The sequence below is a fragment of the Streptomyces aurantiogriseus genome, assembly GCF_014649375.1.
In the GTDB taxonomy this organism is placed as follows: Bacteria; Actinomycetota; Actinomycetes; order Streptomycetales; family Streptomycetaceae; genus Streptomyces; species Streptomyces aurantiogriseus.
Genome location: NZ_BMSX01000018.1, coordinates 57,147 through 114,042, shown reverse-complemented (window position 1 = coordinate 114,042; position 56,896 = coordinate 57,147). Strand labels below are relative to the sequence as shown.

The window sequence follows — 56,896 nt, the reverse complement described above, 5'->3', positions numbered from 1 at the left end:
ACGATCGCCGACACCGGCAACGCGTTCTACGCCTGCTCGGACGTCACGTTCTGAGCATCGCTCGAGACAGTGCGGCTTCCCCCGCGGGCGGGTTCCCCCTGCGCCACCGATGACCACGGCGGCGCAGGGGAGCGCCACCGGCCTCGGGGGAGGCCGATGGACGCGATCTCGCGTTCCGGGGCTCCACATCTGACGGGCCGTCAATTACCGTGCTGCCTCATGGAGCCCCTCATGGAGCCGGACGGGCGCACGGTCGCGGAGCTGGTGGCGGCCCGCTGGGGCGATCACCGGCCCGGGCTGTGGTGCGAGGACGACGTCCTCACCCACCACCAGTTCGCGGTCGGCGCCGCCGCCCGGGCGGCGCTGCTCGCCGACCTCCTGCCGCCGGGCGTGCCCCCGCACATCGGCGTCCTGCTGGACAACACCCCGGAGTTCCCGCTGTGGCTGGCCGGCGCCGCGCTCGCGGGAGCGGCGGCCGCCGGGATCAACCCCACCCGCCGCGGCCCCGAGCTGGCCCGCGACATCCTGCACACCGAGTGCCGGATCCTCGTCACCGAACCCGCTCAGCTGCCCCTCCTCCGGGGCCTCGACCTGCCCGGCGTACGTCTGCTGACCACCGGCACTCAGGAGTACGACGACCTCCTCGCCCCCTACGCGCACGCCCGCCCCGACCCCTCCCGCGCAACCCCCTCCGACCGTCTCCTCCTCTACTTCACCTCCGGCTCGACCGGCACCCCCAAGGCCGCGATCTGCACCCAGGGCCGCCTGACCGCCGCCGGCCGCTCCCTGGCCGGGCAGTTCGGTGTCACCCCGGACGACGTGCACTACGTCTGCATGCCGATGTTCCACGGCAACGCGGTGATCGCCGACTGGGCCCCCGCCCTGGCCGCCGGCGCGGGCGTGGCCCTGCGGCGCCGTTTCTCGGCGTCCGGCTTCCTGGCGGACGTACGGCGCTACCGGGCGACGTACTTCACCTACGTGGGCCGGGCGATCCAGTACGTCCTGGCCACCGAGCCGGGCCCGCACGACCGGGACCACCGGCTGCGGCTCGGCTTCGGCACCGAGGCGGGGGTGGTGGACGCGGCGGCGTTCGAGCGGCGGTTCGGGGTGCGGCTGGTGGAGGGATACGGGTCCTCGGAGGGCGGAGCGGCCGTGCAGTGGTCGCCGGGGACTCCGGCGGGCGCGGTCGGCCGTGCGGGACCCGGTCTCGTCGTCCTGGATCAGCGGACGCGCGCCGAGTGCCCACCCGCCCACTTCGACGCGGCCGGCCGGCTGCTCAACGGGGACGAGGCGATCGGGGAGCTGGTCAATCGCGCGCCGAACCCCTTCGAGGGCTACTGGCGCAACCCGGAGGCGGAGGCCGAGCGGCGGAGACGGGGGTCCCCCGCCCATGGGGGTCCGTCCCGCTCGAGCGAGGCCGAGAGCGGGGGAGGCTGGTACTGGACCGGTGACCTCTTCTGCCGGGACGCCGAGGGCTACCTCTACTTCGCGGGCCGCACCGACGACCGCCTCCGTGTCGACGGCGAGAATCTGGCCGCCGCGATGATCGAGAACATCCTCGCCCGGTACGAGGGAGCCGACGCCGTCGCCGTGTACGCGGTGCCGGACCCGGTGACCGGGGACCAGGTGATGGCGGCGATCGCCGGGGACTTCGAGCCGGGATCCTTCGCCGAGTTCCTGCTGGCCCAGCCGGACCTGGGGACCAAGATGGCGCCCCGGTTCGTGCGGGTGGTGGAGCGGATGCCGGTCACGGCCACGAACAAGATCCACCGGGCGCGGCTCAGGAGTGAGGGCCTGCGGTGCGCCGATCCGGTGTGGTGTCGGCCCACGGCCGAGCTCGCCTACCGGCGGCTGGCGCCGGGGGACGCCGAAGGGCCCCTCGCTCCCACGAGAGGCCCCGTCTGAGGGTGTGGGTGGCGGAGCCCCCACCCATGCGCGGCGAAGCCGCGCAGACACGACGATGGCGGCTTGTGTTCGCGCTTTCTGCGAACACAAGCCGCCATCGACATCGTGCGCCGCCAGGGACTCGAACCCCGGACCCGCTGATTAAGAGTCAGCTGCTCTAACCAACTGAGCTAGCGGCGCATGACTCTCGCCTTCCGCCTTCGGCGGCCGACGACGAAGAAAATACTACCCGGTCCGAAAGAGTGCTCCTGACCACCGGCCGGGGCCCGGCCGGTGTGATCGTCGGCGGGTCCTAGATGGCCAGGGACAGCAGTACCGGCGCCGCGTTCCTGTTCAGGGTGTCGGCGGCCTGGCGCAGTCGGTGGGCGTGCTGGACGGGCAGGGAGAGCGCCAGGCAGCCCGCCGTGGCACCGGCGGTGATCGGGACGGCCGCGCAGACCGTGCCGACGGCGTACTCCTGGAGGTCGAGGTGGGGCATCGTGGGTGGCTGGGACTCCAGGCGGGAGAGCAGCAGCTTGTCGCTGGTGATGGTGCGCGAGGTGAGGCGGGCCATCTTGTGCCGGGAGAGGTGGTCGCGCCGGCCGTTGTGGTCGAGCTGGCCCAGCAGGCTCTTGCCGAGCGCGGTGGCGTGGGCGGAGTAACGGAAGTCGACCCACTCGTGGACCGCGGGGGTGGCCGGACTGTCGGCGTACTGGGTGATGGTGACCTCGCCGTCGACGTACCGGCTGATGTAGACGGCGGCGCCGACGGAGTCGCGCAGCCGGTCCAGGGTGTGCTGGATCTTGTCGCGCAGGGCCTGCTCGCGGTGGTGCGCGGAGCCCAGGCGGGTCAGGGCGTCCCCCGTGACGTACGCCCCGTCGGCGATCTGCTCGACGTATCCCTCGCGGCGCAGCATCCGCAGGAGCGGGGTCAGTCGCTCCGTGCCGAAGCCGGTCTGGCGGGCGAGTTCGGCGTCGGTGACGCCGGTGGTGTGCCGGGCCACCGTCTCCAGGACGCGCAGGGCGTCCTGGGCCGAGTGGTGCGGAGTGGTCGGCTCGTGCTTCAGCGCCACGGTCTTCCCCCTGCGCTCGCTCATTGGGCCGTAATCCGGGCAGCGAATCTCCTCCACGATACGGGCAAGCGGCTTGTAGTGAGCGGTTGTTGACGAGATTACGTACCTCTCAACTGGACATTGACCCGCTGGCATATGCCAAGGGCATTCCCCGTCACTCGGACCTGCTGTGATCGCACGATCACGTCAGGTAGTCACAGCACAGCGCTGAGAAATTCCCGCGTCCGCTCCTGTTCGGGGGAGCTGAAGATCTTCTCCGGCGGGCCGGACTCGATCACCCGGCCGGAGTCGAACATCAGGACCTGGTCCGAGATGTCGCGGGCGAAGTTCATCTCGTGGGTCACGCAGAGCATCGTGATGTCGGTGGTGCGGGCGATGTCCCTCAGGACGTCGAGGACGCCCGCGACCAGCTCGGGGTCGAGCGCCGAGGTCACCTCGTCGAGGAGGAGCACCTGCGGCCGCATCGCCAGGGCCCGGGCGATCGCGACGCGCTGCTGCTGGCCGCCGGAGAGCCGGGAGGGCTTGGCGTCGCACTTGTCGGCCAGGCCGACCAGGTCCAGCAGCTCGCGCGCCCGCTCCTCCGCCTCGTCCTTGGACAGGCCGAGCACGGACACCGGCGCCTCGGTGATGTTCCTGAGGACGCTCATGTTCGGGAACAGGTTGAACTGCTGGAACACCATCCCGATCTTCTTGCGGACCTCGCGGACCTGCTTCTCGGTCGCCGGGAAGAGCCGCTGCCCGTCGACGGTGATCGTGCCCTCGTCGGGCTTGGTCAGGGTCATCAGCAGCCGCAGGATCGTGGTCTTGCCGGAGCCGGAGGGGCCGATGAGGGTGACGTGCCGGCCCGGTTTCACGCAGAAGTCCAGGTGGTCGAGGACCGTGTTGTCCCCGAACCGCTTGGTGACCTGGTCCAGACGGATCAGCTCGGTGTTCTCCGGGGCGCTGTCGACAGGGGTCTTGGTGGTCTCAACGGACAAGGCGTCGCTCCAGGGTGCGCAGGAGGAGGGAGGCGAGGTAGGAGATGACGATGAAGGCGACGCCGATCACCGTGACGGGCTCGGTGAACTGGAAGTGCTCCTGGGAGAAGAGCCGTGCCCGGCCCAGCAGCTCCAGGACGGTGATCGTCATCAGCATCGGCGTGTCCTTGAGCATGGAGATGACGTAGTTGCCGAGCGCGGGCACGACCCGGCGGATCGCCTGCGGCAGGATCACCGCACGCCAGGTCCGGGTCCTCGACAGGTTCAGCGCGGTCGCCGCCTCCCACTGACCGGGGGGCACCGCGTCGATGCCGGCCCGGTAGACCTGCATCGTGTACGTCGAGTAGTGCAGGCCGATCGCGAGGACGCCGGTGGCCATCGCGGAGAGGGTCAGGCCCCACTCGGGCAGCACGTAGAAGAGGAAGAACAGCTGCACCAGCAGCGGGGTGTCGCGGACGAACTCCGTGACGATCCCGACCGGCCACTGCACCCACCGGGTCGGCGTCCGCATCAGCAGCGCCCACACCAGACCCAGGCTGAACGAGATCAGCGAGCCGAGGGCCAGCGCCTGCAGGGTGACGATCAGCCCGTCCCAGAAGAGCGGCATGAACTCGCCGACGGCACTCCAGTCCCAGGTCATCGGACACCTGCCTTCAGGTGGCGCTCGAGTCCTCGCATCACGCGCGTGAGCAGGAACGCGATCACGAAGTAGATGAGGAGGATGTACGTGTAGATCCCCGCGCTCTCCTGGAGCGCCAGGCGCACCAGGTTGCCGCTGAAGGCGAGGTCGCCCATGCCCATGACCGACACCAGCGCGGTGCCCTTCAGCAGTTCGATCAGCAGGTTGGAGAACGGCGGGATCATCTCCGGCACCGCCTGCGGCAGCAGGATCTTGCGCATCCGCTGGGCGGGCGTGAAGCCGAGCGCCACCCCGCCCTCCTTCTGCGCGGGGTCGACGGCGTTCAGCGCGCCGCGCACGATCTCCGAGCCGTACGCGCCGTAGGTCAGGCCGAGGGCGAGCGTGCCCGCCCACATCGGCACCAGCTGCCAGCCGAAGGCGAGCGGCAGCACGAAGAACACCCAGAAGATCATGACGAGGGCCGAGGTCCCGCGGAACACCTCGGTGTAGAAGCCCGCGAGGAAGCGGACGATCCACAGCCGGTGGGTGCGCGCGATGCCCACGGCGAAGGAGACGAACGCTGCCAGCAGGGCGCTGAGCACGAGGAGTTGGACGGTGGTCCAGATCCCTTTGAGGACGAGTTCCCAGAGTCCCGAGGTCATCCGCCGCAGAGCTCCTTCGCCGTGAGGTCGGTCATCTCGGCCTTGGTGAACCCGAAGGGCTGAAGGATCCGGAACAGCTCGCCGCTCTTCTTCAGCTTGCGCAGCTCGACGTTGAAGGCGTCCCGCAGCTTCGTCTCGGTCGGCCGGAACGCGAACGCGCCCCCGTCGACCTGCGGTTTGCCGTCGACGAGCGGGGCGAACGGCTTGGTTGACTCGGCCTTGGCGGACTTCTTCACCACTTCCCGGGTGGTGAGCGCGGTGCCGGCGAACACGTCGACCCGACCGGCCTCGACGGCGTTCAGCCCGGCGACCTGGTCCGGGACGATGAGGATGTCGCCCTCCTTGTACCCCGCCTCGACGGCGTGCTGGATCTGGGCGTATCCGGTGCCGGTCGCGAACCGCGCCTTTTTCTTCACGGCGTCCTGGTAATTGTGAAGATCCTTGGGATTTCCCTTGCGGACGATGAAGGCGTCCATCATCTGGTAGTCGGGGTCGGCGAATATCACCTGCTCGCAGCGCTCGGGAGTGACGTACATCCCGGCGGCCACGACATCGAACTGCTGGGAATTCAGCCCGGGAATGAGCGACCCGAACTCGGTGGGCACGGGCTGCACCTTGTCGACCCCGAGCCGCTTGAATATCACTCTCGCCAACTCGGGTGCTTCACCCGTGAGTTGGCCGTCCTTGTCGATGTATCCGAAGGGAATCTCACCGGCGATCCCGAGCCGTACGACACCCTGCGCGCGCAGCCGTTCGAGCAGGTCACCGCCGGGTGCGGTGGAGGCCGTGGCCACGCGGCTGCAACCCGCCGCGCCCAGCGCGCCGAGCGCCGCCACCCCCGCGAGCAGCGACCGGCGTGCGGGCCTCGCTATTCGTTCGTCATGTCTGACATGCCTGTTCGGTGGAGCCATGGCGGCGCGGCTACCCGGGACCACGCGAGTTATGCACCACGGAACACATGGCTGGCCGCTACATCGAAAGGTCGCCGGCATGCGGGGAATCCACTGCCCGGCAAAACCGTCCGACCGTCACGCCGATTCCAGGAGACCTTTGCTGTTTCTCCTTCGCCGGAACGGAGTTGGACACGCGGGCCTACGGCCGCGAGGGTCGTCGAGGGCCTGGGGCCGAGGGCGCAGGCGGGCAACGACCTGCGGCGGACGGGCGCGGCGGACGAGACGCTGCGGCTCCGGCGAGGGGCGGCACCGGCCAGAATTGACCCATGGAAACGACCCTGAAGTGAACCCGTTGCCGGGTCTTTCGAGTTCCTAGATTGGTTGGTGTCGGCGGGTGAACCGGACCGCCGACGCTGACGCCACGACCACTCAGGAGCCCGTCATGAGCAGCACCCTGCGCCCCGCCGCCCCCGTCCTCGTCCGCGCCGACGAGGCCGAGACCCTCCAGGACGGCGCCCTCAGCCTGATCACGCTGCTCGCCGACGCGGGCGCCACCGGCGAGGCCCTCACCGCCAACAGGGCGACCCTCTCCAAGGGTTCGCCCGGCGCCCCCGCCCACTTCCACACCAAGGCCACCGAGCTGTTCTACGTCCTCGACGGCCGCCTGCGCGTCCTGGTCGGTGACGAGGTCCACCACCTGAACCAGGGCGACTTCCTCACCGTGCCGCCAACCGTCCCCCACGCCTTCGCACCGGCCCCCGACAGCACCGCCGAACTGCTCGTGCTCTTCACCCCCGGCCTGCACCGCTTCGACTACTACCGCCTGCTGGAGCGCGTCCACCGCGGCGAGGCGAGCGTGCAGGAGATCCGCGACAGCTCCGAGCTGTACGACAACCACTACGTCGAGAGCCCGGTGTGGCAGGCCGAGTTGGCCGAACGCTAGGCAGCCCCGTACAGGGGGTCGTCGTCCTGCCCGGGAAGACCGTGCCCGCCTCCCGCAGCCGGGCCACGGAGGGGCGTCCTCGTCCCGACGGCCGCCCGGGTCGACGGTCCCGGAGCCGCGCAGGGTCTGGTCTGGCCGCACGGGGTCTGGCCGCACGGGTCCGCCTCCACCGGGCCGAACTCGCCCTTGCGGCAGCCGTCGAGGAGCCCCCCGCGGTCATGGTGGTGAGGTCCGTCCTGCGCCCTCCAGGACGTCAGTGTCCGGGCACGTACCCGCGCTGCTTGTCGACCACATTCCTCAGCGGTCGGCCCGCCGCCCAGCGCTCGAACAACTCCACGAACTGCACGCCGAGTTCGTCCCGCCAGCCGACCGTGTCCCCGCTCATGTGCGGCGACACCAGCAGCCCCGGGACCTGCCACAACGGGCTGTCCGGGGCGAGGGGTTCGGTCGCGAAGACGTCCAGTGCGGCGCCCGTGATCCACCGCTTCTGCAGTGCCTGGACGAGCGCGTCCTCGACCACGAGCTGCCCCCGGCCGACGTTGACGAAGCAGGCGGAGGGCTGCATCACGCCGAAGCGGCGGGTGTCGAACATGCCGCGGGTCTGCTCGGTGAGCGGAGCGGCCGCGATCACCCAGTCGGCGCGGGCGAGGAGCCGGTCCAGGTCCTGGGGGCCGTGGATGCCGGTGCGCGGGACGCGGCCGACGACCGCCGTGGTCACGCCGAGCGCCTTCAGCGTGCGGGCGACGGCCCGGCCGATCGGACCTGAGCCGACGACCACGGCGTGCGTCCCGGCAACCCGCCGGCTCTCCCGGTGCCGCCACTCGTGCCGCCGCTGGAGCTCCCAGGTGCGCGGCAGGTCCTTCGCCATCGCCAGGACCAGCGCGGCGACGTACTCGGCGATCGGCTCGTCGAAGATCCCGCGCGCGTTCGTCACCACCGTCTCCGACGCGACCAGCTCCGGGCACATCAGATGGTCGACGCCCGCGCTCGCCGTGTGCACCCAGCCCGGTCGCGGCCCCTCGCCGGGCCAGGCGTCCCGCACCGCGTGCGAGGTGAAGTCCCACACCAGCAGCACGTCCGCCTCCGGCAGTCGCGCGGCGAGAGAGGCCTCGTCGGTGTGCACCACCCGGGCCCGCCCGGTGAGCCGGCCGAGCCGGGGGAGGGGATCGGCGTCGAGGACGAGGAGCGTGGGGACGTCGGTCATCCGGTGCTCCCTCCTCGGGCGTGACGTGCGGGACCAAGGGCCGGTGCAGGGCCCGGCGTGCGTGACCAAGGGCCTGACGTGCGCGGATTGACCACATTCGCACCCGAACCTACCGCCGTCAACACGGCCGTCCGTGCGGTTCGTTGCCGCATTCCGTCTCCCCGACGAGGACGCTGCCCGCCCTGGACGTCGCCCAGCCAGGTGACGATGTGGGCGGCACTGCGCCGGATGGGTACCCGGGCCGTGGGGCCGTACCAGGCTCTGCTGGACGAGGGGGCGCGGCAGTGGCCCCCGTACTGCCGGAAGAACAGCAGGAAGGCTGGACATGACCGCACTCGGACTCCTCTACCCGGGCCACTCGGCCGAGGACGACTACCCCCGTATCGAGCAGCTCCTGGGCAGTGACATCCGGGTGGACCTGGTCCACACGGACATCGGCGAGGACGCGCACCGTGTCGACGTGCTGCGGCAGATGGGCACACCCGAGCGGCTCGCGGCGGGCGTCGAGCAACTGCGGCTGTCCGGCGCGGAGGCGATCGTGTGGGCCTGCACCAGCGGCGGCTTCGTGCACGGCTGGGAGGGCGCCCAGGAGCAGGTGCGCGCCCTCGCCCGCATCGCCGGGATGCCGGCCTCCTCGACCTCCTTCGCCTTCGTGCACGCGGCCCAGGAGATCGGCGTGGGCCGGGTCGCGGTCGGCGCCACCTACCCGGACGACGTGGCGGGCCTGTTCGCTGAGTTCCTGCGGTCCGGCGGCCTGGAAGTGACCGGCGTCCACAGCTCCGGGAGCGTCACCGCCCCCGAGGTCGGCAGCTGGGGCGAGGCCGAGGTCTTCGCGCTGGCCCGCGGCGCCGACGACCCCGGCGCGGAGGCGGTCCTGCTGCCCGACACCGCCCTCCACACGGTCGCTCACCTGCCCGCCCTGGAGAAGGAGCTGGGCAAGCCGGTCCTCACCGCCAACCAGGTCACCGTCTGGGAGGCACTGCGCCTGACGGACCGGCGGGTGAACGCACCCGGCCTGGGAGCGCTGTTCACGCGGGAGCCGATCGTGCAGGTTTGAGCGACGCAGGGGAGCGGTCTCGCAGGGAAGCGCCTGGGGGAGCGGTCTCGCAGGGAAGCGCCTGGGGGAGCGGTCTCGCAGGGAAGCGCCCGGGGAGCGGCCTCGCGGGGAATAAGCGGAGACACCCTCCTGTTAGCGGTGCGAGGACAGTGTGTGCTCGAGACCAGGAGGAACCCGTGGCGGCGGACGAGACGACGGCAGGCGGGAAGACGGCGGGCGGGACGTCGGCGGGTGAGGCGCCGGCCGACGAGATCCGAGGTGTGGTGCACGGCACCGCCCCCGTCCCCCTCTCCGTCCTGGACCTGGTCACCGTCGGTTCCGGCCGCACCGCCACCGACGCCCTGCGCACCAGCGTCGACCTCGCCCGGCTCACCGAGGCCCGCGGCTTCCACCGCTACTGGGTCGCCGAGCACCACTCCATGCCGGGCGTCGCCTCCTCCTCGCCCGCGGTGATCCTCGCCCACCTCGCCGCCCACACCGACCGCATCCGGCTCGGCTCGGGCGGCGTCATGCTGCCCAACCACGCCCCGCTGGTGATCGCCGAGCAGTTCGGCACCCTGGAGGCCCTCGCCCCGGGCCGCGTCGACCTCGGCCTGGGCCGCGCCCCCGGCACCGACGGCGCCACCGCGGCCGCCCTGCGCCGAACCGACCGGCTGAACGAGGGCGCCGACGACTTCCCCGAGCAGCTCGCCGAGCTGACCCGCTTCCTGGACGACGACTTCCCCGACGGTCACCCCTACCGCCGGATCCACGCGGTCCCCGGCCCCGTCCAGGCCACGTCCCCCGGCGGCGTGCAGTCCCGGCACCGCCCGCCGATCTGGCTGCTGGGCTCGTCCGGCTTCAGCGCCCGCCTGGCGGCCCTGCTCGGCCTGCCCTTCGCCTTCGCGCACCACTTCTCCGCGCAGAACACGATCCCGGCGCTCGACCTGTACCGGGAGCACTTCCGGCCGTCGGCGGTCCTCGACGAGCCGTACGCCCTCATCGGCGTCTCCGTGCTCGCCGCCGACGACGAGCGCGAGGCCCGCCGCCAGGTTCTCGCCACCGGCCTGAACATGGTCCGCCTGCGCACCGGCCGTCCCGGCCTGTTCCCCTCCCCGCAGGAGGCGGAGGCGCATGAGTTCACCCCGCTGGAGCGGGAGTTCGTCGACTCCTGGACCGCGAACATCGTCCACGGCACGGCGGACGAGGTCCGCTCCGGCCTCGACGACCTCCACAAGCGCACCGGCGCCGACGAGTTGATGCTCACCAGCCACGCCCACCGCGGCGAACTGCGCCTGCGCTCCTACGAACTCGTCGCGGACGCCTACGGGTTGCCCACGGCGTAGGAAAGCGGATACAGGCGGATACGAGCTACGGGTTGCGGACGGCGTACGACGCCGATCCCAGCAGCTCGGAGATACGATCCGGTGCCACCGGGCGGGAGTACAGCCATCCCTGCCCGGTGTCGCAGCCGATGCTCCTCAGCCGGGTGGCCTGCGCGGACGTCTCCACGCACTCGGCGGTGACGGTCAGCCCCAGCCGGTGCGCGAGGTCGATCATCGCCTCGACGACGACCTGGTCGGCCGGGTTGGGGGGCGCCCCGGCACCCTCGTACTGGAAACCGCGCACGAACGACCCGTCCAGCTTCAGCACCGACACCGGCAGCCGGCTCAGATACGCGAGGTTGGAGTAGCCGGTGCCGAAGTCGTCGATGGCGATGTTCACGCCCATGTCGCTGAGCGCCTGCAACGCCTGCAGCGGCCGTCCGGCCGAGCCCATCACCGCGGACTCGGTCAGCTCCAACTGGAGGAGATCCGGGGCGAGTCCGGTCTCGGCGAGGATCTCCGCCACGTCCGCCACCAGGTCGGAGTCCCACACCTGACGCACCGCCACGTTCACGCTCACGAACAGCGGCGGCTCGTCGGGATGCTCCACCTGCCAGCGGCGGGCCTGCCGGCAGGCGGTGGCCAGCACCCAGCGGCCGAGCGGCACGATCGAGCCGTCCTCCTCGGCCAGTGCGACGAACCGATTCGGCGGCAGCAGGCCGAAGTTGGGGTGATCCCAGCGCACCAGCGCCTCCACACCCCGCAGCCGTCCGTCCGCCATTCCCACCAACGGCTGGTACTCCAGCCGGAACTCACCACGCTCGATGGCGGGCCGCAGCGTCGAGGCGAGCGCCTGACGGGTCATCAGGTGGGCGTTGCGCTCCGGGTCGAACAGCGTCCAGCGGTCCTTGCCATCCACCTTCGCCCAGTACAGCGTGGTGTCGGCGGCCTGCATCAGCCCGGTGGCGGTGGTCCCGGCCGCGTGCCGCTCGACGACCCCGATCGACGCGGAGACGTTCAGCCGATGCCCGGCGAGGTCGAACGGCGCCTGGAGGGCCTTGAGCGCGGACTCGGCGAGGTCGGCGAGCTGCTCGGTGCCGGTGGAGTCCTCCACCAGCAGCGCGAACTCGTCACCGCCGAGCCGCGCCACCAGCGGCACGCTCGGCCGGGTCTGCCCGGCCTCCCGCGCACACTCCGCCAGCCGCTCGGCCACGGCGGCCAGCAGCCGGTCGCCGACCCGGTGACCGAGAGTGTCGTTGACCGCCTTGAAGCCGTCGATGTCCAGGTAGCACAGCCCGATCCGGCCGGTCCCGCTCTGCTCGTACGACTCCGCCTCCAGCGCCGCCGACACCCGCTCGAAGAACAACGTGCGGTTGGGCAGCCGGGTCACCGGATCGTGCATCTGGAGGTGGCGCAGCCGGGCCTGGAGATCGCGGTGGGCGCTGATGTCGGCGACGGACAGCAGGACGCCGGACGGATCGCCGTCGAGGAGCGCCACGGTGATCTGCGCCCACAGTGAGCGACCGTCGGGCAGTTTCAGCCGCCGTGTGCAGCGCAGACTGGCCTGCCGGCCGCGGAGCACCTCGCGGTAGGCGTGCCAGGTGCGGGCGTCGGAGGCGAGGTCCAGCAGGTCGGCGGCCACTCGTCCGACCAGCCCGGTCGGGCCGCCGCCGAGCAGCGTGCCGAGCGCCTCGTTGGCGTCGGTGACCAGGCCCTCGCGGTCCACGACCGCCATGGCGAGGGGGGCGGTCGCGAAGACGGCACGGTAGGCCGGCGAGGTCGGTGGTCCGCTGTCTGTGTCTGCCGGCGCATCCCTACGAGGAGGTGCCAGGATGTCACTCTCCGTGACGGCGGACCGGTCGAGGTCTGCCGCGGGCGTCGACCCTTCGGACGTTCCGCTCACCGCTCGCTCCCGCAGTGCACTCGATCTCTGTCCGCGCAGCAAAGTGTGCCGATCATAGAGGCTGGCTCCGGACTTGTGCAGCCACTGCACAGTGTCCCGGAACACCCCACCCTTCTGACAGATCGTTTCTGCCCGCAACTGGACCGGTTCTGCGGACGGCGGAGCACTTGTGACGTTCCGTGAGTATTCCGGGGGTGTCGGCGTTGATGCCCGCTTTCCGCCCCTCTCACTCGTCTGGGGCAGGAAAACGGGGCGTAGTACGACAAACCAACAGACGCTGGGTGCGGTGTCCCGTGAACCGTTCCCGGAGGTCTCCGTGCCGCGACAGCCCCCGCGCACCCGACTGCGGAGCGTCGCGGCCGTGTTCACCACCCTCTCGGCGCTCGCGGCGACCTCCCTGATCACCGGCCCCTCGGCCGCCGAACCCTTCTCCTCCCACCCCTGCGCCCTGAAGCGCACCGAGGCCCACCACTCGGAGGGCCTGGACACCTGGAACGCCGCCTACCCGCGCCCGGTCCGCACCCTCGACGCGGTGATGATCTTCCTGTCGTTCCCGGACTGGGTCCCCCTGAACTCACCCGCCGACATCGCCGCCGACCACTTCCCGGCCACCAGCGACTACTTCCACCAGGCCTCCTACGGCAGGTTCACCCTGCGTCCGCACCCGCTGCGGCAGTGGATCCGCATGCCGAAGCCGTCCACCGCGTACGCCATACGGCGCGACTGGAGCGTCGAGCAGCGCGCCACCTACCTGCGCGACGCACTCACCGCCGCCGACCGGCAGGTCGACTTCTCCCGCTACGACATCGTCTACTTCGTCGCCGACCCGGACGCCCCCGGCGTGGACTCCGACGCCACCAAGGTCGTCAACCTGGACCGTCCGCTGCGGGCGGACGGCACCGACATCCGCCGGATCGTCACCGTCTTCGAGCAGCACCCGCCCGACCGGCTCGTCCTCGCCCACGAGACGGGCCATGTCTTCGACCTGCCCGACCTCTACCGCCGCCCGACGGACGGCAAGGGCGACTGGGACACACACGTCGGCGACTGGGACCTGATGGGCAGCCAGTTCGGACTGGCGCCGGATCTGTTCGCCTGGCACAAGTGGAAGCTGGGCTGGCTGGGGCCGCGCCAGGTGGCGTGCGTGTCCGCGGGGAAGCCGTCGCGGCTGACCCTGGAACCGCTGGGCGCCGGCCCGGGTCTCCCGGTGACGAGCACCTCTGGCTCCCCGGCCTTCGGACTCGGCAACGGCACCAAGCTCGCGGTCGTCCGCACCGGCACCGACAGCGCCCTCGCCTTCGAGGCCCGCACCCCGCTCGGCAACGACCGCTCGGCCTGCCGCTCGGGCGTCCTCGTCTACCGCGTCCACAGCGGCGAGTCGTCCGGCCGAGGCCCCGTCGAGGTGATCGACGCCCACCCCCACACCGAGGCCTGCTGGGAGAACTCGGTCTACCCACCCCTCGCGGACGCCCCGGTCACCCTCGGTGAGACCTTCACGGTGCCGGGGGAGGAGGGCGTACGGGTGACGGTGGACGGGAGCACGGCGGCGGGGGCGTGGACGGTGAAGATCACGCCGGGGTGACTCTCTTCCTGCCTGCGGCAGCGCAGCCGACGGTGAGGGGATTCGCGAAGAGCCCCGCGCTTCCGCGAGAGGCCTTGCCCTCGGATCGCACTGGGGTGACTGCTTCGGCTTGCGGCCACGACAGCCGACGGTAAAGGGGGTGTGGGTGGCGGAGCCCCCACAGCGCGCGGCGCAGCCGCGCAGATACGACGATGGCGAGGCCGGTTCGCGCTTTCCGCGAACCGGCCTCGCCATCGACATCGTGCGCCGCCAGGGACTCGAACCCCGGACCCGCTGATTAAGAGTCAGCTGCTCTAACCAACTGAGCTAGCGGCGCCTGCTGACGTCGTAGACCTTAGCACCCTGGTCGGCGGGGTGAGAAATCGATATCCGCACTGCTGACCGGGCGGCCCGGACGGCGGCCCAGAGCAGGATTTCGGGGCCCGGCAGCCACGGGTGGCGGGTGTCCGGGGCGACCATCCAGCGGATGGAGGCGTCCTGCGGGGAGGTGAGCGGGGGCGGCACGGTCACCGCGTCACCGGTGCCGTGGCACAGCAGTGGCGGGACACCGCGCGTACGGCCGTCCGGGCGACCGTCGGCGCTCCACTCCTCCCACTCCAGCAGCGAGGGCAGCCGTTGGGCCGTGCCCGGCGCGGCGAACAGCAGCGTCCGCCCTCGGAACGCGGCCACCGGCCCGGAGCCCGGCCCCTCGCCCCACAGCCGGTCCAGCATCAGCCGCCCGAACATCGCGGGGGCGCTCACGACGTCGAAGACGGAACCGCAGGGCAGGACGACCGGGGCGTGCGGCTGGTCCTCCCAGAGGGCGAGCGTGCTGCGGGGGTACGTCCCGGCGGAGGCCAGCCAGGCGACACCGTCCGCGGTGACCGCGGCGGCGTCGGGGTGCTCGGTGAGAGGGACGTCCCATGCGCTGCTCATACCGCCCAGGTCTACCGGGCGTGAGCGGGTGATTCCCCAGGGTTGCGGGAAATCGGGACGCGAGAGGGCGGGAAGGGGTATCTTGCCCGCCCGGCATATGCCATGGCGTCACGCGGGGTGATCTACACGGGGTCGACGTGCCCCCGCCCCTCGACATCGCCCCGCATCAGATCCCGGCCGAACTCGACCATCTTCTTCGCGTAGTCCTCGGTCCACTCCGCCCGCTCGGCGATGTCGGCCGGGGTCAGCCGGTCGAAGCGGCGCGGGTCGGCGAGCTGGGCCGCCGCCATGGCCTGGAACTCCATCGCCCGGTCGGCCGCCGCCTGGAACGCCTGCGTCAGCTCCGTGGCACGCGCCAGCAGCGCCTGGGGGTCGTCGATCGACTCCAGATCGAAGAAGTGCTCCGGATCACCCGCCGCCTCCGCGGGCTCGAAGAGCAGGGGCGCGGGGCGTAGCCGCGGTTCGTTCCGACGCGGCGTGGGCTCCGCCATGTCTTCTCCTCCTCGTACGGTCGGGATGGCACCACTGGTGAGCGGACCACCTTCCATTGTCCTCCGAGCACGCAAGAGGGCCCGGAACCCGCAGTCTCAAGGTTTCCGGAGCCCGCGATGTTCCCCGAGCCGCGCCCACACCACGCGCTGCGTGCTGCTCGGGCCCGGCGGGGTCGGGAAGGGGGCTGCTCGGGTTCGGCCGGGTGGGTGGCGTGGGCTGCTCGGGCCCGCCCGAGTCGGGAAGGGGGCTGCTCGGGTTCGGCCGGGTGGGTGGCGTGGGCTGCTCAGGGACGGTGGCTGATGCGGTGTTCCGCCAGGTGGGCCAGTACTGCGTGGTTGGCTTCCCAGCCGTCCGGGAACTTCACGACCGTCCCCAGCTGTACCGGCTCGGTCGACGGATAGTCGTCCAGGAGCTCGCCCACCCCCGCCCGGCACACCACGATGCACGCGTGCCGGTGGCGGGAGGCGAGGACGCAGAGGCGGCCCGTTTCCAGGTGGAAGGCGGTGGCGTCGGGGCGGCCGGAGAGGGGGTGGAGGATCACCGTGACGTCGTACTCCCGGCCCTGGAGCCGGTTGGCCGTGTCCACGGTGACGTCCGTGACGCCCAGCTCGGCGAGTGCCGCGCGGATTGCCGCCGCCTGGTCGCGGTGTGCCGTGCCGACGGCGATCCGGTCGGGGGTGAGGGGGGTGGGATCGGGGGAGCGTTCGGAGGTGGCCGCGCCGCCTCGGTCCAGCAGGCGGCGGACGACCGTCGCGACCGCCCGTACCGCCTCCGGGTCCGTGCGCGGCGTGTGCCGGGCGGGCAGTTCCAGCAGGCCCCAGCCGGACTCCGCCGCCTCGTCGATCACCCGGTCCGGCCCGGAGCCGTCCGACGGCACGGCGAAGGCCAGGCGCCGGTCCCCGTGGTCCGTGCCGCTGCGGAAGGGGGTGTACGGGTAGAACGCGTCCGAGACCAGGGGCGCCGCCGACGCCGGGAGGCGCCAGGACACCGGCAGGCGGTGCTGCGGCAGGTCCGGGTTGTGCGCCAGCAGCGTCGTCACCGCCGAGGCCGACGGGTCGTACGACAGGCCCGCCCACTGCTCACTGCCCACGATCGCGAACGGGTCCAGCTGCCCCGGGTCGCCCACGAACAGCGCCCGCTCGAACAACCCGGCCACGGCGAGCAACCCGTCCGAGCGCATCTGGTACGCCTCGTCCACGATCGCGTGCCGCCATGGCTCGTCGGCCTTCACATGCGCCCACTTCGCCGCCGTGGAGATGACGACGGGCAGGCCGGTGAGCTCGGCCGCCTTCGCCGACTTCCGTACGTTCGGCAGGTCGTCCAGCGCCTTGTCGTAGGCGTCGGCGTCGCTGCTGTGCAGACGGCCCACCGGCAGCTCGGGGCTCTTCTCGGCGAGCCGCAGGACCAGGTCGTCGACCTGGGCGTTGGTCTGCGCGACCACCATCAGCGGCCGCCCGGCGTCCGCCAGTTCCAGCGCCGCGCGGACGACGAGCGTGGACTTGCCGGCGCCCGGCGGGGAGTCGACGACCACACCGCGCGCGCTGCCGTGCAGCGTGTCGTGGAGGATCGCGTCGGTGGCGCGGGCGGCGGCGGTACCGGGGTCGAAGACGGCCTCGGTGGTCACAGCATGTCCTCCTCGGTGACGGAATCGGCGGCCTCGGGCACCTGCTCACCGGGCGGTCCGCCGTGCGTCCACGGTGTCTCCTCCGGGTCGGGCAGCTTCGCGCCGCCGCGCTGCTCGTGCTCGAAGAGCGTGAAGCACACCCGGTCGCCCTTCTCGGGCACCGACCCCACCTCGGGCTCCTTGCCGCGGCCCATCTTGTCGACGATCCGCAGCACGAGCAGGCCCTCGTCCTCCTGGCCCACGAACTCCGCCGCCTGCGGCTTGCCGCCCAGCGACCGGAACACCTTCGCCCGCTCACCGAGATGCGGCCGGTCCTCCGTACGGACCGTGACCAGCGGGCGGGGACTCGGCCGCTTGCCCTCGCTGTACGCCATGACGACATCGACGACCTCGCCCGCGAACGCCTCCCCGGCCAGCCGCCGCCCCGCCATCACCAGCGGATCGTCGAGGGCCTCCTGCGCCTCCAGACGGGCCTGTTCGCGCTCGCGCGTGGCCAGCTTGTTGGCGGCGGTGACCGCGTCGTCGCGGCGCGGCTGCGGCGGCTCGCCCGCCACGACCCGGTCGCGGTGGCCGGTGAACGACCAGCGGTCGCGCGTCCACCGCTCCTCGACGTGCGCCCCCTCCGGCAGCTCCCGCAGCAGGTCGATGCCCTTCCACACCTTCTGCCAGGTGGGCAGCGTCCGGCTGCGCACCAGCTCGCGGATCTCCCGCTCGGCCGCGGTCAGCTCGCCCAGCCGGTCGTCGGCCTGCAGGCCGTCCTCGGCGGCGGCCAGGGCGGTACGCGCGCGGTCGTAGCGCTCGATGGCCGGAGCGAGCAGCTTGTTGTCGAACGCCGGGTCGGTCGCCGGACCGGCCGGCGGGCACAACAGCTGGTCCCGGTCGTCGCGCGCCAGCTCGGCGTGGAGCGCGGCCTCGGCGCCCGTGCTGCCCTCGGGCGGGTCGATCCAGGCGAGCAGCGCCCCCAGATGCTGGTCCTCCAGGCTGGACTGCCCGGTCGCCCAGTGCCGGCCCAGCACCTCCGTCAGCGCCAGCAGCAGCGAGGAGCCGGGCACCCGGGCCCGCTCCCCGAAGTGCGTCAGCCACCGCCCGAGCAAGGGCACGCGCGGGGGCGCCGGATACGGCGTCTCCGGGTCCTGCTCCGCCGTACGCCGAAAGCGCATCGAGCGGCCCAGCAGGCGGACGAAGTCGACGCCCGCGCGGCTCGGGACGACCAGCTGGGGCGCGTCGGCGCACAGCTCGACCTCGACCTTGACGCGCTTGCCGGTCTCCGGGTCGGTCTCACTCCGCTCGGCGGCCTCGACGGCGTCGGCGTAGGAGTCGATGTACGGCAGGACGATGTCGGCCAGCTCCGCCAGGAACGCGAACCGGAGGTCACGGTCGCGCGGCTGCGGTACGACGAGCAGCCGGGGCGTGTCCCGGTCGGTGCCGACCAGCGCGCCGAGCGGGGCGCCGGCCTCACCGGCGGTGGTCAGCGGCACGAACACCAACGGCCGCTCGGACAGATGCCGGTGCCGGACGGTGGCGGCGGGCTGGGCACGGCCGGTGGTGACGGCCTCGAGGCGGGCGAGGGTGGCGATCAGTGACACATCGCCCCCAGAGCCTCGTCCCGCAGCTGAGCCGCCCTGCGCAGCGCCGCGACCGCCGGGTCGTCCGGGTCCCCGGCCCGGCCGCGCGCGGCGGCCAGCACGTCCTCGACCGTCGTCAGCCCGCCCAGCTCGGCGCGGACCGGGCGGCCCAGGGTGGTCACGGCGTCGGCCGCGCGGGAGCGGTCGCGGCAGTGGAACGCCAGCTCGCAGGCGGCCAGGCACTCGGGCGCGTACGTCGCCGGGACCGACTCGACGGCCGCCGTGAGCTGCTCGGCGGGCAGCTCGGGGCTGAAGCACGTGCCCTCCGGGAGGGCGTCGGCGATGTCCTGGATGCGGGTGAGCCGGGCCAGCTGCCGGCTGGTGACCGCGCGCTGCTTGCGGACGTCCACGGCGGAGGCGGTGGGCAGGTTGGAGAAGTCCTTGGGACAGACGAGGAGCACGCGGTGGCGCACGCGCGGGGCCGGGTCGAGACGGCCGGCTACCTCCTCCAGCGCGAGCACGTACACGGCGGCCTGCCGGGCGGCCGCGCCGACCTTCGCCGGGTCCGCCGAGCCGTCCAGCATCGGGAACGACTTGATCTCCACGACGGTCCAGCTGCCGTCCGGGTGCACCACCACCGCGTCCGGCTCCAGGAAGGCGGGGGAGCCCGCGACGTCGAGCGCGAGCATCGGGTGGTCGAGCAGCGTCCACGTGCCGGACGCCTCGGTGGCCTCGCGCAGCGCCAGCGCCGTCCGCGCCGTACGGCCCTCGGGACCGATCGCCGACAGGTCGGGGACGCTCGCCCCGGCGGGCGGCTCCGCGCGCGGGTCCAGCCGTTCGTGTACCAGACGCAGCAGTTCCGCGCCGCCGTCCGCCTTCACCTTCGCCTCGAACGCGTTGCCCCGCGTCAGGGCGAACTGCGACTGCCCGAAGGCCGAGGGCGAGCCCAGAGCGCTCGCCAGCGCCGCCTTGTTCACCCCGGCGCCGTCGAGGATCGCGCGTCGTCTGCAGCCCGGGTTCGCGGCGAGCGCCGCGAGGGCGCGGGCGTCCAGCGCCTTGGCGGGTACGTCGGGACCGCGCAGGTCAGCGAGCCGCTGCCGGAGCGCCGTCCCCCGCGTCCGAGGAGGAGGCACCCGGCTCGGCTCCGGGGCCGAGCCGTGGCTCGCGCTGCCGTGGAATTCGCTCACCCGTGGAAGTCTGGCATCCGCCACTGACAATCGAGGCCTCTGTGCCCGGAGAGGCCGTCGAGACGAGGGGGACACGCGCCGTGGCGATCGGGCCGCGGGCCGCGAACCGGGCGCGGATCCGGTCCGTCCGCCGCATCACCAGCGGCGCCAGCAGCAGGCCCACGCCCATCACGGCCGCGCCCGCGACCGCGTCGAGGAAGTAGTGGTTCGCGGTGCCCATCACCACGATCACCGTCACCAGCGGGTAGACGACGGCCGCCACCTTCGCCGTGCGGGTGCGGCCGTGGCGCCACAGCATCACCCCGCACCACAGCGCCCAGCCCACGTGCAGACTCGGCATGGCCGCGTACTGGTTGGTCATGCCGCCCAGCCCCCGCGGCGCGCTCGCCTCGCCGCCCCACCAGCCGTACGAGCTGTACTGGGCCATCGTGTCCACGAAACCGTGGTTCGCCGACAGCAACCGGGGTGGGCAGGTGGGCAGCAGGGTGAAGCCGATCAGACCTATGAAGGTCGACGTCATCAACCAGGTGCGGGCCGCCCGGTAGTGGACGGCACGCGAGCGGAACAGCCAGACCAGGAGCACCGGCGTCACCAGGTAGTGCAGCGACGCGTACCAGAAGTCCGCCGGGACGCCGATCCACGCCTCGGTCCTGAAGAGGCGGTTCAGCGGGTGCTCCGCGTTGATGTGCAGGAACTTCTCGATCCGCAGGATCGCGAGACCGTGGTCGACGGCCGTGGTGACGTCCCCGCGTGCGAGCAGCCGGCCCGCCGAGTAGCACGCGTACACCAGCAGGATCAGCGGCAGTTCGGTCCACCAGCGCAGTCGGCTCTTCGGCGCCGCCTCGGTGCCCGGTGTCTCGGTCTGCGGCATCCGATCGCCTCCCCCTCTTCTTGTCGCTGCGGCGCCAGTGGCACGGGAGGTGCCACTCTACGGCGTGTGTACGCGCCCGTTCCGAACGCCCCCGGCCCTCAAAGACGCTGAGATCGCCCGCCGGGTTGCCCCTGTTCAGGGTGAGCGATGATGGAGGGGTTCCGCCTCTGATTTGTCCCTTGGTTCCCCCAGGGTTTTCCCGGAAAGGTCCCCCATGGCACCGCGCATCCTGCTGGCCCGGCACGGACAGACGGAGTGGTCACTGTCCGGCAAGCACACCGGCAGGACCGACGTGCCCCTGCTGGAAGAGGGCCGCCGCGGTGCCGAGTTGCTCGGCGAGCGGCTGCACCGGGCGCCGTTCGACAGCCTCCCCGACGTCGAGATACGCGTCAGCCCGCTGGCACGCGCGCGTGAGACGTGCGAGATCGCCGGCTTCGGCGAGCGGGCCACGGTGTGGGACACGCTCATGGAGTGGGACTACGGCGCCTACGAGGGCCTGACCCCCGCCGACATCCAGGCCGCCCGGCCGGGCTGGCTCATCTGGCGTGACGGGGTGCCCGAGGGCGAGAGCCTGGGGGAGGTCACCGCGCGCGCGGACGAGGTCGTCGCCTGGGCACGCGCCGAGGACCGGGACGTCCTCGTGTTCGCCCACGGGCACATCCTCCGGTCGATCGGCGCACGGTGGCTGGGGCTGCCGCTGGACTTCGCGGCACGGATCCGGCTCAATCCGACGTCGCTGTCCGTCCTGGGCTGGGCTTACGGCGAGCCGGCGATCGAGAGCTGGAACGACTTGGGGCACCTGGCGGCGTGACGACCCCCGCGGGGCTGCTGCGGACGGGTGCGTCCGCTCACCCGCGCTCGCGGCGCGCCGCTTTCCCCGGGACGGGATCCGTCCGGCGGCACGGCTGCCCGTAGCCGCGGCGGGGTGGCGCCGACGCGCGCCGTGGCAGCGGGCGATGCTCGCGGCTGGGGTGGGCGTGCGCCTGACGGGCGCCGTCGCGGTGGGCGATGGCTGCGGCTGGGCCGGGCGGGCGCGGCTTCTGCGGGACGGGAGCCGTCCGGCGGCACGGCTGCCCGCAGCCAGGGCGGGCGTGGCGCTGATACGTGCTGTCGCCGCGGACGATGCTTCTGCCGGACGGGGGGCGGCCTGCGGGGCGGCACCGCAGTTGCGCGGGCCTGCTCACACGGCCCTCGGTTTCGATGCGTGTCTCTCCAGGAAATCCGACACCCCCGAAGCCCGCCGGTGAGGGAGCAGCACTCTGGCCGTGCCCGCCAGCATCGTCTGGATCCTCGACGACTGGACCTGGCCCAGCAGGTCCAGTACCCGCAACCCCGCCGCCGCGGCCTCGTCGGGGCGGCCGCCGCGGGCGAGGTCGTCCGCCAGTTCGGCGGTGTACAGCGCGATGTTGCGGGTGAAGTGGGGGTCCTGAAGGTGCGCCGCACGCCGTGCGTGCCGGGCCGCGCGCGGCCAGTCGCCCAGGGTGGACCAGCACTGCGCCTCCAGCCCCTCCAACTCGGCCTCGCCGTAGAAGCTCATCCACTCGGGGTCGGCGTCGCAGGGGCCCCGCTCGTAGAGGGCCTGGGCGCGTGCGAGGGCCTGTTCGGTGCCGGTGCGGTCGGCGAGGCCGGCCCAGCCGCCCGCCTCGCGCAGCGCGAGCAGCGACATCAGCCGGGGTGAGCCGAGGGGGCGCGCGACGCGCTGGGCCGCCTGCGCCGCGCGCACGGCCTCGCGCGGTCGGCCCGCGTCGCGCGCGAGGAACGCCGTGTTGCAGAACGCGTGCGCCTCCAGCGCCTCGTCCCCGGCCATCCGCGCGGTCGCGAGGGCCTCCGCGTAGTGCGAGCGCGCGTCGTCGAACCGGCCCGAGTCGTGTGCCAGCCAGCCCACCGAGATGGCGAGCTCACCGGCGCCCGAGTGCAGCCGGTCGTCGGTCGCCTGCCGGGTCGCGCCGGCGTCCAGCAGCGCGTACGCGGCGCGCAGCGGGGCCGCCGCGCGCCGGTAGAGACCGTCGGCGCCGTGCCGGTCGTCCAGCAGCCGAATCCTGCGGACCGCTTCTTCGAGGGCGCTCGCCTCGCCCGCCCCGGCGCGGCGCACGGAACGTTCCGCCGCCGATGCGTCCAGGGCGAACCCGAAGGGGCCCAGCGAGGCGGCGGCCACCGTGGCGCCTCCGCCCGTCATGAATGCGCGACGCAGCACGTCGCTCTCCTCGTGGTTGTGGTGCGTGTCGCACGGGTCCTGCGTGTCATACGGCTCGTCCGCTCCGCGTGTCTCATCCGAGCCCGGCGCGTCACCTGCCGCGCGCGCCCCCCGTCCGCGCACGGACGAGCGGGGCGCGAACCCCAGATCGGTGAGCGTGCGGCCGGGGAACATGTGCAGGAACACCCGCTCGTACGCGTAGTTGGGGCAGCGGATCTCTCCTGCCTCGACCCGGCCGATGTAGCGCGCGTCGCAGCTGACCCGCTCGCCGATCTCGCGCGCGGCCCGCCGTACCAGTGCGGCGAACTCGGCCGGCGAGCGCTGTCCGCGCAGGTGCCGGAAGGCGAGGTTGGGCCGTGGTGGCCGGTTGGGCCGGGGTGGGGTCACCGTTGACGACGCCATGGCCGGGTCCTCTCGTGCGAACCGTCGAACCATGCCGGATTCCGAGTGAGTTGACCGATGCGTTCGAGGGTGCTCACCCTGGTGTCCAGCGGGCAAGAACGTACCTGCTGTGGTCGGGTCGCCACGCTGTGTTTGGCTACAAACCGGATATCTCATCCCTGATCTGCCATGAACTGCCATCCTTTGCGGCCAACTTCCGCCGTAGCCGTTGACGGTGCGACGCGTTGAAGGCTGTGGACTGCAAGCGGGCTGTGCGGTGTGGAGGCCGGGATGGAGACCAGCCAGAGCAACGATCCCTGTATGTCGCCGGTGGCGGCATGTGACGTCGTGACGGTGCCGACCCGACAAGGGCTGGAGGCGGTCGACATTCTGCGGCGCGGTGACGCGGACGCGGTGGGGCCCGTCCTGCACGACGGCGGGGACGGCACGCTCGGCTTCTTCGTGCCACCGGGAACCGCCGCTGCCTGGGACGTTCCCGGAAGTACCTGCACGGAGACCAACGGGCACGGGCTGCGACTGAACCCCGAGCCGCCGGACGAGAGCTCGGACTGGCTGGTGCCGCCCGGCGAGGCGGACCTCGCGACCGATCCCGCCGTCCTGCGGCGGGCGTTGGGAGAGGCGGCGCGGACGATCGAGGCGGCGGACAACTGCCGGTGAGCTCCGGGCCTGGCTGAGCACGCGGGGTCTCCTCACCGCCTGCGAAAATGCCTCTATGGCAAGGTCCAGGAACTCCCGGCGCGAGCGCGGCGCCGACGCCGCCGTCGTCGTCGAGACCGTCGACGGCGGGCTCGCGCAGCTCGTACCCGACCGCGACCGGACGCGTGCCTGGACGCTCCTCATAGACGGTGCGCCGCAGTCGCACGTCGACCTCGACGACCCGGCCTTCCTCTCCTTCGAGTACCAGCGGCGGCTCGGACACGTCATCGACCTCGCCGCCCCGCCCGGCAAGCCCCTGCGCGTCGTGCACCTCGGCGGAGGCGCCTTCACCCTCGCCCGGTACGTCGCCGCCACCCGCCCCCGCTCCACCCAGCAGATCGTCGAGCGGGACGCGCGCCTCGTCCAGCTGGTACGCCGTGAACTGCCGTTGGACCCGGCTGCGCGGATCAGGGTCAGGTCCGTCGACGCCCGGGAGGGGCTCGTCAGGCTGCCCGACGGATGGGCCGACCTCGTCATCGCCGACGTGTTCAGCGGCGCCCGGACGCCCGCGCACCTGACCTCGACCGAGTTCCTCGACGAGGTCCGCAGGGCCCTCGCGCCCGGCGGGCTCTACGCCGCCAACCTCGCCGACGGCCCACCGCTCGCCCACCTGCGCGGCCAGATCGCCACCGCCGCCGCCCGCTTCCCCGAACTCGCCCTGGTCGCCGACCCGACCGTGCTGCGCGGCAAGCGGTTCGGCAACGCGGTCCTCGTCGCCTCGGACCTGCCCCTGCCGGTGGCCGAGCTGACCCGCAAAGCCGCCTGTGACCCGCACCCCGCCCGGGTCGAGCACGGCAAGCCGCTCACCGACTTCACCGGCGGGGCCGTCCCCGTGACGGACGCGTCGGCGGTCGCTTCCCCGGCCCCTCCTCCTTCGGCGTTCCGCTGAGGCGCAGCGGGCGGGCTAGCATCGCGATCATGGCGGACTGGGAGATGCGGCAGGCCTCGGCGGAGGATGTCGAGGCGGTGGCCGAGCTGCGTGCCGTCGTGCTTCGGGCCGATCTGGAGCGGCTCGGGCGGTACGACGAGGGGCGGGTGCGGCAGCGGCTGCGGGACGGGTTCGTGCCGGCGCACACCTGGGTGATCGAGGTCGGCGGCGCGTTCGCCGGGTGCGTGGCGCTGCGGCCGGACGCGGACGCGCACTGGCTGGAGCACTTCTATCTGGACCCGCGCCTGCAGGGCCGGGGCATCGGTTCCGCGGTGCTGCGCCGGCTGCTCGATCGGTGCGACCGCGACGGCGTCCGGGTCCGGCTGAACGTGCTGCAGGGCAGCGCGGCCCGGCGGTTGTACGAGCGGCACGGCTTCACGCTCCGGACCGAGGACCCGGTGGACGTGTTCCTCGTGCGTGAGGTGCCGAACCGGCCCGGTAGGTCCTAGTAGTCGCCCACTTCCACCCGTGGCGGTCCGTCGTGCCACGTGCAGAACACCGACACCCGGTCCGCGCCCGAGGCGAACTCCACCCGGATCCATGACTCCGTCTTCCACACCTGCATCGACCAGTCGGCGCCCGGCGTCGCCGAGACGAGCGTCGCGGAGGTCTTCCCGAGGTCGAACACGACCCGCCCGCCGTCGGTGTCGTAGCTCTTGACCTCGCCGGAGGGGCTCGGGGGAGCGGTTGTCGCCGTTTTCGAAGGGGAGGGGGAGGGCGAGCGGGGCGCCCGGCTCGGCTGCGGGGACGGGCTGTCCGAGGGGCTTTCGGAAGGAGTCGGGCGGCTGGTGGCCGAGGTCACCGGCTTCGACTCCTGCGTGGTCGCGTCGCCCGCGGTCAGCGGCAGGGCGCGCGGCGGGTCGTAGGCCGTACCCGCCATGACCGTGTGGACGCCCCACCACGACAGCGTGACCGCCGCGCCCGTGGCGAGCGACCACGCCAGCAGGTGTACGAATCCTCTGCGCATCGCGGGCCATCTTGCCCCACGCGCCTCACGGGTGTCGCACGGACGCCCCACCGGTTGTCCACAGAGGGCGAGTTGTCCACAGGCCCGAATGTCCCTCGTCCGCATGGCGTACGGTGCGGCGCATGGCAAGTGTGCTCGTGGTCGAGGACGACCAGTTCGTACGCTCGGCGCTCATCCGGCACCTGACCGACGCCTCGCACACCGTGCGCAGCGTCGGGACGGCACTGGAGGCGCTGCGCGAGGTCGCCCATTTCCGCTTCGACGTGGTCATCCTGGACCTCGGCCTGCCCGACCTGGACGGCTCCGAGGCCCTGAAGATGCTGCGCGGCATCACGGACGTGCCCGTCATCATCGCCACCGCCCGCGACGACGAGACGGAGATCGTCCGCCTGCTGAATGCCGGGGCGGACGACTACCTGACCAAACCCTTCTCGGTGGAGCACCTCTCGGCCCGTATGGCGGCCGTCCTGCGCCGCGCCCGCTCCGGCGCCGGCGACACCCCTCCGTCCACCGTCCTGCGCGTCGGCGGTCTGACCGTCGACCCACTGCGCCGCCAGGCCGAACTGGACGGCGTCCGCCTCGACCTCACCCGCCGCGAGTTCGACCTGCTCGCCTTCCTCGCCGGCCGCCCCGGAGTCGTCGTCCCGCGCCGGGAACTGCTCGCCGAGGTCTGGCAGCAGTCCTACGGCGACGACCAGACCATCGACGTCCATCTGTCCTGGCTGCGCCGCAAGTTGGGCGAGACGGCGGCCCGCCCGCGCTATCTGCACACCCTGCGGGGTGTCGGCGTGAAGCTGGAACCGCCCGTCATGGAGCCGCCCGCCATGGCGCCCCCCGGCTCTCCCGGAGCGGAGCCGCCGCGATGAGATGGGCACTGGTCAAGGTCTGTCTGGCGGTCACCACCATGGTCGTGGTCGCCTTCGCGGTTCCGCTCGGGCTGGTCATCAAGGAGATGGCCCGCGACCGCGCCTTCTCCAACGCCGAGCGGGAGGCCGCCGTCGTGGTCCCCGCGCTGTCCATCACCACAGACCGCGAACAGGTGGAGCGGGTCGTCGCCTCCGCCGGCTCCGACGACGGGATGGCCGTCCACCTCCCCGCGAGCGACGACCGGGCCGCCGTCGACCTCGGCCGGCAGCGCGCCGCCGACACCGACATCACGGCCGTCCGCGAACTGGGCCGCGCCTCCACCACCGAGGTGCCCGGCGGCTCCGCCCTGCTCCAGCCCGTCGCCCTGAGCTTCGGGACCGTGGTCATCGAGGTGTACGTCCCCGAGTCCGAGGTCAGCAACGGTGTCGCCACCGCCTGGGCGGTGCTCGCGGCGGTCGGCGTCGCCCTCGTCGTCGGCTCGGTCGCCGTCGCCGACCGGCTGGGCGTACGGATGGTGCAGCCCGCCCAGCGGCTGGTCGAGGGCGCGCGCGAACTGGGCGAGGGGAAACTGGGCGCGCGCGTGCCGGAGGAGGGCCCGAACGAACTACGGCTCGCCGCAGCCGCGTTCAACTCCATGGCCGACCAGGTCGTCCAACTCCTGGCGAACGAGCGGGAGTTGGCCGCCGACCTCTCCCACCGGCTGCGCACGCCCCTGACCGTCCTGCGGCTCAACGCGGCCTCGCTCGGCGACTCCCCGGCCGCCGAGCAGACCCGGGCCGCGGTCGCCCAGTTGGAGCGCGAGGTCGACACCATCATCCGGACCGCCCGCGAGGCCAAACCGCAGACCGCGGCCGCCGGGCCGGGCGCCGGATGCGACGCGGCCGAGGTCGTACGGGAGCGAATGGCGTTCTGGTCGGCGCTCGCGGAGGACGAGGGCCGCAAGGTGCGGGTGGCCGGTGTCGACCGGCCGGTGCGCATACCCGTGGCCCGCGCCGACCTCGCGGCCGCACTGGACGCCCTCCTCGGCAACGTCTTCCGGCACACCCCCGAGGGCACCGCCTTCGCGGTCGACGTGCACAACGCCGAGGACGCGGTGATCGTGCTCGTCTCCGACGCGGGCCCCGGCATACCCGACCCCGAGGCCGCGATGGCCCGCGGCCGGGGTTCCGGCAACACCGGCTCGACCGGGCTCGGACTGGACATCGTGCGCCGACTCGCCGAGTCGACCGGCGGGGACGTACGGGTCGGGTCGTCGGTGCTCGGCGGGGCCGAGGTGCGGATATGGCTCCAGCTGAGCGGGCGGGCGCCGGCTCGGAGGGGGCATCGGGGGGCGGTGCGGCGGCGGAGGCGGGCGGGGGTGGGGTGAGGGCGGGGCGGTACTCCTAGGCGGTCCGACCGGAACGGATCTTGGTCATGTTCTCGAGGGACCTCTTCATGGGGTAGTCGATGTCGCTGATCCGGGCGCTGCCGCGGGAGTCGCCGGAGACGACGAGCGACTGCCACTCTCGTGTCGGGACGGCTCCCGACACGTCGAAGACCTTGTTCCCGTTCAGCGACACCGCGAAGTCCACGTCTTCGACCTCGTCCAGAGTGAAGCCGGGCATGAGGTCCGCGGCCAGACCCGCGCCGACGTCGCTCAGAAGAGAGGAACGGCGCTGGAGGACAGTGCGCAGGCGCGCGCCGACCTTGTCCATGTAGGGGAGACCTCCGTCCCATCTGACAACCAGCCGTGCCCTCAGTCGTGCGAGAACAGGATGCGGGGTACCCGGGTAGGTGCAGCGGAACTCACAGCGGAACTCCAGGAGCCGGTTCTCCTCGATCCAGCGCTCCTGGAACACCGGCCGGCTGTAGAAGGTGAGTTCGCGGTCCGGCAGGCGCACTTTGATCTGCAGGTCATGGCCCCTGTGGGCCTTGCCCGGCGTCAGAAAGGCACCCCCCAGATCCAAAGGGCCCCGGCCAGAATCAGCAGCAGCATCAAGGCGGCCAGCGATGCCTGGAACATCGGCGTCCGCCATCCGACTTTTGGGTGGGGTCCCGGAGGGCTTGTCGGAACCGGTGCAACTGGAGGCCAGGGTGGGGCCTTCAACGGCGGGAGCTCTTCGAGCGGCATGGCCGGGTCGCCGACCTGGCCGCCCTCCACGAGGACCGCGAGCCGTCCCGGGAACAACGTGGCCACGTCTTCCGCCTCGGAGACCAGGTTGAGCAGGTGCGCCTGCCCCTTCTCCTCCCCGGACAGCATCGCGGACAGCCGCTCCAGGAAGGCGGCCGCGGCTCCCGGGGCACCGCGCCCGGCGATCCACCGGTCGCGACCGCGCCCGGTCGCGGGTTCGTACGGTACGGGCTCCACGCCGGCCAGTGCCGCGTGGATTGCCGCGGTCAGTTTTTCACGGTCCGCCGTGAGCTCGGACAGAGGAGCGGCCAGCAGCCGGTCCACCTCCGGGGCCGGGCAGAGGCCGTCGAAGAGGGCGGACAGTGACCTGTGCTCGTCGCAGTGGCCGTTGAGATCGGCCAGCCATCGTGAGGCCAGAGCCAGCACGAGCGCGCGGTCGTCGTCGGTGGTGCCGTCGTGGGTGCCTTCCAGAACCAGGGTGTAGAAGAGCAGGGTGCCCACCGAGTCGGTGCGCACCGAGGGGACACCGCTCACCAGTACGCGCCACTGGTCGTCGTCCGCCATGGAGAGCATGCAGGGCCGCTCGGTGGCGGTCACGTCGGAGTACGCGTCCCACCAACGGTTGGCGGGCCTGGAGTTGAGGAAGTCGTAGTCGAGTGGCCGGGGCCTACCTCGGGTACGCAGGTGGATCCGCACGGAGAGTCCTTTCGGCTCAGCTCAGGTGTTGCAGGCGGGCACCGTTCGCCCGTTCGGCCAGGGTCGCCAGAACGTCGAAGAGGGACCGGGTGGTCTGCTCCGCGTCGCGGTACCGTGCCTCGTCGCCGTCGGCAGCCTCGATCCGGCGCCTCCGCTCGCCGTTGACCTTGAGCCACAGGTCCCGGAAGAAGCCCTCTTGGGCTTCGGCGTGCCTGCGGGAGAACTCAGCGGTCACCCTGCGCACGGCGGCAGTTCGCTGGCTCTGCAGCCGGGCCGCCTCGACGAGTTGTCTGCAGAGCAGGCTGACCAGGTCGTCCAGGCCCTTGCGCGTGATGGTGCCGGGAGGCCGTACGCGGTACTTGGGCATCAACATGACCCCGCCCGGGGAGTCGGCGTGCGGCGTCCAGCGGGCCGAGACCAGTTCGACACAGCCGAAGGTGTCGATCGGCAGATAACGGACCGAGGCGTGCGGGGCGGCCTCCCTGATCGTCTCCAGCACCTCGCTGAACTGGTCGCACAGCTGCTGCCGCAACTGCGCGGAATGGTCCTGGAGGCTCCCGCTGTCCGACAGGTACGTCTCACATTTGACCGGGCAGAAGATCACCATTGCGGGTTCGCCGGGTCGCTCGCGGCGGTTCTTCGCCCACCGCTGTACCACCTGCTCGATCTGCGACACGGCGAGGTGCGCGGTCAGCAGATGCGCGTGAGTGTCACCGGCGTCCATGAGGAGTACCGAGTCGACCGGCACGATCAGCACTGAACTGTCGGAGAGGAACGTCTCGCACTCGTTCCACTTCTGCTCGTTCTGGTCGCTGTTGCCGCCCTTCTCCAGCCATGCGCCCGGGTAGTCGAGGATGTCGAACCGGATCGGCAGATCCTGCCCCCGGGGCTCCAGCAGGAGCCGGAAGTACGACGGGTCGGGCGTGCTGGGTACCAGGCCCGGCTCGAACACCCTGGCCTTCAGCGCCCCGGTCACCATGTTGTGTGTGGCGTTGATCCGATTGAGGGTCGGTCGGTCGGCTGTCAGCTGCACCGACGTCTCGCGGTTCAGTAGCTGCTGGCCCTCCTTCAGCAGACTGGCGATCAAGGTGCTCTTGCCCACCCGGCTGGGGGCCAGCAGGCCGATCTTGTACTCGAAAACCGGGCGGTGCGCGTCCGTCACAGCTCTTCCTCTTCCCGCTCGGCGATGTCTTCCCGCTCGGTGAGCGCAGCGATCTCCTTGGTCACCCTGACGACCCGCGCGAAGCGGCTGTTGGCCTCGTCGATGCCGCGGAACTCCTCCGGCCACAGGTCGTTGCGGTAGCTGCGGACGAAGCGGCGGAATTCCTGCGCCGAGGTGCCGGAGCGGATCAGGGTGTCCTCGAACTGCTCCAGCAGCGCGTGCACCACGGCCGCCGGCACAGCCGCCTCCCGCAGCAGCGACTTCTGGATCCGGAACGCCGCCTGCTCGGCGAGGCCGTTGAAGATGCCGTACAGCTCCTTGGCGCCCTCCTCCGTCAGCGGCACCGCCACGTGCTGCATCTCCTCGCCGGTGTCGGGGTGCGTGACCTGGAGGTTCAGCGGGGCGAGGTCGGGGCGGACCCGGGGGTACAGCAGGGTGCGGTACTCCAGGCGCACGTCGAGGAGGTTGTGCACGGCTGCCGCCAGGCCCGGGCAGGGCTGGGGGGAGTCCTCGAACAGCTCCGCGAGGCGGCTCAGGACCGCCCGGCCACCGGCCTTCTCGTCGGCCTCCTCACTGCCGGCCTGCTCGGAGAACAGCGCGCCGCACTCCGCGGCGACGGCCGCCGCCGCACGGTCCCACGCGTCGGTGATCCGCTCGGTGAAGAAGTCGTCGAGTGCCGCGAAACGGCGGCTGATCTCGACCCGGATCCGGTTGAACTCGGGTCCGGCGAAGTCCGCCGGGTGCCCCTCGGTGATCATGCGGGTCAGCGCCAGCTCCTGCCAGGTCTGCGCGCCGCGTCCGAAACCGTCGTCGATCCAGTCCAGTACGCCCTGATAGGCGGACTCGACCGCCTGGACGAAACCCGGGTCGGCGGAGTGGTTCGCCTCCGCCGCGAGCTCGGCGACCAGCACGCGCAGCCGCTTGGCGACACCGCTGCGCAGCTGGTCGGCCTTGGCGTCGTTGACCTCCTCCGGCACTCCCGCGCGCCGCCCCACCTGGTCCAGCACCCGTCGTACGTCGGTGAGGTGCAGCCGGATCCGGTCGCGTACCGCGGCGGCGCGGCCGCGGGTGCCGGAGAGCACCTCGGCGTCCATCACTGGCAGTCCGTCGGCCAGGCGCGTCAGCAGCGGGGTCAGGACCTCACGGCCGACCTGCTCCGGATCGCGTACGTCGGCCTCGAAGACGGTGAAGAAGCGGTCGGCCTCCCCGTCGTTGAGGCTGTGCAGCAGCTGCCCCCGGAGCGCCTCGGCGAGATGCGGCTTGTCAGGGTCGACGTTGTGCACCACGTAGGTGAACTCCCCGGTGCTGCGCACATATCCGCGTACCCGGTCCAGCAGCGCCATGCCGGCGGTGTCGGTCTCGTCGATGAACGAGGAGGTCTCGGAGGAGCGCTTGACCACCAGCACCGCGTCGACCTCGTTGCGCAGCCCGTCCACGTGCCGCTGCTCGGCGTCGGCGGTGACCTCGCCCAGCCCCGGCAGGTCGACGATGCCGATCCGGGCCACGTGCTCGTGCGGGAAGGGGCACTCGATCCGGGCCTCGCGCACCGCGGCGTAGAGGCGCCGCACTCCACCGGGGCCGGCGGCCTCCACCTCCTCGCTGGTCGGGTAGGCGACGTAGGGGCGGATCTCCTCCAGCGGTACGGACGTCACACCGCCGGTCAGCAGGTGCTCGTACGAGGGCAGCGCGCTCTGCAGGTCGCGCAGCCGCGCGAACAGCATGCGGCGACGGGTGTCCTCCGTCGGCTTCGGGTAGTTCCAGGCGGCGAAATCCGTCAGGGAGCGCGGTGGCGTGGCCAGCGCGAGGGCGGTGTGCAGTGGGGCGATCACCTCGGTGAGGAAGCTCTCCGGACTGTGCATCTCCAGCTCGGCCCGGCGCACCGTGGGCGAATGGAAGATCCGGCTCCGCACGGCGGTGACCGGAATGCCGTCACCGGTCGGGATCTGCTGGTCGTCCAGGCCGGAGACCGACTGGAGCAGGGTGCTCTTGCCCATCCGGGCTGCCCCGCTGACTCCGAGGTTGACGGTGGTCCGGGTGAACCGGGAGGCGATCGTCCGGAAGGAGTCGGCGGCCTCGGCCACGCCGGCCCGCATCTCCGGCAGCTGAGGGACCGTCAGGGATGCGGCGAGGTCCGGATCGAGGGTGGTGTGGAGGCGCAGGTCGGTGAGGGCGGTGTCCAGCTCGTCCAGCCGTTCGCCGAGCGTCTTCCACCGCGCGCTCTCACGTTCCACCGCGGGCAGCTGACGCAGGCGTGCTTCGAGCAGGGCATCGATAGCCCTGGAAATTTCTGACATGTTCCCCCCAGCATGCAATGCCGGTTCCGTTCCCCTCCGGACCGGTTCGGGAGACCACTCCCGATATGGCAGGCAACGTAGTGGGCGGGGTCGTATGCCGTCCGGTGTTCATCGATTTTCGAGGGGGCGCGTAGAAGCGAACCTCCGATCCGCCCGGCGGGCCCCGCCGTCCTCGGGCGGGCCCCGCCGTCCTCAGCTGCGGCCTCGGGTCTTCAACCGGCTCCAGGAGGCCACCGCCACCCAGGCTCAGGTCAAGAGCGTGCTGGGGCTCTCCGAGGCCGCCGCCTGGAAGACCGTGGACCGTCACGCCGATGCTCGGTGTGAATGACGTCACCTCCGAGGTCTTCACGGTCGAGGGCGCCACCCAGCTCGTCGCATTCGCGAAGTCCGAGGGGCTCGGCTGGCTGTCGATGTGGTCTGCGACCGGTGACAAGCAGTGCCCGGGTGGTGCCAAGAACTATGCGGACGCAACGTGCAGTTCGATCGTCCAGGACCCGCAGGTGTTCACGAAGGCGTTCGCCGCGTACCGGTGACGCCTCCTGAGTCACACCCGTCTCAGCGTCGACTCCCACCGGCGAGGCGGGCGGGGGTGTGTCGATTACGTTTCGACAACCGGCGTCGTCGGCTCTTGACGCATGACAGGACATGCGGCTGTTATTGCGCCACCGTGTTCGGTCAAGTTGATTTCTGGTCGTTTTGGATCAGTTTTCAGTCAGGCCTCTGTGGCCGAACCCTGTCACCTGGAGCCGTTCATGCACGACCTCTCCCCCTCCGGTCTCTCCCGCCTCGCGCCCAGCCGCCGCACCCTGCTGCGCGGCATGGGCGGCGCCGCCGTCCTCGGCGCCGGCGTCCCCCTGCTGAGCGCGTGCGGCGGAAGCGGCACGGCCGCCGACCCGAAGACCGTCACCGTCGGCTCCAACGCCTCCGACGCGGTGCCGAAGAAGGCCTTCGCGGACATCTACGCGGCTTTCAAGACGCAGTCCGGGATCACGGTCGACGTGAACACCAAGGACCACAACACCTTCCAGGAGCAGATCAACTCCTACCTCCAGGGCACCCCGGACGACGTGTTCAACTGGTTCGCCGGCTACCGCATGCAGTTCTTCGCGGCCAAGGGCCTCGCCACCGCCGTCGACGACGTGTGGCAGACGATCGGGGGCAACTTCCCCGAGGCGATGAAGGCGCTCAGCAAGGGCGAGGACGGCAAGTACTACTTCGTGCCGCTGTACACGTACCCCTGGGCGATCTTCTACCGCAAGAGCGTCTTCCGGCAGAACGGCTACACCGTCCCCACCACCTGGGACCAGTTCGTCGCGCTGTGCAAGCAGATGCAGAAGGACAAGCTCGTCCCGATCGCCTTCGGCGACAAGGACGCCTGGCCCGCGCTCGGCACCTTCGACCAGATCAACTTCCGCGCCAACGGCTACGACTTCCACGTCGAGCTGATGGCGGGCAAGGCCTCCTGGACCGACGCCAAGGTCCGCAAGGCCTTCGACCTGTGGGCCGAGATCCTCCCGTACCACCAGGACGGCGCCGTCGGCCGCACCTGGCAGGACGCCGCCCAGACGCTCGTCTCCAAGAAGGCCGGCATGTACCTGCTGGGCACCTTCGTCGGCCAGCAGTTCACCGACGCCGCCGACCGCGAGGACCTGGACTTCTTCGCCTTCCCGGAGATCGACCCGGCGTACGGCCAGGAGACCGTCGAGGCACCCACCGACGGCTTCATGCTCTCCAAGGCGCCGAAGAACAAGGACGGCGCGACCAAGCTCCTGGAGTACCTGGGCAGCCCGGCCGCGGAGGAGATCTACCTCAAGTCGGACCCGAACGTCGTCGCCGCCTCCACCAAGGCCGACACCTCCTCGTACTCCGCCCTGCAGAAGAAGGCCTACGAGATGATCAGCGGCGCCAAGCACCTCACCCAGTTCATGGACCGCGACAGCCGGCCCGACTTCACCTCCACGGTGATGCAGCCCGCGCTGCAGAAGTTCATCCGCGACCCCAAGGGCATCGACAGCCTGCTGACGTCGATCGAACGCCAGAAGAAGACGATCTTCGCGTCCTCCTGAGCGGCGGTCGTTCCAGCAGCATGAGTACTGACACGCCCACGAAGTCCCAGGAGGCGGCCGCCGTGCCGCCTCCGGGCACCGCGTCCCCGAAGAAGCGGGCACCGCAGGGCCACCGGCGCCTGCTGACCCGCCGTGACCGGCTGACGCTCGGCCTGATGGCCGGGCTGCCGACGATCCTGCACGTGGCCCTGGTGTGGGTGACGGCCCTCGCCTCGATCGCGCTGGCCTTCACCACCTGGAACGGCATCGGCTTCGACTCGATCCAGTGGGTCGGGCTGGACAACTTCAAGGAGCTGTTCACCAACAACCCGCAGTTCTGGCCCGCCGTCGAGCACAACGTCGTCTGGTTCGTCGTCCTCATCCTGATCCCGACGCCGCTCGGCCTGTTCCTGGCCGTGCAGCTGGACAAGAAGATCCGCTTCAGCCGGGTCTACCAGACGGCCTTCTTCCTGCCGGTAGTCGTGTCCATGGCCGTCATCGGCTTCGTCTGGCAGCTCGTCTACAACCCCGACACCGGCCTGATCAACAGCCTCATCGGCGCCAACGAGCCCGGCCACTACATCGACTGGATCGGCGACCCGGACCTCAACCTCTGGGCCATCCTCGTCGCCGCCTCCTGGCGGCACACCGGCTACATGATGATCCTCTACCTGGCCGGCCTCAAGAGCGTCGACCCCGCCCTGCGCGAGGCCTCCGCCCTCGACGGCGCGAACGAGTGGCAGACGTTCAAGAACGTCATCTTCCCCACCCTGCGCCCGACCAACACGGTCGTCCTCGTCGTCACGATCATCGAGGCCCTGCGCGCCTTCGACCTGGTCTTCGTCTTCAACAAGGGCGCCGAGGGCACCGAACTGCTCTCGATCCTGGTCACCAACAACATCATCGGCGAGTCCAGCCGCATCGGATACGGCTCGGCCATCGCCGTCGTCCTCCTGGTGATCTCCCTCGCCGTGATCATCCCGTACCTGGTGGCCACCTTCCGGAAGGAGCGGCGCGCATGAGCCACGCCCTGGTGACCAAGCAGCGCACCCCCGTCCGCCCGGCCCGGATCCTGCTGCACACGTTCCTCGTCGTCACGGCCCTCGCCTGGCTCGGCCCGCTCCTGTGGGCCCTGTTCGCGGCCATGCGCCCCTACGCGGAGACCAGCGAGAAGGGCTATGTCTCCTGGCCCGACCGTCTGAGCTTCGAGAACTTCACGAACGCGTTCCAGCAGTCGGACATGCTGCACTACTTCGGCAACACCCTGCTGATCGCGGTCCCGGCCGTCCTGCTGACGCTGTTCCTGTCGTCGATGGTCGCCTTCTACGTCAGCCGGTTCGACTTCCGCCTCAACCTGGCCCTGCTGCTGGTCTTCACGGCCGGCAACCTCCTCCCGCAGCAGGTGATCATCACCCCGCTGTACCGCCTGTACCTGCTCATCGACCTGCCCGGCATCACGATGAGCGGCAAGCTGTACGACTCCGCGCTCGGCCTGGTCCTCATCCACGTGGCGTTCCAGTCCGGCTTCTGCGCCTTCGTGCTGAGCAACTACATGCGCTCCCTGCCGCACGAACTGACCGAGGCCGCGCTGGTCGACGGCGCCTCCGTGTGGCGGCTGTACTGGCAGATCGTGCTGCCCCTGTGCAAGCCCGCGATGGCGGCCCTGGCGACCCTGCTCTCCATCTGGATCTACAACGACTTCTTCTGGGCCATCGTCCTGATCTCCACCGGCGAGAACATGCCGATCACCTCGGCCCTGAACAACCTCTCCGGCCAGTACTTCACCGACCCCAACCTGGTCGCCGCCGGCGCCCTGCTCACCGCGATCCCCACGCTGATCGTGTACTTCGTGCTCCAGCGGCAGTTCGTGAGCGGGCTGACGCTGGGCGCGAACAAGGGCTGACGCCACCCTTTCCCCGAAAGAGACCCCCGTGCACCACCCCTTCACCCCCGTCGCCTCCGTCCCCGTGGACGTCCACAAGGCCCTCGTCCACGAGGAGGGCTGGCAGTCCTGGAGCCCCAGCGGCACCTACGCCCTCGACGCGAAGCCGTACCGCCCGACGAACGCCAACTGGGCGACCGTCTGCTACCGGCCCGGGGTCACCGTGCCCGCCGGGGTCTTCCAGGGAGAGGGGCTGCTGGCCCTGGCTCCCCAGGGCGAGGGCGGGCCGGTCGTCGTGTGCGCGGCCGCCGATCCGCTGAGCTCCGTCCCCTCCGTCCGGCTGGAGGTGCGCGGCGACCGTGCGGAGATCAGCGCCGACGGCAAGGTGGACTTCTACTCCTACCTGGGCCCCGGCGGGATCCAGGGCGCCCTCGCCGACTGGGCCGGCAGCCTCGGCCTGGCGGACCCCCGCCCCGCCCCGACCGTCTGGTGCTCCTGGTACGAGTACTTCACCGCCGTCACCGAGGACGACATCCACGAGAACCTCCGTGCGATGGACACCCTCGACCTGCCCATCGACGTCGTGCAGATCGACGACGGCTACCAGAAGGCGCTCGGCGACTGGCTCACCCTCTCGGGCCGCTTCCGCTCCCGCGCCGCAATCGCCGACGCCATCCGCGCCCGGGGCCGCCGGGCCGGCATCTGGACGGCGCCCTTCCTGGTCGACCCGGCGAGCGACCTGGCCGCCGAGCACCCCGACTGGCTGGTCCGCGACCCCGACGGCGGCCTCACGCACGCCGGCCGCAACTGGGGCCACGACCTGAACGTCCTCGACACCACCCACCCCGGGGCGGCGGCCTACCTGACGGACGTCTTCCGCACCCTGCGCGCCGAGGGCTACGACTACTTCAAGGCCGACTTCCTGTACGCGGGCGCGCTGGACGGCGTACGGCACTCACCCGTGGACGCACTCACGGCGTACCGCGAGGGCATCGCGCTGATCAGGGAAGCCATCGGCGCCGAGTCGTACCTCCTGGGCTGCGGCGCACCGATCCTCCCCTCCATCGGCCTGTTCGACGCGATGCGGGTCAGCCCCGACACGGCCCCGCACCGCCGTCCCGAGGCCGACGACTACAGCCAGCCCGGCCAGGACCCGGCCGAGTTCACCGGCGTGGGCCGCCAGTGGCAGCACGGCCGCCTCTGGATCAACGACCCCGACTGCCTGATGGCCCGCCCGGCGGTGGAGACCCGGGAGCAGTGGGCGGCGCATGTGGAGGCGACGGGCGGTCTGATGGCGTCGAGCGACCGTCTGCTGTCGCTGGACCAGTGGGGCGTGGAGACGACGCGCCGTCTGCTGTCGGGAGTCGAGGGATGAGCCGCGAACTGAAGGTCCCCGGCATCGCCTACGGCGGCGACTACAACCCCGAGCAGTGGCCCGAGGAGGTGTGGGCCGAGGACATGCGCCTGATGGGCGAGGCCGGGGTGACGATGGTCAGCGTCAACATCTTCTCCTGGGCCCTGCTGGAACCGTCCGAGGGCGAGTACGACTTCTCCCGCCTCGACCGCGTCCTCGACATGCTGTACGCCCACGGCATCGCGGCGGACCTGGCGACCCCGACGGCCGCGCCACCGGCGTGGTTCTTCAAGGCCCATCCGGAGGCGCTCCCCGTCGACCGCGACGGCCGGACACTGTCGTACGGCAGCCGCCAGACGTTCTGCCCGAGCAGCCCGGCGTACCGGACGGCAGCCCTCCGTATCACCCGTGAACTGGCCGCACGCTACGCCGACCACCCGGCCGTGGTGATGTGGCACGTCCACAACGAGTACGGCTGCCACAACGCGGAGTGCCACTGCGACACCAGCGCGGCGGCGTTCCGGCGATGGCTGCGGGCGAAGTACCAGGACCTGCCGGCGCTGAACGAGGCCTGGGGCACCACCTTCTGGAGCCAGTGGTACTACGACTGGGACGAGGTCCTGCCCCCACGCGCGACCGGCGCGGTCCCGAACCCGGCCCACCGGCTGGACTGGCGCCGCTTCTGCAGCGAGGAGCTGCTGTCGCTGTACAGGGCGGAACGGGACGTCCTCCGGGAGGCGGCCCCCTCGATCCCCGCCACCACCAACTTCATGGTGATGTACAACTTCGACGCCCTCGACTACTGGCGCTGGGCGCCGGAGCTGGACGTGGTGTCGAACGACCACTACCTGCGCTCCACCGACCCGGAGTCACAGATCGACATCGCGATGAGCGGCGATCTGATGCGGTCGTTGGCCGGTGGGCCGTGGCTGCTGATGGAGCACGCGACGGGCGCGGTGAACTGGCAGCCGGTCAACCGGGCCAAGACGGCGGGGGAGTTGCGCCGCAACGCCCTCGCCCATGTGGCCCGGGGCGCCGACGGCATCGCGTACTTCCAGTGGCGCGCGGCGAAGGCGGGCGCCGAGCAGTGGCACTCGGCGATGCTCCCGCACGCCGGGACCGACAGCCAGATCTGGCGGGACGTCGTCCAACTGGGCTCCGACCTGCGGGCGTTGGCGGAGGTCCGCGGCAGCACGGGTACGGCCCGGACGGCGATCGTCTGGGACTGGGACGCCCGCTGGGCCCTGGAACTGCCCTCCCAGCCCAGTGAGCAGCTCCGCTACCTGGAGCTCGTCCGCTCCTGGTACGAGCCGCTCTGGCGAGCGGGCGTGGCAGTGGACTTCGTCCGCCCCGACGCCGATCTGTCGTCGTACCGCCTGGTCCTGGCCCCTGGCCTGTACCTGGTGGACGACGCCGGCGCGGCGAACCTGACGTCCTTCGCGGAGGACGGGGGCACCCTCGTGGTCGGCTTCCACAGTGGGGCGGTGGACGCGAACTGCCATGTCCGGCTGGGGGGTTACCCCGGAGCCTTCCGCGAGGCACTCGGCGTCCGCACGGACGAGCTCTTCCCGCTGCTGCCGGGGGAGTCGGTGGGCCTGAGCGGCGGCGGCCGGGGATCCCTCTGGTCGGAACGCGTCCGTCTCGAAGGCGCCGAAGCGGTGACCACGTACACCGACGGCCCCCTCACCGGCATACCGGCGGTGACCCGGCACACCTACGGGACGGGCACGACCTGGTACCTGGCCACCCTCCCCGACACGAGCACGCTGGGCGCCCTGCTGGAACGGATTCGCACGGAGGCCGGTGTGCAGGCGGAACTGGAAGGAGTGCCCGCCGGTGTGGAGGCGGTCCGCCGCCGCGGAACCGACGCCGACTACCTCTTCCTCATCGACCACACCGGCCAGGGCGCCAAGGTCCCGGTCGCGGCCGACGGCGTCGAACTCCTCACCGGAAAGCCGGTCACCGGAGGGTCGTCGGTCCTTGTGCCGCCGGGAGATGTGGCGGTGATGCGAGAGCCACGTTGCACCTGAGCCGCCAACAGACGACCTCGTGCCGAAGCATGCCCCCGCGGCGGTGACTTTGTAGCATCTGAGCACCGCGGCACAAGGGGGAAGTGTGATCGAACTGGCCGACATGATCCGTGAGTTGCGACAGCAGCTGACCAGCGCGCTGGCCGACGGCGACGGCGAGACCGTCCGTTTCGAGCTGGGGCCGGTCGAGGTCGAGGCGTCCGTCGCCGTCACCCGCGAGGCCGGCGGGGACGCCAAGGTGCGGCTGTGGGTCGTCGACGCGGGCGCGAACGGCAAGTACGCGCAGTCCGAGACCCAGCGGATCACACTCACGCTCACTCCGAAGGCCGTATCCGGCGACGGCGGCGCGCCGCGGACCGTGCTGATCGCGGGCGGCGAGGTTGACGACGAACGCTGAGCGGGGGCTGCGGCCGGAGCGTGCCGCGGAGATCATCGTCGGTCTGCCGGACGGGGGCCGACGGGGATCCGGGTACCTCGTGACGTCCGGCAGGGTGCTGACTGCCGCGCATGTCGTCGAGGGCGCGGCGCGTGTCCGGGTTCGGTTCCAGGCGGACCGACCGGGCGAACTGGTGACCGAGGCGACGGTGGCGTGGGCGCACGCGGGCATCGACATCGCCGTACTGACGCTCCCGGAGGGCACCTTCGACGACGTCACACCCGTCGTGTTCGGCCGAGTCGGTGACGAGGACGCGGTGCTGCGCTGCACCGCGTTGGGCTTCCCGCGCTTCAAGCTCCGTACTGATGAGGACGGTTCGTTCCGGGACGCCGAGCACATGCACGCGACCTGCGCGGTGCTGTCCAACCGGCGCGAGGGCACGCTCGACCTCGCCATCACCTCACCTCCCGCTGACGACGCCGACCCCGAGCGGGACGCCTGGGAAGGAATGTCCGGAGCCGCCGTCTTCAGCGACGGTCGTCTTGTCGGCGTCGTCACGCGCCACCACCGTACGGACGGTCCGGGCCGTATCGCGGCGATCCGGGTGGATCGCTGGGCCGAGTCCCTGGACGGGGCCCGACTGGCCGGACTGGAACGCCTCATGGCCTGCGACCTCCACGGCTCCGCGTTGCCCGCCGCCGCACCGGACATCGGACCGGCCCTGATCCAGGAGGCATATCGCGCGCAGCTCGCCGACATCGCTCCGCTGCGACTGGAGGACAGGGAACCTCAGCTGAGGGACCTCCTCGCGTTCTGCGGCGGCCCCGACCAGTATCTGTGGCTCCAAGGGCCGCCCTGGGCGGGGAAGACGGCACTCGCGGCATGGTTCGCGATGCATCCGCCTCGTGGTGTCGTGCCCGTCTGGTTCTTCATCACCGCGCGCTACGCAGGCCAGTCGGACGGCGCCGCCTACACCGCCGCGGCCATCGACCAGCTCGCCACGATCGCGGGCCGCGCGCCGACGGGCACGAGTTCGCCGACCGCTCGTGACGGGGAACGCCGACTGCTCCTGCGCCAAGCCGCCGAGCGCCTCGAACGAGACGGCGGCACACTGCTCCTGGTCGTGGACGGACTCGACGAGGACCAGTCGCTCCTGCCCGGCGGCAGCGGCACGAGCATCGCCTCACTGCTTCCCGAGCGGCTCCCGCCGAACGTCCGCGTCCTCGTGGCCAGCCGTACAAACCCGGGTCTTCCCTCGGACGTCAAGGGCACGCACCCACTGCGCCACTGCCCCGTGATGAGACTGACCGCCACCGAAGGGGCGCGGCACACCGAGTACGAGGCGAAGTTCGACCTCCACCAAGCGCTGTCCGGCGACCGGGTACAGCGCGACCTGGTCGGCCTGCTCACCGCGGCCCGGGGCACGCTCACGGTCGACGATCTGCGGGAACTCACGGGCGAGCCGAGCTACGAGCTGCGCCGACGGCTCGGCAGCGCCTTCGGCCGCATCCTGCGCGAGCGCGGCGGCGGCGCTGACAGCGGCGGCGATGTGACCCTGTACGTGGCCGGCCGCGGCTATCTCTTCGCTCACGAAACCCTCCTCACCGCAGCCCAGGAGGAACTCGGGCCGGACGTGGACGCGTACCTGGAGCGGCTGCACTCCTGGGCTGAGAAGTACCAGCGACGAGGCTGGCCGGAGGACACCCCGCTATACCTGCTCCAGCCGTACGGACGTCTGCTCGCCTTCCTGCGGGACGCCCGCCGCGTCGTCGCCTTCGCGACGGATGCCCGGCGGTGCGACCGGCTGCGCGAGGTGACCGGCAGCGACGCTGCCTGTCTGAGCGAGATCACGGTGGCGCGGCAGATCGTCCGCGGTACGTCCGGCGACGACCTGGGCGGGGCGGCGGCGCTCGCGGCCGTCGCGGACCTGGTGGCCCGGCGCAACGAGTCGCTGCACCCGGACATCCCGGCGGTGTACGCCCGTCATGGCCGCACCCGCCAGGCCATCGGCCTCGCCCACACCGTCTTCCGGCCCATGGACCGCGCCAAGGCCATGGCGGGCGTGGCCCACGTGCTGGCCGAGTCGGGTGACCGGCGGGCGGCGGAGCTGGCGGAGGAGGCGGTGCGGCTGACCGCGCTGGCGGTGGCGGATCCCTACGAAAGCTACGGGGACTCGTACGTTCTGGCCGCACAGGGCAGGCTGGCCACCGTCCTGGCGCGGACAGGCCGAGGAAGTGAGGCGCTGCAGCGGCTGAGCGAGCTTCCCCTGCCGGGCTACGACTCGGGCGTCGCAGCGGTGGTGGAGGCGTTCGTCGCGACCGCCGCGGTGCTTCAGGACCGCGAGCGTGCGGCTGACTTGCTGCGTCAGGCGGAGCAGGCGGCCGAGACGATCTCATTCCTGACAACGCGTGTCCGCGCCCTGGCGTCCGTCGCCGAAGTATGGGACGAGGGCCTCGACCCCGGTCGCGCAGAACGACTGTACGACTCCATCGTGATGCTCGCCCGGGAGCACGCGGGTCGTCCCCCGAACGTTCCCGCTTCCGCCGCGGAGGTCCTGCACCGAGTCCGGCCGCGCGAGGCGGAGCAGATGGCCGAGCTCGCCGTGGAACACGCACATCGGATCATGGAGCACCCCCAGGCCCAGAGCAACGCCTACGAGACGTATGGAGCGGTACGGGCGCTCGTGGCGATGGGCCGGGTCGACGATGCCCACCAACTCGCTGAAGCCTTGTGGCAGGTGGTCCTGGTGGAGCGGTGGGGGACCCTGCCGGAGCCGTGGTCGGCCCTCGCTGAAGGGCGGGCCCGTCAGGGCCGGGCCACCGAAGCATGGGCGTGCCTGGAGGCCTTCTGGGAGAGCGACGACGAACCCGTCGACGAGGACGACCGTTCCGCGGCCCGCGTCGCGGAGCTGCTCGCGGCGGCTGGGGCAGCCGACGAACTCGAGAGCCTCCTGCTCAACGCGCCGGGCCCCTGGCAATGGGCGGTCGCCGAAGCCCTGACCGCACTCGCCGCTCACTTCGCCGTCACAGAACCGGACAGGTCGTGGCGACTGCTGCATCAGGCCGAACGGAGGTATCACTCGACGGGCGGCTCGGTGTATCTCGCGCGGCACGAACGTCTCGCCGTCTTCGCGGGTGCGCTGGCCACCGTGGGCCGGTCCGCCGAAGCCGAGCGTCTCGTCGGGTCGATCGCCCGGCCCGAAGCACGGGCCTGGGGATACGCGGCCGTGTCCCTGGCCGCTGCACGGGACGACATCCGCCGGGCACTGCGCCTTGCCGAACAGGCGGTCGAGACCGCGTGTTCCATCGACCACTGGCTGCCGAGGGTCAATGCGCTGACGGTCGCCGTGCAGGCGTTGGCGGGTGCGGGCGCGGTGGACCGTACAGAGGAGGTCATCGAACAGCTCGCGGACATGTCACGGGACCCCGTGGCGGCCGAGGTCCACCGCGATCGTGCCCGCGCGGAGGCCGCGGCCTTCCTGTGGCCGCATGCTCCGGAGGAGACGGGCCGGCTGGTGGATTCCCTGATCCAGGAGACACACGACGGATCCGTGTCGGGGTACGCGAGGCTTTTCGCCGCTGCAGGAACACACGACAGCGAGCGCGGCGCCCGTGTCATGAAGATCCTGCACGACATGGCTGCGGGCAGTCCCCGGAACGTCGGTTACTCCCAAAGGGCGTTGCTCGGCCTGTTGACCGGGACCGCCGACCCGGCCGGAGCACGCCGGCACATCGATCAAGTGGTGTCGGACCACGGGACGGGCCCCCTGTCCGCACCGGGGAACACGGTGGCCATCGCATACGCCGCGCTGGGCGACCTCGCAGCGGCTTGGTCCATCGCCCGGGGACGATCGACAGAAGAGGAACGCTCGGAAACATTCGCGGCTCTGGCCGCGTTCGTCGCCTGTGTACCCGGAGATCTGACGGCGACCCGGCTCCTCAGTACCCGCAGCCCTTCCCTCGTGCGACGCCTTGCCGCGTTCCTCTTCCCGCCCGAGTCAGGCCCGGACCTCCCCACAGCGCGCGCTCTCCTCGCCGAGGCCCTGACTCCGGACGGTTGGCACCACGCCGTCCCGGTCCTCGCTGACATCGACCCCGAGGCGGTCCTCCGGGTACGAGACGTCGTCCTCGCCCACCTGGGGTTCAGCAGCGAGTGAGGCGGCCGGTCTTCACAGCGTGCAACAGAGATGCGAGGGCGTGGATGCCGCCAGCTCGATGCAGTTGCCCTCGCCCCCGCGAGCTTCGCGTACTCGTCGACTCGTGGACACCCTCTTCCGGGTCGACACGGCGGACGAAGGCGGCTTCCTGCTCGCCGTCGAGGCCCAGGGCAAAGCCGGACCCGGACAAGCCGAACAGCTGGACGTACTACTTGGCGCACCTGTACGCCAAGTACCAGCTGCCCCCGATCCTGCTGGTGGTCTGCCGGGACAAGGCCACCGCGTCCTGGGCGGCGGAACCCGTCCGGGTCGGCCTGCCCGTCCACATCAGCATGGCGGTGTTCCCACTAGTCCTGGGCCCGGGCAACGTCCCCGCGATCACCGACCCGGACGAGGCGGCCGAGGACCTCGCCCTCGCCGTCTTCGCCGCGCTCGCCCACGCCAAGGATCCGGGCCTGCCGGCGATACTGGACGCGCTGGCGGAGGCAGCGAACAACGTAGGCCGCGAGACCGCGCAGGCCTGGTGTGATTTCCTCGAAATCGGCCTGGATGACACCCCGTCGCGGAGGCGTGACCGGCGCTCGGAAAGCAGCGGGGCGCGGCACGCCCCCACGACGTGCCGCGCCCCGTCCCCCGCTCCCCCGGGAGGGTCAGGCAGTCTCGAGTGCCGGCAAGGTCCCCGTCCGCGCCGCCTTCCCGTACCACAGCGCACTGGACTTCGGGGTGCGCGCCAGCGTCGCGTAGTCCACGTACACCGCCCCGAACCGCTTCTCGTAGCCGTACGCCCACTCGAAGTTGTCGAGGAGGGACCACAGGAAGTAGCCGCGGACGTCCGCGCCCTCGGCGATGGCGCGGCGGACGGCCCTCAGGTGGCCGTGCAGGTAGGCGATGCGCTCGGGGTCGTGGACGCGGCCGTCGGGGTCGGGCTTGTCGTCGTAGGCCGCGCCGTTCTCCGTGATGTACAGCGGAAGACCCGGCGCCTCCTTCGTGTAGCGCATGATCAGCTCGTGCAGGCCCGTCGGGTCGATCGTCCAGCCCATCTCGGTGCGCTCGCCGGGGGTCTGGTGGAAGGCGACGTCGTCCGCGCCCGGCCAGGGCGAGTAGTTGCTGGCGCCGTGGCCGTCGGCCCGCGGGCCCTTCGGATCGGCGTCGGCCGCCGAGACCAGGGTGGGCGTGTAGTAGTTGAGGCCCAGCGCGCCCAACGGCTCGTTGATGGTGCGCAGATCGCCGTCGAGGACGTACGACCAGTCCGTCAGCGACGAGGTCGAGGCGAGCAGCGTCTCCGGGTACGCGCCGCGCAGCAGCGGACCGTGGAAGACACCGTTGGCCAGGTCGTCGATCTTCCGGGCCGCCGCCAGGTCCGCCGCCGACTGCGAAAGGGGCCGCACGACCGAGGAGTTGAGGCTGATCGCGACCGAGTTGCGGGCCGGCATCACCGAGCGCAGGGCCGACGTACCGAGGCCGTGCGCCAGGTTCAGGTGGTGTGCCGCGCGAAGGGAGGCCACCGGCTCCGTGCGGCCCGGCGCGTGCACCCCGGACGCGTAGCCCAGGAACGCGCTGCACCACGGCTCGTTCAGCGTGATCCAGTGCTCCACACGGTCGCCGAGCGCCTCACCGACGATCTGGGCGTACTCGGCGAAGCGGTACGCGGTGTCCCGCTCCGGCCAGCCGCCCGCGTCCTCCAGCTCCTGCGGGAGGTCCCAGTGGTAGAGGGTGACGGCCGGCTTGATGCCCTTCGACAGCAGCTCGTCGACCAGGCGGCGGTAGAAGTCCAGGCCCACCTGGACCGCCGGGCCGCGGCCGGTCGGCTGCACGCGCGACCAGGAGATGGAGAAGCGGTACGCCGTCAGGCCCAGCTCGGCCATCAGTGCCACGTCGTCGCGGTAGAGGTGGTAGTGGTCGACAGCGATGTCACCGGTCTCGCCGCCGGCCGTCTTGCCCGGCGTATGGCTGAAGGTGTCCCAGATCGACGGGGTGCGGCCGTCCTCCCGCACCGCCCCCTCGATCTGGTACGCGGACGTCGCGGCGCCCCAGAGGAAGGCGGGAGGAAAGGTCACCGGGTTCACCGGTTGTGCGGACTCAGACATGGAAGCGCTCCCATAGTGGTCGTGGAGACCGACGGAGGTGGGTGGGGGGAGAAGAACACGCAGCAAGGAGGAGGAGAGGGGAACGGGCCGAGGCGGCGGTGACCCGACCCGTGGAGAGAAGACGAACGAGAGGGAACCCGGGCCTCAGCCCTTCACCGCGCCCTGCATGATGCCTCCCACGATCTGCTTGCCGAAGATCGCGAAGACCAGGAGAAGCGGAAGCGTGCTGAGCAGCGCGCCCGCCATGATCAGGGCCTGGTCGGGGGTGTAGCCGCGACCCAGGCCGGCCACCGCGACCTGCACGGTCGGGTTGCCCAGCTGGGTCAGGACGAGGAACGGCCACAGGAAGTCGTTCCAGGTCTGTACGAACATCAGCATGCCCAGGACGGCCATCGCGGGCCGCGCGGCCGGGAACACCACGTGCCAGATCACCCGCCAGCTGCTCGCGCCGTCGACGCGGGCCGCCTCGATGATCTCGTCGGGCAGCGCCTGGATCAGGTACTGCCGCATGAAGAACACACCGAACGCGCTGACCAGCGAGGGCAGGATCACCGCCTGGAGCTGGTCGGTCCAGTCGAGCTCGGCGACCATCATGTAGAGAGGGATCACCTGGAGCTGCGGCGGCACCATCATCGTGCCGATCACGATCAGCATCAGGGCGCCCCGGCCCCTGAAGCGCAGCTTGGCGAAGGCGAACCCGGCGATCGTCGACAGGAAGACGATGGTCAGCGACGAAACGCCCGCCACGATCGTCGTGTTGAGGAACGCCTCGCCCAGATTGGCGTCGGTCCAGGCCACTTCCAGCTTGTCGAAGAGGTTCGCGCCGAACCAGAACGGCGGCGGGGTCTCCGCCAGCCGCGCGTTGTCGCGGGAGGCGGCGATCGCCGTCCAGAACAACGGGAAGATCGACACGAGGGTGAACACGATGAGAATGGCGTAGGCGATGGGGCCCGCGTGGTGCTGCCCGCCCGCGCGTCCCGCCTTCAGGCCACGCTTGCGCCGCCCGTTCTTCGGCGGCTCGGGGGTCGCGTCGGCCGGGGGTTTGGTGATTGTCGTCGTCACGGCCGGTCTCCTAACTACTGGCGCGCAGCCGGCGCGAGATGACGTAGTTGATGATTCCGACCACGATGAGGATCAGGAACATCGTCCAGGCGATGGCGGAGGCACGGCCCAGGTGCTGGTTCACCCAGCCCTGCTCGTACATGTACAGGCCGAGCGTCTGGAACTGGTGCTGCGGGCCGCCGGAGGCGCCCTTGTTGGCGTCGAACATCAGCGGCTCGGCGAAGAGCTGCGAGGCGCCGATGGTCGACACGACGACGGTGAACAGGATCGTCGGGCGCAGCGACGGCAGCGTCACATGGAGGAACTGCTTCCAGCGGCTGGCGCCGTCGAGGGCCGCCGACTCGTACAGGTCCTGCGGGATCGCCTGCATCGCGGCCAGGTAGATCAGCGCGTTGTAGCCGGTCCAGCGCCAGATGACGATGGACGAGACGGCGATCTGCGCGTACCACTTGTCGTTCTGCCAGTCGATGTTGTCGATGCCGAACAGACCCAGGAACCAGTTGATCATGCCGTAGTCGCGGCCGAAGAGCAGCACGAAGACGAGGGTGGCCGCGGCGATCGACGTGGCGTACGGCGCGAGCATCACGACCCGGAAGAAGTTCGAGGCGCGCAGCTTGTAGTTGAGGAGGTGCGCGATGCCCAGCGCCATCATCAACTGCGGGACGGTCGAGATGATCCCGATGGTCAGGGTGTTCTTCGCCGCGTTCCAGTAGAACTCGTCGTCGAAGATCCGGGTGTAGTTCCGCAGTCCCGCCCACTCCATGTCGGTGGGCGCGGTCAGCTCCACCGTGTGCAGCGAGGCCCACGCCGTGTAGATCAGCGGGAACATGCCGAACGCGACGAAGAGCAGGAAGAACGGCGAGACGAAGGCGTACGGGCTCCAGCGCACGTCCCGCTGCCAGCGGCGGGACAGCCGGGCCCGCTTCCGGAGCGTCTCAGGTGACTCGACGGGCGGACGGGCCGGGGCCGCGCCCCCCTCCTTCGCGGGGGGCGCGGCGGCGGTGTCGTGCCGGGTGGCCATGACCGGTCACTTCTCCAGGTTGTTGTCGATGGTCTTCACGGCGTTGTCCCAGGCCTCCTTGGGCGACTTGCCCTGGGTCACGAGGATGACGCCGTTGTCGGTCAGGCCCTGCTGGATGATCTGGTCCTTCGGGCCGACCACCTGCACCGGGAGCTCCGCGGCCAGCGGCGCGTAGATCTGGCCGATCGGGGCGTCACCGGTCATCTTGTTCTTCGCGTCCTTCACCAGCGGCAGGTCGTAGGCGGCCTGCGCGGTCGGGAAGCTGCCGCGCTTGGAGAAGAGCTTCGCCTGCTGCTCGGGGGCGGTCAGCCAGGCGGCCAGCTTCGCGGCCTCCTCGGTGTTCTTGCCCGACTTCGGCACGGTGAGGAAGGAGCCGCCCCAGTTGGCGGCCTTCGGCGGCGCGGCCACGTCCCACTTGCCGGCGCTCTCCGGCTTCGACTTGCCCTCGATGTAGCCGAGCATCCACGGCGGGCAGGCCATCGCGGCGAACTTGCTGTTGGCGATGGTGGTGTCCCAGGCCTGCTGGAACTGCGTCTGGTTGCCGACCAGTCCGTTCTCGGCGGCGTCGGCCGTCAGGTCGAACGCCTTCTTGACGGCCGGGTTCGTCTTGTAGATGACCTCGCCGGCGGCGTTGTAGAACCGCTCCTTCTCACTGCCGACGATGGCGTTGAAGAGGCCGCCGGGGGAGTCCATGAAGGTGGTGCCCGCGGGGGCCTTCGCCTTGTAGTCCTTGCCGACCTCGACGAGCTTCGCCCAGTCGCCCGTCCACAGCTTGCCGACCTGCTCGCGGTCGGTGGGCAGACCGGCCGCCTGGAACAGGTCCTTGCGGTAGCAGATGGCCATCGGACCGACGTCGGTGCCGAGCCCGATCGTCTGACCGTTCTTCGCGGTTCCCTGCTGCCACTTCCAGTCCAGGTAGTCGCTCTGCTTGCCGTACTTCGACAGGTCGACGAACTTGTCGGCGTACTTCTCGACGACCTCGGCGATGTTGCCGACTTCGACGCCCTGGATGTCCTGCAGGCCACTGTTGGTGGTGAGGTGGTTGACCAGCGGCGGGTAGTAGTTCTCGTTCCGCTCGATCACGGTCTGGGCGATGTCGATGTTCGGGTTCAGCTTCTCGTACTCGGCGTAGAGGCCGGCCTCCTCGAAGCCGAAGCTGCCGAAGAGCCCCAGGGTGATCTTGGTCTTGCCACCGCCGCCGCCGTCCGTTGACGAGCTGTCCTCGTCCTTGCCGTCGTCAGCACAGCCGGCCAGCAGCCCGGCGCCCAGCGCGGCGACGGCAGCGATGACCACCGTCTTGCGCGTCCTGCGGGCGATACGGGTGCCCCCGTCCGACCGGAGCCGAGAGTGGGGGAGGGTACGTGCTCGCATTGCGTCCTCCTGTTGCCCTGACGTGCCGACCCCCCGGCCAACTGCATGGTTGGGCCCGTTAGTTTCTCGCTGCGGCTCGGGCGGGGAACGTGCGGGATGTGTATGTGTCAGGTACCGTGGGAGCGCTCCCACAGGTGATGTGTTGAAGAGTCGTCGGTTCGGGCGGGGGTGTCAAGGGTGGGGGCGCGGAGAGATGCGTTCAGTTATCGGCCTGTTAGCTAACTTCGGGAACGGCGCTTTTCGGCCTGGGGCGGCGGCACTTGGTCCCTCGCAGGGCTTCCCGCCTCGGCGAAGCCGGGTCGCCTCAGTGAAGCCGGGAGTGGGGGAGACGAGGCGAGGCGGGGGGAGGTCGCTCGAGCCGTCACCGGGGTCAGGGAGGTTCCAGGGGGCGGGGGGTCTGGTGGCGGCAGCCCCCGGTGACGGCGGGCGGAACGAACGGGACTGTTAGATTCCAGGCCAGCGTGATGACGACGGTGGGAAGGCGGAGCCCATGGCAAGCCACGGAGCGCGGGGCCGGAGCGGTGGCCGGCCGACCCTCGAAGAGGTGGCCGCACGCGCCGGCGTGGGCCGGGGCACGGTCTCCCGGGTGATCAACGGCTCCCCCCGGGTCAGCGACGCGACCCGCGCCGCCGTCGAGGCCGCGGTCGCCGAACTCGGCTACGTCCCCAACACCGCCGCCCGCGCCCTCGCCGCCAACCGCACGGACGCGATCGCCCTCGTCGTCCCCGAGCCGGAGACCCGCTTCTTCGCCGAGCCGTACTTCTCGGACATCCTGCGGGGCGTGGGCTCCGAACTGTCCGACACGGAGATGCAGTTGCTGCTGATCTTCGCGGGCAGCGACAAGGAGCGCCGCCGCCTGGCCCAGTACCTGGCCGCCCACCGCGTGGACGGCGTCCTGCTGGTCTCGGTCCACGCCGACGACCCGCTGCCGGATCTCCTCGCCCAGCTGGAGATCCCGGCCGTGATCAGCGGTCCGCGCTCCGCCACGGAGACGCTTCCCTCCGTCGACTCCGACAACTACGGCGGCGGCCGCTCCGCCGTCGAGCACCTGCTGGCCCGCGGCCGCCGCCGCATCGCCCACATCACCGGCCGCCTCGACGTCTACGGCGCCCAGCGCCGCGTCGACGGCTACCGCGACGCCCTGCGCGACGCGGGGTACGAGGTGGACGAGGGGCTCATCGAACCCGGGGACTTCACCGAGGAGGGCGGCCACCGCGCGATGACGGAGTTGCTGGCCCGCACCCCCTCCCTCGACGCGGTCTTCGCCGGCTCCGACGTCATGGCGGCCGGCGCCCGCCAGGCCCTACGCGACGCAGGCCGCCGCATCCCGGAGGACGTGGCCCTGGTCGGCTACGACGACTCCGCCATCGCCCGCCACATGGACCCACCCCTCACCAGCGTCCGCCAGCCCATCGAGGAGATGGGCCGCAGAATGCTGGACCTGCTCCTCACCGAGATCGCGGACCGCCGGCCGGCGGTGTCCCGGGGGCTGGAGCGGCGCCAGGTGGTGCTGGCGACGGAGCTGGCGGCGCGGGCGTCGTCGTAGGGGGCCTGCCCTCGTGGGGCGGTGGGTCCTGGCGAGAACCGTACGGTGACCGCCCGGCGAGACCTGGCGTCAGCGGAGCTGACGTTGCCATCTGGTCTCGCCGTCCTGTTCCTCCCCGGTCGGCGCCAGCCCGGCGGCCGTGGCGACGGCGGCGGAGGCTCGGTGGTCGGGATGGATGTGGGCGATGACCGTACGGATGCCGTGCTCCCGCAGCCGGGCCACGAGACCCCGCACCGCCTCGGAGGCGAGGCCGCGTCCCTGCCAGGGGGTGCCGACGACCCAGGCGATCTCGGCGGTGAGGTCTTCGGTGGCGGCGGCGGTGGCGGTGACGGTGGCCTGGACGGTGCCGGTGAGCTGTGCTGTGTCCCGTAGCCGCAGGACCCAGTTGCACCAGGAGACGGCCGGGTCGGGGGAGCCGGTGACGAGCCGTTCGTAGCGGGCGCGCAGGGCGGTGGGGTCGAGCGGGGAGCCGCCGATGAAGGTGTGGAGGGCCGGGTCGGACAGTGTGACGGACATCTCCTCGGCGTGTGCGACGCGCAGGGGGAGGAGGTCGAGGCGGGCGGTGCGGAACGGCTCCGCGCGCAGGGGTGAGGTGATGGCGGCCTCCCGGGAAACGCATCAGCCGGTGGCCTTCTCGGAAGGCCACCGGCTGATTACTCAGGGTGAGTGACGGGACTCGAACCCGCGACATCCTGGACCACAACCAGGTGCTCTACCAGCTGAGCTACACCCACCACGACCGGCGGTTGAAGCGTGTGGTTTCCCCGACCGGCCGAGAAAAAGTGTACAGGGTCCGAAGGGGTGCTCGCGCACGGCTTTCCGGGGCGCCCTGCGCGGTGCCCCTACTGGGCAGGCAGCACGTGCTTCGCGGCGATCGTCTTCGCCGTGTCGGAGTCCGGGCCGGGCTGCGGTACGAAGATGGCCTCGCGGTAGTAGCGCAGCTCGGCGATGGACTCGCGGATGTCCGCGAGGGCGCGGTGGTTGCCGTTCTTCTCGGGGCTGTTGAAGTACGCCCGCGGGTACCAGCGCCGGGCCAGCTCCTTGATGCTGGAGACGTCGACGATGCGGTAGTGGAGGTAGTCCTCCAGGGTCGGCATGTCCCGCAGCAGGAAGCCGCGGTCCGTGCCGACGGAGTTTCCGCACAGGGGCGCCTTGCCGGGCTCCTTCACGTGCTCCCGCACATACGCCAGTACCTGCTCCTCGGCGTCGGCCAGGGTGGTGCCGCCCGCGAGCTCGTCCAGCAGCCCGGACGCGGTGTGCATCTGACGCACCACTTCCGGCATCGTCTCCAGCGCCGAGTCCGGCGGCCGGATGACGATGTCCACGCCCTCGCCGAGTACGTTCAGCTCGGAGTCGGTGACGAGGGCGGCAACCTCGATGAGCGCGTCGTCGGACAGCGAGAGGCCGGTCATCTCGCAGTCGATCCACACCATGCGATCGTTCATGCGACCACCCTAAGGCTGACATCCGCTGATGGGATGCCCCCCGTCGCCCCGGACGCCCCGAGGGGGCTCCGCCCCCTGGACCCCCGGCCTATGCCCACCACCACCCGACTCGGTCGGACAAGAGGCGGGCCTCACGCTCAACCCGCCCGGCGGCGCCGGACATGCGCCGGTCAGGGCAATCAAGCCCGTCCGGCGTTTGAGGACGAGGCTCGTTCAGGGCCGAAGCGGGATGCGGGGCGGCAGCCCCGGCCGGGGTTCAGGGGCGGAGCCCCGGTGGGGGCGAAGGGGCGGAGCCCCTGGGGAGGGGAATGGGTAGGGGCGGCGGGGGCGAGAAACGCTTGCCCCGGCCGCCCCACCCCTCACATCCCGCTACGCGGCCCCGGCAACCCCGCCCGAGACCCGGCGTAGGCATCCCGCGCATGCTCCGCCGCCAAGGCGGACGCAGACGCGGAGGCCGACGCGGTCGAGCTCACAGCCCCCGCCCCCGCCGTACGGCGAACCTGCGGCGGCACCCCGGCCTCCGGATGCAGGGCACCCGGTACCTGCGCTCCCCCGGAGGGCCCCGCGGCGACCGGAGCCGCCGGCTCGCTGTCCGCCGTCGTGCGCTCGCCCTGCGGCCGCCGCGCCCGGTACGCCGCCCGGTACGCGGCCGGCGACGACCCGAGCTGCCGCCGGAAGTGCCCGCGCAGCGCGACCGGCGACCGGAAGCCGCACCGCCCCGCCACCTCGTCGACGGAGTAGTCCGATGTCTCCAGCAGCCGCTGCGCCTGCAGCACCCGCTGCGTGATCAGCCACTGCAGCGGCGCACTGCCGGTCAGCGACCGGAAGCGACGGTCGAACGTCCGCCGGCTCATGTACGCGCGAGCCGCCAACGTCTCCACGTCGAACTGTTCGTGGAGATGCTCCAGCGCCCAGGCGACGACCTCCGCGAGCGGGTCGGCGCCGATCTCCTCCGGTAAAGACCGGTCGAGGTAGCGCTCCTGTCCGCCCGACCGGCGCGGCGGTACCACCAGGCGCCGGGCCAGCGCACCGGCCGCCTCGTTGCCGTGGTCCGTCCGCACGATGTGCAGGCACAGGTCGATCCCGGCCGCCGTACCCGCCGACGTCAGCACATCGCCGTCGTCGACGAACAGCTCCCGCGGATCCACATGTACCGACGGATAGCGCTTGGCCAGTGTCGGCGCGTACATCCAGTGTGTGGTGGCCGGACGGCCGTCCAGCAGACCCGCCGCCGCCAGCACGAACGCGCCGGTGCACAGGCCCACGATGCGGGCGCCCTCCTCGTGCGCCCGGCGCAGTGCGTCGAGCGCCTCCGCCGGTGGCGGGGAGGTGATCGAACGCCAGGCCGGCACGACGACCGTGCCCGCCCGGGAGATCGCCTCCAGGCCATGTGGTGCGGTGAGTTCCAGGCCCCCTGTGGTCCGCAGCGGGCCGTCCTCGCCTGCGCACACCAGAAGGCGGTAGCGCGGCACGCCGGCGTCCTGGCGGTCAATCCCGAACACCGACAGTGGAATGGAACTCTCGAAGATGGGACCGCCGCTGAACAGCAGCACCGCGACGATCTCCTTGCGGCGTCGCCCGGACAGTTTCCGGGCCGCGGCTTCCGGCGCGGCAGTGGAGTCGTGGCTCATCCTGCTAAGCCCCCCTCGGTGGTCGCGGCTCCTCGGTTGTGTCGCTCCTGCACGTTTCCCCTCGGTCCTGCACGAGTCCCCCGCCGTAGACAGTCAAGATCGAATCTACTGTGTCGCGTGATGCCGGAGTGGCCAGTTCGGCACCCGGCTCATTGTCGACATGGCAACTTGGCGTGAAGCATTCGATCACGAAGCGTTGCACTCGTGGGAGGTGCAGGGAAGTGCGCCTTGTGGCAGTGGCCAATCTCCGTAGGGTGCGCGGGGCCCCTGAGACCCTTTCCGTGCAGGTCGAACGGGGGGTGGGGGGTGGTTGCGGCAAGGGATGCGTGGGATCCGGAAGTTGGCTGAAAAGAGACGTTCGTGTGCGTGAAAACCGGTCAGCCGACCGGTGTACTTCCGCCGCTGTGACGACCGCCACGATGTGAGCCGGTTCCGGTGCGCTGATGGCGTCCGCGGTGCGGTGTGTACGGCGTCTGCGGCGCGCCCGTGTCGGCGGGGGGCCGGGCGGCGCACCGCTCGGACCGGCGCAGCAGCAGCCGGCAGACGGCCGTGACGGCGGCGAGGCCGAGGGCGGTGCCGGCGGCGCCGGCCAGGGAGGTGCCGTACCAGAGGAGGACCACCGGGACCAGGACGCAGCTGAAGGCCGCCCAGCGGATCAGTTCGGTGGTCCTGTCGTCGCCGGCGTGGCCCTCGCGGTGCGGGCGGGATGAGGGCATGGGACGGGTTCCTCCCTGGGCGGCGGCTCAAGGGGATCAACGCCTGCTCGGCGGGTCGGTCACTCACGCGGTCGCTCACCGGGTGAACTCCCGGTAAGTGAATCCTGTGCAAACCGCCTGTACGGGGCAGCAACCATTGCGTTACGGGCGCCCCCTCGTGCATGCTCCCTGGAACCCCCACGGACCACGCGCGGGATCTGGGCCGACGAGGCGTGCCGCCGTACCCTTGGGGGTATGGGGTTGGGAAGATGATTCCCGGACACGCTCCGCCGCTCCAGCTCGTCCCACCCGTATAAGGATCGATACGCCGAGACAGCCATGGCCGGTCACGAATTCTTCGAACCCGCGGACCGCAAGCGGCCGGTCGCCGACCCCACGGCGGCCGATCCCCTGGCGGCGGAAGAGACACGCCCCAGCTGCGATCCCGCCTTCAAACACGGTGTCGTCGTCGGCTTCGACGGCTCCACCTCCAGTGAACGAGCCCTCGCGTACGCCGTCGGCATGGCTCATCGTTCCCGCTCGGGTCTGATCATCGTGCACGTCGCCAACCGGCTGCCCACCACGGTGTGGGCGGGCTGCGAGCCGCCGGTCTTCGTCGACGTCCCGGACCACCGCACCGAGGTGCTCGGTCTGGAGCTCGCCTGCGCCGACTATCTCGCCGAGGTGCCCTGGATCCTGGTCGAGCGCGGCGGTGACATCTGCCACGAACTCGAAGAGGTGGGGCGGGAGTACGAGGCCGACGCGATCGTCGTCGGCTCGACGCACGGCATCGTCGGGCGGATCTTCGGCTCCGTCGCCGGGCGGCTCGCCAAGCGGGCCAAGCGTCCTGTCGTTGTGATTCCGTAACTCGCCGTTCTCCCAGGTGAGATGAGTTCTGGGTACCCCGAACTCCCTTTGTGCGCCGCATGAATCTACTCGCGCGTAGATGTGTTTGTGCCCTTGTGAAGGGCATATACCGTGCACCGCACAACTGCACATGCATGAAGGGAGCCCGCCGTGGACAACGACGTCTCTGCGGGAAGCACCACCACGATCGTCGGCCGACTCGCCCTGGGCGTCACCCTGTTGGCGTTCGGACTCGGGTACACCGGCCTGATCGACGGC

At 71.2% G+C, this 56,896-nt stretch carries 49 protein-coding genes, 3 tRNA genes and 2 pseudogenes (2 of these 54 only partly in view); 24 read left to right on the top strand and 30 right to left on the bottom strand.

From position 1 onward, the window contains the following. Positions 1-54: the end of a lytic polysaccharide monooxygenase auxiliary activity family 9 protein gene (locus tag IE263_RS32675; protein WP_189941464.1), read on the top strand. Its footprint begins 552 nt before the window's first position; 54 of the gene's 606 nt are visible here — the last part of the coding sequence; its start codon lies off the left edge, out of view; the stop codon is at positions 52-54. A gap of 177 nt (positions 55-231) precedes the next feature. Beyond that, a complete protein-coding gene (locus IE263_RS32670; RefSeq protein WP_189941579.1) occupies positions 232-1,905 on the top strand; it encodes an AMP-binding protein in 1,674 nt (557 codons plus the stop codon). A 106-nt stretch (positions 1,906-2,011) separates the two neighbouring features. Here IE263_RS32670 and IE263_RS32665 read toward each other — a convergent pair. From IE263_RS32665 to ehuB, 6 genes are all read right to left on the bottom strand, one after another. Beyond that, a tRNA-Lys gene (locus IE263_RS32665) sits at positions 2,012-2,085 on the bottom strand. Positions 2,086-2,197: 112 nt separating this feature from the next. Next, positions 2,198-2,956: an IclR family transcriptional regulator gene (locus tag IE263_RS32660; RefSeq protein WP_189941577.1), complete on the bottom strand. Its 759-nt coding sequence runs from the start codon at positions 2,954-2,956 to the stop codon at positions 2,198-2,200. A gap of 194 nt (positions 2,957-3,150) precedes the next feature. Then, positions 3,151-3,933 carry an ectoine/hydroxyectoine ABC transporter ATP-binding protein EhuA gene (ehuA, locus tag IE263_RS32655; RefSeq protein WP_229911294.1) on the bottom strand — a complete coding sequence of 261 codons (783 nt, stop codon included), beginning with the start codon at positions 3,931-3,933 and terminating at the stop codon, positions 3,151-3,153. Next, complete coding sequence (gene ehuD, locus IE263_RS32650) at positions 3,923-4,573, bottom strand: ectoine/hydroxyectoine ABC transporter permease subunit EhuD (RefSeq protein WP_189941463.1); 651 nt, start codon at positions 4,571-4,573, stop codon at positions 3,923-3,925. The genes ehuA and ehuD overlap by 11 nt, the downstream gene beginning before the upstream one ends. Beyond that, entirely contained in the window at positions 4,570-5,214 is a 645-nt protein-coding gene (gene ehuC / locus IE263_RS32645) for an ectoine/hydroxyectoine ABC transporter permease subunit EhuC (RefSeq protein ID WP_189941462.1), read from the bottom strand. The genes ehuD and ehuC overlap by 4 nt, the downstream gene beginning before the upstream one ends. Beyond that, a complete protein-coding gene (ehuB, locus tag IE263_RS32640) occupies positions 5,211-6,125 on the bottom strand; it encodes an ectoine/hydroxyectoine ABC transporter substrate-binding protein EhuB (RefSeq protein ID WP_189941461.1) in 915 nt (304 codons plus the stop codon). The genes ehuC and ehuB overlap by 4 nt, the downstream gene beginning before the upstream one ends. A 424-nt stretch (positions 6,126-6,549) precedes the next feature. Here ehuB and IE263_RS32630 point away from each other — a divergent pair, with 424 nt between their 5' ends. Then, entirely contained in the window at positions 6,550-7,050 is a 501-nt protein-coding gene (locus IE263_RS32630; protein ID WP_189941460.1) for a cupin domain-containing protein, read from the top strand. Between the two features lie 253 nt (positions 7,051-7,303). Here the strand turns inward: IE263_RS32630 and IE263_RS32625 are convergent, their stop codons facing one another. After that, positions 7,304-8,254 (bottom strand): D-2-hydroxyacid dehydrogenase, encoded by a 951-nt coding sequence (locus tag IE263_RS32625; RefSeq protein ID WP_189941459.1) that lies wholly within the window; start codon positions 8,252-8,254, stop codon positions 7,304-7,306. A 180-nt stretch (positions 8,255-8,434) separates the two neighbouring features. On the opposite strand from IE263_RS32625, the pseudogene IE263_RS48920 reads away from it, so the two are divergent. The 3 genes and pseudogenes from IE263_RS48920 to IE263_RS32615 all read left to right on the top strand — a co-directional run. Beyond that, positions 8,435-8,583, top strand: a pseudogene (locus IE263_RS48920) (maleate cis-trans isomerase family protein); the annotation flags it as partial. Then, entirely contained in the window at positions 8,580-9,311 is a 732-nt protein-coding gene (locus IE263_RS32620) for a maleate cis-trans isomerase family protein (RefSeq protein ID WP_189941458.1), read from the top strand. The pseudogene IE263_RS48920 and the gene IE263_RS32620, both read left to right, overlap by 4 nt. A 251-nt stretch (positions 9,312-9,562) precedes the next feature. Further along, positions 9,563-10,636, top strand: coding sequence for an LLM class flavin-dependent oxidoreductase (locus IE263_RS32615; RefSeq protein ID WP_189941574.1), 1,074 nt, complete (start codon positions 9,563-9,565; stop codon positions 10,634-10,636). A gap of 25 nt (positions 10,637-10,661) precedes the next feature. Here the strand turns inward: IE263_RS32615 and IE263_RS32610 are convergent, their stop codons facing one another. Then, positions 10,662-12,518 carry a putative bifunctional diguanylate cyclase/phosphodiesterase gene (locus tag IE263_RS32610; RefSeq protein WP_189941457.1) on the bottom strand — a complete coding sequence of 619 codons (1,857 nt, stop codon included), beginning with the start codon at positions 12,516-12,518 and terminating at the stop codon, positions 10,662-10,664. A gap of 286 nt (positions 12,519-12,804) precedes the next feature. Here IE263_RS32610 and IE263_RS32605 point away from each other — a divergent pair, with 286 nt between their 5' ends. Beyond that, on the top strand, positions 12,805-14,100 hold the full coding sequence (locus IE263_RS32605; RefSeq protein ID WP_229911293.1) for a M6 family metalloprotease domain-containing protein: 1,296 nt from the start codon (positions 12,805-12,807) through the stop codon (positions 14,098-14,100). Positions 14,101-14,342: 242 nt separating this feature from the next. Here the strand turns inward: IE263_RS32605 and IE263_RS32600 are convergent. The 7 genes from IE263_RS32600 to IE263_RS32570 all read right to left on the bottom strand — a co-directional run bounded on the left by IE263_RS32600 (position 14,343) and on the right by IE263_RS32570 (position 20,754). Beyond that, positions 14,343-14,416 (bottom strand) — tRNA-Lys (locus IE263_RS32600). Beyond that, positions 14,407-15,015: a bifunctional DNA primase/polymerase gene (locus IE263_RS32595; protein ID WP_189941456.1), complete on the bottom strand. Its 609-nt coding sequence runs from the start codon at positions 15,013-15,015 to the stop codon at positions 14,407-14,409. The genes IE263_RS32600 and IE263_RS32595 overlap by 10 nt, the downstream gene beginning before the upstream one ends. 122 nt (positions 15,016-15,137) lie before the next feature. After that, positions 15,138-15,506 (bottom strand): DUF8844 domain-containing protein, encoded by a 369-nt coding sequence (locus IE263_RS32590; protein ID WP_189941455.1) that lies wholly within the window; start codon positions 15,504-15,506, stop codon positions 15,138-15,140. Positions 15,507-15,790: 284 nt separating this feature from the next. Next, positions 15,791-17,131 carry an AAA domain-containing protein gene (locus tag IE263_RS32585; protein ID WP_189941454.1) on the bottom strand — a complete coding sequence of 447 codons (1,341 nt, stop codon included), beginning with the start codon at positions 17,129-17,131 and terminating at the stop codon, positions 15,791-15,793. Further along, on the bottom strand, positions 17,128-18,717 hold the full coding sequence (locus IE263_RS32580) for a hypothetical protein (RefSeq protein ID WP_189941453.1): 1,590 nt from the start codon (positions 18,715-18,717) through the stop codon (positions 17,128-17,130). The genes IE263_RS32585 and IE263_RS32580 overlap by 4 nt, the downstream gene beginning before the upstream one ends. Next, complete coding sequence (locus IE263_RS32575; RefSeq protein WP_189941572.1) at positions 18,708-19,829, bottom strand: hypothetical protein; 1,122 nt, start codon at positions 19,827-19,829, stop codon at positions 18,708-18,710. Before IE263_RS32575 ends, IE263_RS32580 begins: the two co-directional genes overlap by 10 nt. Continuing rightward, the gene (locus IE263_RS32570; RefSeq protein WP_189941452.1) at positions 19,780-20,754 is read right to left on the bottom strand and encodes a phosphatase PAP2 family protein; all 975 of its coding nucleotides are present in this window, start codon (positions 20,752-20,754) and stop codon (positions 19,780-19,782) included. The genes IE263_RS32575 and IE263_RS32570 overlap by 50 nt, the downstream gene beginning before the upstream one ends. 214 nt (positions 20,755-20,968) lie before the next feature. Here IE263_RS32570 and IE263_RS32565 point away from each other — a divergent pair, with 214 nt between their 5' ends. Continuing rightward, complete coding sequence (locus tag IE263_RS32565; RefSeq protein WP_189941451.1) at positions 20,969-21,565, top strand: histidine phosphatase family protein; 597 nt, start codon at positions 20,969-20,971, stop codon at positions 21,563-21,565. A 369-nt stretch (positions 21,566-21,934) separates the two neighbouring features. Here the strand turns inward: IE263_RS32565 and IE263_RS32560 are convergent, their stop codons facing one another. Next, positions 21,935-23,350, bottom strand: coding sequence for an NsdA family TPR-like regulatory protein (locus tag IE263_RS32560; RefSeq protein WP_189941450.1), 1,416 nt, complete (start codon positions 23,348-23,350; stop codon positions 21,935-21,937). A gap of 270 nt (positions 23,351-23,620) precedes the next feature. Between IE263_RS32560 and IE263_RS32555 the strand changes: the two genes are divergently transcribed. From IE263_RS32555 to IE263_RS32545, 3 genes are read left to right on the top strand one after another with little or no spacing between them, the layout of a single operon-like run. Beyond that, entirely contained in the window at positions 23,621-24,007 is a 387-nt protein-coding gene (locus tag IE263_RS32555; protein ID WP_189941449.1) for a hypothetical protein, read from the top strand. Positions 24,008-24,062: 55 nt separating this feature from the next. Beyond that, positions 24,063-24,935 (top strand): spermidine synthase, encoded by an 873-nt coding sequence (locus IE263_RS32550; RefSeq protein ID WP_189941448.1) that lies wholly within the window; start codon positions 24,063-24,065, stop codon positions 24,933-24,935. A gap of 29 nt (positions 24,936-24,964) precedes the next feature. Then, positions 24,965-25,423 (top strand): GNAT family N-acetyltransferase, encoded by a 459-nt coding sequence (locus IE263_RS32545; RefSeq protein WP_189941447.1) that lies wholly within the window; start codon positions 24,965-24,967, stop codon positions 25,421-25,423. Here the strand turns inward: IE263_RS32545 and IE263_RS32540 are convergent. Next, positions 25,420-25,941 (bottom strand): hypothetical protein, encoded by a 522-nt coding sequence (locus tag IE263_RS32540; RefSeq protein ID WP_189941446.1) that lies wholly within the window; start codon positions 25,939-25,941, stop codon positions 25,420-25,422. The genes IE263_RS32545 and IE263_RS32540 overlap by 4 nt on opposite strands. 122 nt (positions 25,942-26,063) lie before the next feature. On the opposite strand from IE263_RS32540, the gene IE263_RS32535 reads away from it, so the two are divergent. Then, a complete protein-coding gene (locus IE263_RS32535; protein ID WP_189941445.1) occupies positions 26,064-26,807 on the top strand; it encodes a response regulator transcription factor in 744 nt (247 codons plus the stop codon). Beyond that, positions 26,804-28,174, top strand: a complete 1,371-nt coding sequence (locus IE263_RS32530; protein WP_189941444.1) for a HAMP domain-containing sensor histidine kinase — start codon at positions 26,804-26,806, stop codon at positions 28,172-28,174. Before IE263_RS32535 ends, IE263_RS32530 begins: the two co-directional genes overlap by 4 nt. A 16-nt stretch (positions 28,175-28,190) precedes the next feature. Here IE263_RS32530 and IE263_RS32525 read toward each other — a convergent pair whose 3' ends face one another. Genes IE263_RS32525 through IE263_RS32510 form a run of 4 tightly spaced genes read right to left on the bottom strand, consistent with a single transcriptional unit; the run spans position 28,191 to position 33,070 of the window. Then, positions 28,191-28,688 (bottom strand): hypothetical protein, encoded by a 498-nt coding sequence (locus IE263_RS32525; RefSeq protein ID WP_189941443.1) that lies wholly within the window; start codon positions 28,686-28,688, stop codon positions 28,191-28,193. A 41-nt stretch (positions 28,689-28,729) separates the two neighbouring features. After that, entirely contained in the window at positions 28,730-29,614 is an 885-nt protein-coding gene (locus tag IE263_RS32520; protein WP_189941442.1) for a hypothetical protein, read from the bottom strand. A 16-nt stretch (positions 29,615-29,630) separates the two neighbouring features. Continuing rightward, entirely contained in the window at positions 29,631-30,776 is a 1,146-nt protein-coding gene (locus IE263_RS32515) for a hypothetical protein (protein WP_189941441.1), read from the bottom strand. Further along, positions 30,773-33,070 (bottom strand): hypothetical protein, encoded by a 2,298-nt coding sequence (locus tag IE263_RS32510; protein ID WP_189941440.1) that lies wholly within the window; start codon positions 33,068-33,070, stop codon positions 30,773-30,775. Before IE263_RS32510 ends, IE263_RS32515 begins: the two co-directional genes overlap by 4 nt. A 223-nt stretch (positions 33,071-33,293) precedes the next feature. Between IE263_RS32510 and IE263_RS32505 the strand changes: the two are divergent. The 8 genes and pseudogenes from IE263_RS32505 to IE263_RS32470 form a co-directional block, all read left to right on the top strand. Then, positions 33,294-33,603: pseudogene (locus tag IE263_RS32505) on the top strand (cellulose binding domain-containing protein); the annotation flags it as partial. Between the two features lie 219 nt (positions 33,604-33,822). Then, on the top strand, positions 33,823-35,136 hold the full coding sequence (locus tag IE263_RS32500) for an ABC transporter substrate-binding protein (RefSeq protein WP_189941439.1): 1,314 nt from the start codon (positions 33,823-33,825) through the stop codon (positions 35,134-35,136). Positions 35,137-35,156: 20 nt separating this feature from the next. Further along, a complete protein-coding gene (locus tag IE263_RS32495) occupies positions 35,157-36,137 on the top strand; it encodes a carbohydrate ABC transporter permease (RefSeq protein WP_189941438.1) in 981 nt (326 codons plus the stop codon). Next, entirely contained in the window at positions 36,134-37,018 is an 885-nt protein-coding gene (locus IE263_RS32490) for a carbohydrate ABC transporter permease (protein WP_189941437.1), read from the top strand. Before IE263_RS32495 ends, IE263_RS32490 begins: the two co-directional genes overlap by 4 nt. 28 nt (positions 37,019-37,046) lie before the next feature. Next, on the top strand, positions 37,047-38,372 hold the full coding sequence (locus IE263_RS32485; RefSeq protein WP_189941436.1) for a glycoside hydrolase family 36 protein: 1,326 nt from the start codon (positions 37,047-37,049) through the stop codon (positions 38,370-38,372). Next, on the top strand, positions 38,369-40,381 hold the full coding sequence (locus tag IE263_RS32480; protein ID WP_189941435.1) for a beta-galactosidase: 2,013 nt from the start codon (positions 38,369-38,371) through the stop codon (positions 40,379-40,381). Before IE263_RS32485 ends, IE263_RS32480 begins: the two co-directional genes overlap by 4 nt. 85 nt (positions 40,382-40,466) lie before the next feature. Next, positions 40,467-40,778, top strand: coding sequence for a trypco2 family protein (locus tag IE263_RS32475; RefSeq protein WP_189941434.1), 312 nt, complete (start codon positions 40,467-40,469; stop codon positions 40,776-40,778). Continuing rightward, the gene (locus IE263_RS32470; protein WP_189941433.1) at positions 40,762-44,913 is read left to right on the top strand and encodes a trypsin-like peptidase domain-containing protein; all 4,152 of its coding nucleotides are present in this window, start codon (positions 40,762-40,764) and stop codon (positions 44,911-44,913) included. The genes IE263_RS32475 and IE263_RS32470 overlap by 17 nt, the downstream gene beginning before the upstream one ends. A gap of 650 nt (positions 44,914-45,563) precedes the next feature. Here IE263_RS32470 and IE263_RS32465 read toward each other — a convergent pair. From IE263_RS32465 to IE263_RS32450, 4 genes are all read right to left on the bottom strand, one after another. Then, positions 45,564-47,000, bottom strand: a complete 1,437-nt coding sequence (locus IE263_RS32465) for a GH1 family beta-glucosidase (protein ID WP_189941432.1) — start codon at positions 46,998-47,000, stop codon at positions 45,564-45,566. A 144-nt stretch (positions 47,001-47,144) separates the two neighbouring features. After that, positions 47,145-48,062 (bottom strand): carbohydrate ABC transporter permease, encoded by a 918-nt coding sequence (locus IE263_RS32460; protein ID WP_189941431.1) that lies wholly within the window; start codon positions 48,060-48,062, stop codon positions 47,145-47,147. 10 nt (positions 48,063-48,072) lie between these two features. Further along, a complete protein-coding gene (locus IE263_RS32455; protein WP_189941430.1) occupies positions 48,073-49,083 on the bottom strand; it encodes a carbohydrate ABC transporter permease in 1,011 nt (336 codons plus the stop codon). Positions 49,084-49,089: 6 nt separating this feature from the next. After that, the gene (locus IE263_RS32450; protein WP_189941429.1) at positions 49,090-50,454 is read right to left on the bottom strand and encodes an ABC transporter substrate-binding protein; all 1,365 of its coding nucleotides are present in this window, start codon (positions 50,452-50,454) and stop codon (positions 49,090-49,092) included. 490 nt (positions 50,455-50,944) lie between these two features. On the opposite strand from IE263_RS32450, the gene IE263_RS32445 reads away from it, so the two are divergent. Next, on the top strand, positions 50,945-52,000 hold the full coding sequence (locus IE263_RS32445; RefSeq protein WP_189941428.1) for a LacI family DNA-binding transcriptional regulator: 1,056 nt from the start codon (positions 50,945-50,947) through the stop codon (positions 51,998-52,000). 69 nt (positions 52,001-52,069) lie between these two features. Here IE263_RS32445 and IE263_RS32440 read toward each other — a convergent pair whose 3' ends face one another. The 5 genes from IE263_RS32440 to IE263_RS32420 form a co-directional block, all read right to left on the bottom strand. Beyond that, positions 52,070-52,516 carry a GNAT family N-acetyltransferase gene (locus IE263_RS32440; protein WP_229911292.1) on the bottom strand — a complete coding sequence of 149 codons (447 nt, stop codon included), beginning with the start codon at positions 52,514-52,516 and terminating at the stop codon, positions 52,070-52,072. A 145-nt stretch (positions 52,517-52,661) separates the two neighbouring features. Continuing rightward, positions 52,662-52,734 (bottom strand) — tRNA-His (locus IE263_RS32435). 108 nt (positions 52,735-52,842) lie between these two features. Then, entirely contained in the window at positions 52,843-53,445 is a 603-nt protein-coding gene (orn, locus tag IE263_RS32430) for an oligoribonuclease (protein ID WP_189941427.1), read from the bottom strand. A gap of 359 nt (positions 53,446-53,804) precedes the next feature. Continuing rightward, complete coding sequence (locus IE263_RS32425) at positions 53,805-55,076, bottom strand: helix-turn-helix domain-containing protein (RefSeq protein ID WP_189941426.1); 1,272 nt, start codon at positions 55,074-55,076, stop codon at positions 53,805-53,807. 377 nt (positions 55,077-55,453) lie between these two features. Continuing rightward, positions 55,454-55,792: a hypothetical protein gene (locus IE263_RS32420; protein WP_189941425.1), complete on the bottom strand. Its 339-nt coding sequence runs from the start codon at positions 55,790-55,792 to the stop codon at positions 55,454-55,456. Between the two features lie 318 nt (positions 55,793-56,110). Between IE263_RS32420 and IE263_RS32415 the strand changes: the two genes are divergently transcribed. Beyond that, a complete protein-coding gene (locus IE263_RS32415) occupies positions 56,111-56,638 on the top strand; it encodes a universal stress protein (protein ID WP_189941424.1) in 528 nt (175 codons plus the stop codon). Between the two features lie 150 nt (positions 56,639-56,788). Beyond that, a protein-coding gene (locus IE263_RS32410; RefSeq protein WP_189941423.1) for a GPR1/FUN34/YaaH family transporter crosses the window boundary here: on the top strand, positions 56,789-56,896 show its beginning. Its footprint extends 456 nt past the window's final position; the window shows 108 of its 564 coding nt (coding positions 1-108); the start codon lies at positions 56,789-56,791; its stop codon lies beyond the right edge, outside the window.

Bases quoted from the DNA above. Each gene is read 5' to 3' on its own strand.
- IE263_RS32625 (WP_189941459.1), bottom strand. From the start codon at position 8,254: ATGACCGACGTCCCCACGCTCCTCGTCCTCGACGCCGATCCCCTCCCC.
- IE263_RS32570 (WP_189941452.1), bottom strand. From the start codon at position 20,754: ATGCCGCAGACCGAGACACCGGGCACCGAGGCGGCGCCGAAGAGCCGA.
- IE263_RS32440 (WP_229911292.1), bottom strand. From the start codon at position 52,516: ATGTCCGTCACACTGTCCGACCCGGCCCTCCACACCTTCATCGGCGGC.
- IE263_RS32560 (WP_189941450.1), bottom strand. From the start codon at position 23,350: ATGGCGTCGTCAACGGTGACCCCACCCCGGCCCAACCGGCCACCACGG.
- ehuD (WP_189941463.1), bottom strand. From the start codon at position 4,573: ATGACCTGGGACTGGAGTGCCGTCGGCGAGTTCATGCCGCTCTTCTGG.
- IE263_RS32510 (WP_189941440.1), bottom strand. From the start codon at position 33,070: ATGTCAGAAATTTCCAGGGCTATCGATGCCCTGCTCGAAGCACGCCTG.
- ehuB (WP_189941461.1), bottom strand. From the start codon at position 6,125: ATGGCTCCACCGAACAGGCATGTCAGACATGACGAACGAATAGCGAGG.
- IE263_RS32630 (WP_189941460.1), top strand. From the start codon at position 6,550: ATGAGCAGCACCCTGCGCCCCGCCGCCCCCGTCCTCGTCCGCGCCGAC.
- orn (WP_189941427.1), bottom strand. From the start codon at position 53,445: ATGAACGATCGCATGGTGTGGATCGACTGCGAGATGACCGGCCTCTCG.
- IE263_RS32555 (WP_189941449.1), top strand. From the start codon at position 23,621: ATGGAGACCAGCCAGAGCAACGATCCCTGTATGTCGCCGGTGGCGGCA.
- IE263_RS32530 (WP_189941444.1), top strand. From the start codon at position 26,804: ATGAGATGGGCACTGGTCAAGGTCTGTCTGGCGGTCACCACCATGGTC.
- IE263_RS32670 (WP_189941579.1), top strand. From the start codon at position 232: ATGGAGCCGGACGGGCGCACGGTCGCGGAGCTGGTGGCGGCCCGCTGG.
- IE263_RS32565 (WP_189941451.1), top strand. From the start codon at position 20,969: ATGGCACCGCGCATCCTGCTGGCCCGGCACGGACAGACGGAGTGGTCA.
- IE263_RS32455 (WP_189941430.1), bottom strand. From the start codon at position 49,083: ATGGCCACCCGGCACGACACCGCCGCCGCGCCCCCCGCGAAGGAGGGG.
- IE263_RS32590 (WP_189941455.1), bottom strand. From the start codon at position 15,506: ATGGCGGAGCCCACGCCGCGTCGGAACGAACCGCGGCTACGCCCCGCG.
- IE263_RS32500 (WP_189941439.1), top strand. From the start codon at position 33,823: ATGCACGACCTCTCCCCCTCCGGTCTCTCCCGCCTCGCGCCCAGCCGC.
- IE263_RS32425 (WP_189941426.1), bottom strand. From the start codon at position 55,076: ATGAGCCACGACTCCACTGCCGCGCCGGAAGCCGCGGCCCGGAAACTG.
- IE263_RS32480 (WP_189941435.1), top strand. From the start codon at position 38,369: ATGAGCCGCGAACTGAAGGTCCCCGGCATCGCCTACGGCGGCGACTAC.
- IE263_RS32465 (WP_189941432.1), bottom strand. From the start codon at position 47,000: ATGTCTGAGTCCGCACAACCGGTGAACCCGGTGACCTTTCCTCCCGCC.
- IE263_RS32545 (WP_189941447.1), top strand. From the start codon at position 24,965: ATGGCGGACTGGGAGATGCGGCAGGCCTCGGCGGAGGATGTCGAGGCG.
- IE263_RS32535 (WP_189941445.1), top strand. From the start codon at position 26,064: ATGGCAAGTGTGCTCGTGGTCGAGGACGACCAGTTCGTACGCTCGGCG.
- IE263_RS32415 (WP_189941424.1), top strand. From the start codon at position 56,111: ATGGCCGGTCACGAATTCTTCGAACCCGCGGACCGCAAGCGGCCGGTC.
- ehuC (WP_189941462.1), bottom strand. From the start codon at position 5,214: ATGACCTCGGGACTCTGGGAACTCGTCCTCAAAGGGATCTGGACCACC.
- IE263_RS32445 (WP_189941428.1), top strand. From the start codon at position 50,945: ATGGCAAGCCACGGAGCGCGGGGCCGGAGCGGTGGCCGGCCGACCCTC.
- IE263_RS32550 (WP_189941448.1), top strand. From the start codon at position 24,063: ATGGCAAGGTCCAGGAACTCCCGGCGCGAGCGCGGCGCCGACGCCGCC.
- IE263_RS32450 (WP_189941429.1), bottom strand. From the start codon at position 50,454: ATGCGAGCACGTACCCTCCCCCACTCTCGGCTCCGGTCGGACGGGGGC.
- IE263_RS32495 (WP_189941438.1), top strand. From the start codon at position 35,157: ATGAGTACTGACACGCCCACGAAGTCCCAGGAGGCGGCCGCCGTGCCG.
- IE263_RS32420 (WP_189941425.1), bottom strand. From the start codon at position 55,792: ATGCCCTCATCCCGCCCGCACCGCGAGGGCCACGCCGGCGACGACAGG.
- IE263_RS32620 (WP_189941458.1), top strand. From the start codon at position 8,580: ATGACCGCACTCGGACTCCTCTACCCGGGCCACTCGGCCGAGGACGAC.
- IE263_RS32595 (WP_189941456.1), bottom strand. From the start codon at position 15,015: ATGAGCAGCGCATGGGACGTCCCTCTCACCGAGCACCCCGACGCCGCC.
- IE263_RS32540 (WP_189941446.1), bottom strand. From the start codon at position 25,941: ATGCGCAGAGGATTCGTACACCTGCTGGCGTGGTCGCTCGCCACGGGC.
- IE263_RS32490 (WP_189941437.1), top strand. From the start codon at position 36,134: ATGAGCCACGCCCTGGTGACCAAGCAGCGCACCCCCGTCCGCCCGGCC.